The organism is Cellulophaga omnivescoria (assembly GCF_001999725.1).
GTDB lineage: Bacteria > Bacteroidota > Bacteroidia > Flavobacteriales > Flavobacteriaceae > Cellulophaga > Cellulophaga omnivescoria.
This window is the reverse complement of record NZ_MDDP01000001.1, coordinates 173,015-230,685: the sequence shown is the minus strand read 5'-3', so window position 1 is coordinate 230,685 and position 57,671 is coordinate 173,015. Positions and strand designations below refer to the sequence as shown.

50 protein-coding genes (2 of these 50 running past the window's edge) are annotated in these 57,671 nt (G+C 32.1%); 13 read left to right on the top strand and 37 right to left on the bottom strand.

Annotated elements, in window-relative coordinates:
- The 8 genes from BFJ87_RS01045 to BFJ87_RS01010 form a co-directional block, all read right to left on the bottom strand.
- A protein-coding gene (locus BFJ87_RS01045) for an SDR family NAD(P)-dependent oxidoreductase (protein ID WP_077398767.1) crosses the window boundary here: on the bottom strand, window positions 1-719 show its 5' portion. 46 nt of this gene lie to the left of the window's left edge; the window shows 719 of its 765 coding nt (coding positions 1-719); its start codon is at window positions 717-719; its stop codon lies beyond the left edge, outside the window.
- 42 nt (window positions 720-761) lie between these two features.
- Window positions 762-2,387 (bottom strand): MFS transporter, encoded by a 1,626-nt coding sequence (locus BFJ87_RS01040; RefSeq protein ID WP_077398764.1) that lies wholly within the window; start codon window positions 2,385-2,387, stop codon window positions 762-764.
- A 157-nt stretch (window positions 2,388-2,544) separates the two neighbouring features.
- The gene (locus BFJ87_RS01035) at window positions 2,545-3,249 is read right to left on the bottom strand and encodes a FadR/GntR family transcriptional regulator (RefSeq protein ID WP_077398762.1); all 705 of its coding nucleotides are present in this window, start codon (window positions 3,247-3,249) and stop codon (window positions 2,545-2,547) included.
- A 268-nt stretch (window positions 3,250-3,517) separates the two neighbouring features.
- Window positions 3,518-4,855 (bottom strand): RagB/SusD family nutrient uptake outer membrane protein, encoded by a 1,338-nt coding sequence (locus tag BFJ87_RS01030; protein ID WP_077398760.1) that lies wholly within the window; start codon window positions 4,853-4,855, stop codon window positions 3,518-3,520.
- A 10-nt stretch (window positions 4,856-4,865) separates the two neighbouring features.
- Window positions 4,866-8,048: a SusC/RagA family TonB-linked outer membrane protein gene (locus tag BFJ87_RS01025; protein ID WP_077398758.1), complete on the bottom strand. Its 3,183-nt coding sequence runs from the start codon at window positions 8,046-8,048 to the stop codon at window positions 4,866-4,868.
- A 349-nt stretch (window positions 8,049-8,397) separates the two neighbouring features.
- Entirely contained in the window at window positions 8,398-10,659 is a 2,262-nt protein-coding gene (locus tag BFJ87_RS01020; RefSeq protein ID WP_077398756.1) for an alginate lyase family protein, read from the bottom strand.
- 3 nt (window positions 10,660-10,662) lie between these two features.
- On the bottom strand, window positions 10,663-12,993 hold the full coding sequence (locus tag BFJ87_RS01015) for a chondroitinase-B domain-containing protein (protein WP_077398754.1): 2,331 nt from the start codon (window positions 12,991-12,993) through the stop codon (window positions 10,663-10,665).
- Window positions 12,994-13,444: 451 nt separating this feature from the next.
- Complete coding sequence (locus BFJ87_RS01010; RefSeq protein WP_077398752.1) at window positions 13,445-14,209, bottom strand: exodeoxyribonuclease III; 765 nt, start codon at window positions 14,207-14,209, stop codon at window positions 13,445-13,447.
- 156 nt (window positions 14,210-14,365) lie between these two features.
- Between BFJ87_RS01010 and BFJ87_RS01005 the strand changes: the two genes are divergently transcribed.
- Window positions 14,366-15,316, top strand: coding sequence for a bile acid:sodium symporter family protein (locus tag BFJ87_RS01005; RefSeq protein ID WP_077398750.1), 951 nt, complete (start codon window positions 14,366-14,368; stop codon window positions 15,314-15,316).
- Between the two features lie 33 nt (window positions 15,317-15,349).
- Here BFJ87_RS01005 and BFJ87_RS01000 read toward each other — a convergent pair whose 3' ends face one another.
- Genes BFJ87_RS01000 through gcvT form a run of 4 tightly spaced genes read right to left on the bottom strand, consistent with a single transcriptional unit; the run spans window position 15,350 to window position 18,553 of the window.
- Window positions 15,350-15,637 carry a 4a-hydroxytetrahydrobiopterin dehydratase gene (locus BFJ87_RS01000; protein ID WP_077398747.1) on the bottom strand — a complete coding sequence of 96 codons (288 nt, stop codon included), beginning with the start codon at window positions 15,635-15,637 and terminating at the stop codon, window positions 15,350-15,352.
- Window positions 15,638-15,696: 59 nt separating this feature from the next.
- Window positions 15,697-16,530, bottom strand: a complete 834-nt coding sequence (locus BFJ87_RS00995) for a sugar nucleotide-binding protein (RefSeq protein WP_077398745.1) — start codon at window positions 16,528-16,530, stop codon at window positions 15,697-15,699.
- Between the two features lie 15 nt (window positions 16,531-16,545).
- Window positions 16,546-17,460, bottom strand: coding sequence for a glutaminase (locus tag BFJ87_RS00990; RefSeq protein ID WP_077398743.1), 915 nt, complete (start codon window positions 17,458-17,460; stop codon window positions 16,546-16,548).
- 7 nt (window positions 17,461-17,467) lie between these two features.
- Complete coding sequence (gene gcvT, locus BFJ87_RS00985) at window positions 17,468-18,553, bottom strand: glycine cleavage system aminomethyltransferase GcvT (RefSeq protein WP_077398741.1); 1,086 nt, start codon at window positions 18,551-18,553, stop codon at window positions 17,468-17,470.
- Between the two features lie 236 nt (window positions 18,554-18,789).
- Between gcvT and BFJ87_RS00980 the strand changes: the two genes are divergently transcribed.
- Window positions 18,790-19,440 (top strand): SDR family oxidoreductase, encoded by a 651-nt coding sequence (locus tag BFJ87_RS00980; RefSeq protein WP_077398739.1) that lies wholly within the window; start codon window positions 18,790-18,792, stop codon window positions 19,438-19,440.
- Here BFJ87_RS00980 and thrC read toward each other — a convergent pair.
- The 12 genes from thrC to BFJ87_RS00920 all read right to left on the bottom strand — a co-directional run bounded on the left by thrC (window position 19,437) and on the right by BFJ87_RS00920 (window position 34,206).
- Window positions 19,437-20,732 (bottom strand): threonine synthase, encoded by a 1,296-nt coding sequence (thrC, locus tag BFJ87_RS00975; RefSeq protein ID WP_077398737.1) that lies wholly within the window; start codon window positions 20,730-20,732, stop codon window positions 19,437-19,439. The two genes, BFJ87_RS00980 and thrC, sit on opposite strands and share 4 nt — an antisense overlap.
- A 29-nt stretch (window positions 20,733-20,761) precedes the next feature.
- On the bottom strand, window positions 20,762-21,514 hold the full coding sequence (locus BFJ87_RS00970; protein ID WP_077398735.1) for a shikimate dehydrogenase family protein: 753 nt from the start codon (window positions 21,512-21,514) through the stop codon (window positions 20,762-20,764).
- Window positions 21,486-22,505, bottom strand: a complete 1,020-nt coding sequence (locus BFJ87_RS00965; RefSeq protein WP_077398733.1) for a DUF368 domain-containing protein — start codon at window positions 22,503-22,505, stop codon at window positions 21,486-21,488. Before BFJ87_RS00965 ends, BFJ87_RS00970 begins: the two co-directional genes overlap by 29 nt.
- A 5-nt stretch (window positions 22,506-22,510) precedes the next feature.
- Window positions 22,511-23,524, bottom strand: coding sequence for a DUF368 domain-containing protein (locus BFJ87_RS00960; RefSeq protein WP_077398731.1), 1,014 nt, complete (start codon window positions 23,522-23,524; stop codon window positions 22,511-22,513).
- A 36-nt stretch (window positions 23,525-23,560) separates the two neighbouring features.
- The gene (locus BFJ87_RS00955; protein WP_077398729.1) at window positions 23,561-24,955 is read right to left on the bottom strand and encodes a tetratricopeptide repeat protein; all 1,395 of its coding nucleotides are present in this window, start codon (window positions 24,953-24,955) and stop codon (window positions 23,561-23,563) included.
- 101 nt (window positions 24,956-25,056) lie between these two features.
- Window positions 25,057-26,238 (bottom strand): aspartate aminotransferase family protein, encoded by a 1,182-nt coding sequence (locus BFJ87_RS00950; protein WP_077398727.1) that lies wholly within the window; start codon window positions 26,236-26,238, stop codon window positions 25,057-25,059.
- Window positions 26,239-26,245: 7 nt separating this feature from the next.
- Window positions 26,246-27,967, bottom strand: coding sequence for an OstA-like protein (locus tag BFJ87_RS00945; RefSeq protein WP_077398725.1), 1,722 nt, complete (start codon window positions 27,965-27,967; stop codon window positions 26,246-26,248).
- A gap of 136 nt (window positions 27,968-28,103) precedes the next feature.
- On the bottom strand, window positions 28,104-29,375 hold the full coding sequence (locus tag BFJ87_RS00940) for an adenylosuccinate synthase (RefSeq protein WP_077398723.1): 1,272 nt from the start codon (window positions 29,373-29,375) through the stop codon (window positions 28,104-28,106).
- A gap of 13 nt (window positions 29,376-29,388) precedes the next feature.
- Window positions 29,389-29,838 (bottom strand): Fur family transcriptional regulator, encoded by a 450-nt coding sequence (locus BFJ87_RS00935; RefSeq protein WP_013619861.1) that lies wholly within the window; start codon window positions 29,836-29,838, stop codon window positions 29,389-29,391.
- A 43-nt stretch (window positions 29,839-29,881) separates the two neighbouring features.
- Window positions 29,882-32,086 carry a RelA/SpoT family protein gene (locus tag BFJ87_RS00930; protein WP_077398721.1) on the bottom strand — a complete coding sequence of 735 codons (2,205 nt, stop codon included), beginning with the start codon at window positions 32,084-32,086 and terminating at the stop codon, window positions 29,882-29,884.
- A 43-nt stretch (window positions 32,087-32,129) separates the two neighbouring features.
- Complete coding sequence (locus BFJ87_RS00925) at window positions 32,130-33,356, bottom strand: M48 family metallopeptidase (RefSeq protein ID WP_077398783.1); 1,227 nt, start codon at window positions 33,354-33,356, stop codon at window positions 32,130-32,132.
- Between the two features lie 46 nt (window positions 33,357-33,402).
- On the bottom strand, window positions 33,403-34,206 hold the full coding sequence (locus BFJ87_RS00920) for a TrmH family RNA methyltransferase (RefSeq protein WP_171974445.1): 804 nt from the start codon (window positions 34,204-34,206) through the stop codon (window positions 33,403-33,405).
- Between the two features lie 87 nt (window positions 34,207-34,293).
- Here BFJ87_RS00920 and BFJ87_RS00915 point away from each other — a divergent pair, with 87 nt between their 5' ends.
- Complete coding sequence (locus BFJ87_RS00915; protein WP_077398718.1) at window positions 34,294-35,103, top strand: DUF6503 family protein; 810 nt, start codon at window positions 34,294-34,296, stop codon at window positions 35,101-35,103.
- A gap of 76 nt (window positions 35,104-35,179) precedes the next feature.
- Here BFJ87_RS00915 and BFJ87_RS00910 read toward each other — a convergent pair whose 3' ends face one another.
- From BFJ87_RS00910 to BFJ87_RS00900, 3 genes are all read right to left on the bottom strand, one after another.
- Window positions 35,180-36,475 carry an amidohydrolase family protein gene (locus BFJ87_RS00910; RefSeq protein ID WP_077398717.1) on the bottom strand — a complete coding sequence of 432 codons (1,296 nt, stop codon included), beginning with the start codon at window positions 36,473-36,475 and terminating at the stop codon, window positions 35,180-35,182.
- Window positions 36,476-36,505: 30 nt separating this feature from the next.
- Window positions 36,506-39,463 carry an amidohydrolase family protein gene (locus BFJ87_RS00905; RefSeq protein ID WP_077398715.1) on the bottom strand — a complete coding sequence of 986 codons (2,958 nt, stop codon included), beginning with the start codon at window positions 39,461-39,463 and terminating at the stop codon, window positions 36,506-36,508.
- Window positions 39,464-39,600: 137 nt separating this feature from the next.
- Window positions 39,601-40,668, bottom strand: a complete 1,068-nt coding sequence (locus BFJ87_RS00900; protein ID WP_077398713.1) for a DUF3810 domain-containing protein — start codon at window positions 40,666-40,668, stop codon at window positions 39,601-39,603.
- Between the two features lie 76 nt (window positions 40,669-40,744).
- Here BFJ87_RS00900 and BFJ87_RS00895 point away from each other — a divergent pair, with 76 nt between their 5' ends.
- Complete coding sequence (locus BFJ87_RS00895; protein WP_077398711.1) at window positions 40,745-42,196, top strand: aminoacyl-histidine dipeptidase; 1,452 nt, start codon at window positions 40,745-40,747, stop codon at window positions 42,194-42,196.
- Between the two features lie 75 nt (window positions 42,197-42,271).
- Here the strand turns inward: BFJ87_RS00895 and BFJ87_RS00890 are convergent, their stop codons facing one another.
- The 4 genes from BFJ87_RS00890 to BFJ87_RS00875 all read right to left on the bottom strand — a co-directional run bounded on the left by BFJ87_RS00890 (window position 42,272) and on the right by BFJ87_RS00875 (window position 46,230).
- The gene (locus BFJ87_RS00890) at window positions 42,272-43,351 is read right to left on the bottom strand and encodes a glycoside hydrolase family 5 protein (protein WP_077398709.1); all 1,080 of its coding nucleotides are present in this window, start codon (window positions 43,349-43,351) and stop codon (window positions 42,272-42,274) included.
- Window positions 43,352-43,474: 123 nt separating this feature from the next.
- Window positions 43,475-44,650, bottom strand: coding sequence for a peptidylprolyl isomerase (locus tag BFJ87_RS00885; protein WP_077398707.1), 1,176 nt, complete (start codon window positions 44,648-44,650; stop codon window positions 43,475-43,477).
- A gap of 21 nt (window positions 44,651-44,671) precedes the next feature.
- On the bottom strand, window positions 44,672-45,217 hold the full coding sequence (gldI, locus tag BFJ87_RS00880; protein WP_077398705.1) for a gliding motility-associated peptidyl-prolyl isomerase GldI: 546 nt from the start codon (window positions 45,215-45,217) through the stop codon (window positions 44,672-44,674).
- Window positions 45,214-46,230, bottom strand: a complete 1,017-nt coding sequence (locus BFJ87_RS00875; RefSeq protein ID WP_077398703.1) for a DHH family phosphoesterase — start codon at window positions 46,228-46,230, stop codon at window positions 45,214-45,216. The genes gldI and BFJ87_RS00875 overlap by 4 nt, the downstream gene beginning before the upstream one ends.
- Before the next feature lie 150 nt (window positions 46,231-46,380).
- Here BFJ87_RS00875 and BFJ87_RS00870 point away from each other — a divergent pair, with 150 nt between their 5' ends.
- Both BFJ87_RS00870 and BFJ87_RS00865 read left to right on the top strand, forming a co-directional pair.
- Window positions 46,381-47,415 (top strand): alkaline phosphatase D family protein, encoded by a 1,035-nt coding sequence (locus BFJ87_RS00870; protein ID WP_077398701.1) that lies wholly within the window; start codon window positions 46,381-46,383, stop codon window positions 47,413-47,415.
- Between the two features lie 113 nt (window positions 47,416-47,528).
- Entirely contained in the window at window positions 47,529-47,948 is a 420-nt protein-coding gene (locus BFJ87_RS00865; protein WP_013619847.1) for a nucleoside-diphosphate kinase, read from the top strand.
- A gap of 75 nt (window positions 47,949-48,023) precedes the next feature.
- On the opposite strand, the gene BFJ87_RS00860 is transcribed toward BFJ87_RS00865, so the two are convergent.
- The 3 genes from BFJ87_RS00860 to recF form a co-directional block, all read right to left on the bottom strand.
- The gene (locus tag BFJ87_RS00860) at window positions 48,024-48,320 is read right to left on the bottom strand and encodes a DciA family protein (RefSeq protein WP_077398699.1); all 297 of its coding nucleotides are present in this window, start codon (window positions 48,318-48,320) and stop codon (window positions 48,024-48,026) included.
- The gene (locus BFJ87_RS00855; RefSeq protein WP_077398697.1) at window positions 48,320-48,745 is read right to left on the bottom strand and encodes a hypothetical protein; all 426 of its coding nucleotides are present in this window, start codon (window positions 48,743-48,745) and stop codon (window positions 48,320-48,322) included. The genes BFJ87_RS00860 and BFJ87_RS00855 overlap by 1 nt, the downstream gene beginning before the upstream one ends.
- Before the next feature lie 122 nt (window positions 48,746-48,867).
- The gene (recF, locus tag BFJ87_RS00850) at window positions 48,868-49,947 is read right to left on the bottom strand and encodes a DNA replication/repair protein RecF (RefSeq protein ID WP_077398695.1); all 1,080 of its coding nucleotides are present in this window, start codon (window positions 49,945-49,947) and stop codon (window positions 48,868-48,870) included.
- A 124-nt stretch (window positions 49,948-50,071) separates the two neighbouring features.
- On the opposite strand from recF, the gene BFJ87_RS00845 reads away from it, so the two are divergent.
- The 7 genes from BFJ87_RS00845 (at window position 50,072) to BFJ87_RS00815 (ending at window position 56,331) form a co-directional block, all read left to right on the top strand.
- Window positions 50,072-50,839, top strand: coding sequence for a tetratricopeptide repeat protein (locus BFJ87_RS00845; RefSeq protein ID WP_077398693.1), 768 nt, complete (start codon window positions 50,072-50,074; stop codon window positions 50,837-50,839).
- Between the two features lie 7 nt (window positions 50,840-50,846).
- Window positions 50,847-51,329: a 6,7-dimethyl-8-ribityllumazine synthase gene (gene ribH, locus BFJ87_RS00840; RefSeq protein ID WP_077398691.1), complete on the top strand. Its 483-nt coding sequence runs from the start codon at window positions 50,847-50,849 to the stop codon at window positions 51,327-51,329.
- Window positions 51,330-51,502: 173 nt separating this feature from the next.
- The gene (locus tag BFJ87_RS00835; protein ID WP_077398689.1) at window positions 51,503-51,793 is read left to right on the top strand and encodes a riboflavin synthase subunit beta; all 291 of its coding nucleotides are present in this window, start codon (window positions 51,503-51,505) and stop codon (window positions 51,791-51,793) included.
- A complete protein-coding gene (gene mutL, locus BFJ87_RS00830; RefSeq protein WP_077398687.1) occupies window positions 51,793-53,670 on the top strand; it encodes a DNA mismatch repair endonuclease MutL in 1,878 nt (625 codons plus the stop codon). The genes BFJ87_RS00835 and mutL overlap by 1 nt, the downstream gene beginning before the upstream one ends.
- Complete coding sequence (locus tag BFJ87_RS00825; protein ID WP_077398685.1) at window positions 53,670-54,410, top strand: rhomboid family intramembrane serine protease; 741 nt, start codon at window positions 53,670-53,672, stop codon at window positions 54,408-54,410. The genes mutL and BFJ87_RS00825 overlap by 1 nt, the downstream gene beginning before the upstream one ends.
- A gap of 2 nt (window positions 54,411-54,412) precedes the next feature.
- Entirely contained in the window at window positions 54,413-55,294 is an 882-nt protein-coding gene (locus tag BFJ87_RS00820) for a rhomboid family intramembrane serine protease (protein ID WP_077398683.1), read from the top strand.
- A 194-nt stretch (window positions 55,295-55,488) separates the two neighbouring features.
- Window positions 55,489-56,331 (top strand): endonuclease/exonuclease/phosphatase family protein, encoded by an 843-nt coding sequence (locus tag BFJ87_RS00815; RefSeq protein WP_245799568.1) that lies wholly within the window; start codon window positions 55,489-55,491, stop codon window positions 56,329-56,331.
- Here BFJ87_RS00815 and BFJ87_RS00810 read toward each other — a convergent pair.
- From BFJ87_RS00810 to lepB, 3 genes are all read right to left on the bottom strand, one after another.
- Complete coding sequence (locus tag BFJ87_RS00810; protein ID WP_077398679.1) at window positions 56,314-56,628, bottom strand: DUF6122 family protein; 315 nt, start codon at window positions 56,626-56,628, stop codon at window positions 56,314-56,316. The two genes, BFJ87_RS00815 and BFJ87_RS00810, sit on opposite strands and share 18 nt — an antisense overlap.
- Window positions 56,621-57,253 (bottom strand): WbqC family protein, encoded by a 633-nt coding sequence (locus BFJ87_RS00805; RefSeq protein ID WP_077398677.1) that lies wholly within the window; start codon window positions 57,251-57,253, stop codon window positions 56,621-56,623. The genes BFJ87_RS00810 and BFJ87_RS00805 overlap by 8 nt, the downstream gene beginning before the upstream one ends.
- A gap of 132 nt (window positions 57,254-57,385) precedes the next feature.
- Window positions 57,386-57,671, bottom strand: the 3' portion of a protein-coding gene (gene lepB, locus BFJ87_RS00800) for a signal peptidase I (protein ID WP_077398675.1). 1,409 nt of this gene lie beyond the right edge of the window; the window shows 286 of its 1,695 coding nt (coding positions 1,410-1,695); its start codon lies beyond the right edge, outside the window; it ends in the stop codon at window positions 57,386-57,388.

Sequence of the window (57,671 nt, the reverse complement as noted above, 5' to 3'; positions counted from 1 at the left end):
GTTATAAATGAAGCATCTTTACTAGCTAAGAAAGATATTACACCAGCAACGTCTTCAGGCTGGCCTAATCTCCCTAACATAATATTGTTTGCCCATGAAGCAAAAACCTCTGGTTTGGTTGATTTAATTTGAGCGTGAAAAGGAGTGTCTATAGTACCAGGAGATACCGCATTAACTCTTATTCCATATTCAGCTAAATCTTTTGCTAAAGCTCTTGTTATTGCGTGTACACCTGCTTTAGAAGTTCCGTAAATTCCTGCTCCTGGTCCACCAGCTGTCCAACCAGCGTTAGATGTATAATTAATTATAGATGGGTGTTCTCCTTTTTTTAAATATGGAATGGCCGCTCTAGAAGCAAAGAATACAGAATCTAAATTTAATGCCATAACAAATCTGTAAAATTCTGTTGTCATCTCCTCAAATCTAGATCTACCTCCAAGGCCACCTGCGTTATTTACAAGCACGTCTATTCTTCCGTACTTTTCACCAATTTTTACAATATTTTCAGTTACTAATTCTTCTTTAGTAACATCAAAACCAATGTATTCAGCGGTAATGCCATCATCAGTAAGTTCTTTTACTCTTTTAGCCCCAGCTTCGTCGTCTATACCGTTTAAAATAACAGTGTAACCATCTGTTCCTAATCTTTTAGCTACTTCAAAACCAATACCTCCTGTGGCACCTGTTACTATTGCTATTTTTCCTTTGTTCTTGCTCATTTCTATGTGTTTAATTTTTATTTAATTTGTTTTTAATTGATATTAATTTTTAGGTTTTAATGGTTGTATTTTAGGGCATAATATCCAAATAGCTAATAATGCTATTATTGCTAATGCCCCACCTATTAAAAATGCAGGTGTATAATTACCACCTTTAGTTATAAAAGTAACTAATAATGTAAGCCCAGCGGCACCCAGTTTTGCGGCCATACCAGAAAAGCCAGAAAGAGTACCAACTATTTTACCGCTAAATAGGTCACTTGGTAATGTTTGTATATTTCCAATTGCAATTTGAAATCCAAATAGTAATATGGCCATAATTACTACTGCAATTAATGCTGCAGTATTTCTAGCAGTATTAATTTCAGATAAAGTGGCTAGTGCTGCAATCCCGGAGTCTGTAGGTGGGCCATATTTTGGTAATAAACGTTCTTCTTTAGTTGTTTCTGCTTTTGGTGTTTTCCAAACAGCAGATTGATATGCTTTATTAAATGTTGGATTAGATTTAATTTCATTAATGCTCTTTCCTGCAATACTTTTGATAAAATCTTTATCCGCTTTTAGATCCTTAAATGCATCATTATCCATTATTTTTTTTACTTGAGGATCTGCCATTGTTAAAGCTGCAGATTTCTCAACTCCAAAAACTCCTAAAATTTGAGGTGCACCTGGGTATTTTAATAGAATAAAACATGGAATCATTATGATACATCCCAATGTAATAACATACTTACGAGTCTTGTCTACAGTCCAAGCCGAATTAAGTTTCTTTTTAGCAAGAATACCTCCATACCATGCACCAATCATAGCACCTACATAAGGTACCCAAGCAGAAAATGCAATTTCTTTCACATTCATACCAAATACCTCCGATAGGTAAATAGGAATCCAAACAATAAACAGCCACCAAATAGGATCAAGTGCTGCTGAGGCAATTATTACTCCCCAACTTTCTTTATGTTTCAGTAATTTCCCGGTATCAGGGACATATCCATCATCATAATTACCATCTTCATCTAGATCTTGATTTTTTTGACCAGAAAGGATATATTTTTTTTCATCTTCTGATAACCAACGATGCGTTTTAGGTCCTGACTTTACTATAAATAGCCAAGGTAATAACCATAATAAACCTAGGAAGCCTACAACAATAAATATAGATTTCCAATCTAAGTAAGCAGCTAAGATTCCTATTATTGGGTAAGCAACGATACCGCCAATGGCAGCTCCAGAATTAAAGATTCCTTGTGCAAGAGCCCTTTCTTTTGTAGGAAACCATTCAGCATTTGCCTTTGCTGCGCCAGGCCAGTTACCTGCTTCTGCTATTCCTAATATAGATCTAAAAACACTAAAGCTAAGCATACCTTGTGCTAATGCATGTAATATGGTTGCAAAAGACCAAACTCCAATAGAGAGTGCAAAACCTATTCTTGTTCCTACCCAATCAAAAATTTTACCAAAAAGGGCTTGCCCACTGGCATATGATACGATAAATACTGTAGATATAGTTCCAAATATTACTTTATGACCATCTTGATCCATTTCAGGGAATAAATCCTGAGCAATTTTTGGCCACAATGCTCCAAAAGCTTGTCTGTCTATATAGTTTATAACCGCTGCTAATGCAACAAGTCCTACTACCCACCATCTTAAACCTCTTACTTTCATATTTTTAATGTATAAAAGGAGATAAATAGTTTATTTTAAAAGATAATGCTTGCAGTTTTGCATAATTTACCTATAAAATTTACTTCCCTCCTTAAGTGTTGTATATTATTAAAATGGTACTACGTGCAATATGTACCAGTTTAATAGTGTCAATTTGTTATTTTATATTATAGCAATATTGATATAAAGAATTAAAATGTTCTTTCATTTTTTGTTTACCTAGCATTGAGTCCTGTTTTTTTATTGCTTCATAAATTTCTGTATGTTCTTTAATTCCTTTAACTGTTTGATCTTTATCACAGACGTGATATTTTTCAAAATTGATAATTATTTGTGGAGTTATTGTTAACATAAAAGTATTTATAGTACTATTACCACACGCTTTTGCTATTGCTAAATGAAATAATAGATCTTCTTGTACTGCATCTTCACCGCTTACAGCTTTAGTTTCATAAGCATCTAAAGCAGCCTTAATATTTATTAGATCTTCTTCTGTTCTCCTTAAAGCAGCTAAACGAACTGTTTTTAGTTCTAATAAAATTCTAGTTTCTACTAGGGATTTAAAGTCTTGATTTTCTAATCTTAAAATGTCATCTATCATTCCATTTAAAGCGATAATACCAATATTGGCAACGAAAGTTCCGCTCTGGGGAATTGATTTTAGAAGCCCATAAAATTCTAATTTTTGGATAGCATCTCTAACGTTACTTCTGCTAACCTCAAATTTATCAGACAGCATACGTTCAGAAGGTAATTTATCTCCTGGTTCTAAATTTTTTAGATTAATGAGATCTCTAATATTGCTAATTATAGAGTTTTGTATTTGTTTGCTATCGTTTGTTGCTTGTGCTTCTAATTTCATATTAAAATTATTTACTTCAAAATGGTCATAAACCTACATTAACTATTAAATGTTTTAATGATCAAAAATAGATAAGTTTTATTAGTTACTTTTTATTTTTAAGTTGATGTTAACACCAGTACTATAAAAATACTGGTGATAACAAAAACTAGAACTAACTCTACGTATTACACGTAACTTAACTAATATTATAAATTGACTTTTAAATTTTAATTATTTACTTAATTTGTTCACCACGGTTTAAGGCTAAAACACTTTACTATAAATATTAGTAACCTGCATTTTGCGTAATTACACCATCTGTAGCTAATATTTCTGATACTGGTACAGGAAACAAATAGTAATTACTGTCTATTGTTAATCCCATTTCAGCATCAACCGAGTTTGTTCTAACTAAATCAAACCATCTGTGACCCTCAAAAGCTAATTCAAGTCTTCTTTCATCTGCAATAGCTTTTCTAACGTCAGATTGTGAAGTAACTGTTCCGGTTAAACTATTTAAACCTGCTCTTGACCTAATAGGATCTAGCAATGGAAGTACAGTTGATGCTGGAGTTCCATTTTCGTTTAATGTTTCTGCGTATAATAAAATGATATCTGCTAATCTAATTTCAATCCAATCATGTTCTGCACCTTGTCCACCTTCTTTAGGGAATTTAATAGCAGTTAAACCATCTTCACTAAGTGTTACGGCTCTTCTTAAATCGGTTCCACCTCCGTTTGCATCACTAGCATCAAAGGCAGCTACAAGATCTGGATCTACTGGGAAATCTGATTTAGAGTCATCTCCTACAAACCAGTTCCAAAAGTCGGAAGCAGGTGAGTATTCATCTGTAACAGAACTTACTATTTGAGTAGAAAATATTATCTCAGAATTTTCTACTTCATTTTCTACTCCAAAAATGTCACCAAAGTTTGTTTTTAAACTAATACCCGCAGAAGCAGCTCCGTTAACAACAGCTGCTAAATGAGGCTCTGCGTTAACATAGTCACCCATAGCTGCATAAGCTTTACCTAATAAACTTTGAGCTGCAAATTTAGAAGCTCGTCCATCACTACTGGTATCATCTAATACATTAATAGCGTCAGTTAGATCTGGGATTATAACAGTGTTGTAAACTTCACTAGCTGGTTTTCTAACTAAAACTGAAGTATCAGTTAAACTAGGTTCTGCTAATAAGTTTATTGTAGTACTTCCAAAGACTTGTACTAATTTGTAATATGATAATGCTCTTAAAAACTTAGCCTCTGCAACCTGTGTAGCATCTGCAGAATTTGCAATTACATTATTAGCACTTAATATTGATTTGTAAGCAGCTGTATAAAATGGACCAAAAAATTGATCTTCCATTGCTGTTAAACCATTATCATACTCATCAAATTCTGTATATGGAGCTTCATCCATTACAGCATTATCAGATCTAAATTCGCCCATTATTGCCATTGGTGTTACGGTACCCAATTGGTAGTAATATGCAGCATTTAAAACGCCCTCAAAATCTGTTAGAGAGTTTGAGCTAGCTATGTTAGACGGAGATTGGTCTAAGTCTGATGAACATGCTGTTATGAAAACCAATAACCCTAAAATTATAGATATTTTTTTCATTGTGTATTTTTTAAAAATTAATGTTTAAACCTACTGTAAAACTTCTTACAATTGGACTTGCTCCAAATTGAGCACCATAAGTAGTAGGGCCTAAATAAGCACCACCAGATGTACTAACACCTTCTGGGTTGTATGACGTATAATCGTCTGCCCATAAGTATAATAAGTTAGTAGCAGCAACGTAAGCTCTTACAGAACTTAAGCCAACCTTATCTGTTAGGTCTTGGTTTAAAGTATAACCAATAGTTATATTTTTTAGTGCTATAAATGAAGCATCTTGTATTGTAGCATCGGTTTGGTTCCTGTTAGGAGCATAAAACTCTCCGTTGTGATCTGCTATTCCATCATCATTTGCATCAAAATTATCTACTAATCTACCTCCCCATTGAGAGCCGTAATAAAGTGGGTCTATGTTGTATACTTCAGCACCATGTGAACCTTGAAATTGTAAAGACATATCAAAGTTTTTATATGATAAATTGTGAGACATACCCCAGTAAAAATCTGGAGTGTTTTGTCCTATTTTAACCAAGTCACCTCCATCTTCAACGGTTCTTGTGTTGTCTATAACACCATCATTATTTTGGTCTACTACGTAAGATTCACCAGATCTGTTATTAGGACTTCTTGTACCATCTGCTAAATATTTCATTTCTACTTCTCCAGTAGTTTCAAGTCCCCACATTTCTCCAATTCCACCACCTACGTAGTTTCTAAAAACAGGACCTCTACCGCTTACGCCGTATACAGATTGAGGTAATTCTGACAATCCTCCTAAGTCTGTAATTTCTGTTTCAACAGTAGATAGGTTACCAGCTAGGCTCCAAGAAAAATTATCATTAGAAATGATCCTTCCTGATAATTGAAATTCCCATCCAGAACTTCTTACATCACCAGAGTTAAGTACAATTGAGCTTGTTCCTAATACTTCTGATACACTTTGATTAATTAAAATGTCTTCTATATCAGACGTATAATAATCAACACCAAGAGTAAAGCGATTGTTTAAAAATCCAAAATCTATACCGTAGTTTGTTTCTGTATTTGTCTGCCAAGTTAAATCTAAATTAGCTACATTTTCTGGAATTAAATAACCGGTTCCAAAAACTGTTGCAGATGGATCTAAAAGACTTAGTGCATCATAAGATCCTAAAAATGAAGTTGTACCTAGTGAACCATAACTCATTCTTAATTTTAATTGACTTACTACATCATTGCTAGTTAAGAATTCTTCATTATGTACATTCCAACCTAAAGAAAAAGCAGGGAACGTAGCATATTGTTTATTTGCGCCAAATCTAGAGTCACCATCTCTTCTTACCGAGGCCGAAACTAAATATCTGTTATCATATGCATAATTTATTCTACCAAAAACGCTTTCTCTTACTCTTCTTTCATCTCTTTCTGTTACTGTAATATCTGCTGGATCAAATAAGTTGTAATTTAAAATATCTCCATCTGGTACATTTGCACCATCCAATTTTGTTCCAATTAACTGTGTGTTTTGAAATTCTACACCAGCTACAGCAGATATGTCATGCTTGTCATATTGTTTAGCAAAATTTAGTGTAGTTTCACTTAAAACAGAAGATACTTTTAAGTCTGTCTGATCCATATAAGTTTGAGAAGATCTAGCTCTAGAATCATATCCAATTAATCTGTGCTCATAATACTTAGTATCTCTAAGATCGCCACCTAATACAGTTTTAATATTTAAACCATCTACAATACTATATTGTAAATAACTACTTACGTTTCCAAAAAATGTTTTTTCCCAACGTTCTGTGTTGTCTAGTTTAGCGGCAGGACCAGCATCACCAGATCCGCCAATTCCGTTATTGGCTCTACCGTAGTGCCAATCTTGTGCAGCCATACCTGGTACTAACTCATATATACTGTTAGCTTCATAACCAGACCCTCTATAACCATTATCAAATCCAGCAAGACCAAGATTTTGCGCTTGTGCATCTAATTGTTGAACAAAAGCTATAGATTCAGCTGTATGATAAATAGGTGTTACAGGAGTTGCTCTTAATAAATCTCTCATATCATGACCTAGTATATCTCTGTCTGACGTGAAGCCGTTAAAGCTAATTCCTGTTTTAAATTTCTTTCCTAATTTAGCATCTATATTAACTCTTGCGTTTAATCTTTCAAAACCTTCTGTAATTATAACACCATCAACCTTTTGATAGCCAATAGAACCAAAGTAATTTACATCATCTGTGCCACCACTCATACTAAAATCGTGACTTATAGAATTACCAGTTCTAAATAACCAATCTTCTGGACTAATAGCTCCTGGAGAGTTCTCGTAAGCATTTAACCTGTATTCAAGAAAATCTGGGTCTACTGTATCTACAGTTCCTTCCCAATTTCCGGCAGCAATTTCTGATCTAGATAGTGCTGCCCACTCTTGTCCGGATTTTAATATGTTACCTCTGTATTTGCTAGACGTGCTAGTGTATGTATTGTAGCTAAATTTAGCTGCACCAGTTTTACCTTTTTTTGTTGTAATTAAAATTACACCATTTGCACCTCTAGAACCATAAATAGCTGCAGATGCAGCATCTTTAAGAACCTCTAAACTTTCAATATCGTTAGGATTTACTGTTGCAAGGTTGCCAGATATAGGGAAACCATCTACAACAATTAAAGGGTTAGATTCACCAGATATAGAAGATGCCGCTCTAATTTGAATTTTTGGATCGGCACCTGGAGATCCATCTTGGTTTTGAATTAAAACACCTGGTAGTTTACCAGATAATGCTTCATCTACACGAGTTGCTTGTACTGCAGCAACATCTTCTCCGCCAATGCTAGAAATTGCACCGGTAAGATGTGATTTTTTGCGTGTACCATAACCTACGACTACTACTTCATCTAATTTACTAGCATCTTCATCCAAAGTTACATTAATTGTAGTTTGGTCTGCTACGGTAATATTTTTAGTTATAAAGCCGATAAAAGAAAATTGAATTACATCGCCCTTTTTAGCTTTAATCTCATAGTTACCATCAAAATCTGTAGTAGTGCCGGTAGCAGTATTTTGAATAATAATGTTTACACCTAGAATAGGCAAGTTGTCTGCAGAAGAAACAACAGTACCTTTTACTGTAAGGCTTTCTTGTGCTAGGGTAATAGCGCTACAAAATAGCGTTACAACCAAAATTAGCTTTGTTTTTAAGTTCATAATTAATTGTTTAGTTTAATTGAGTTAATAGTGTTCTGCAGTAACTAAAAACCAATTCTCTAGGCTAAAAGCAAATAATCATTACTTTTGTAAAGAATATGTTTTTATACTACATATTTATTACTTCCCTCCAAAGAAGTATTTATAAAAGGATAGGCGTGCACCTATCCTTTTTTTGTGCTCTATTTAAATTTGGTTAACCAAACTGGTTAACCAATTTATACTTTTCGAATATATGCAAAAATTTTGTTAAAAAAAAATTTAATACATATAAATGAGTTTTTTAAGTAAAACTCTCTGTTATAGGTAGTAACGGGCTTTTAATTTTGTCATATGCTAATAAATTAAGTTAGTTAAATATGTATTGACCTACCCAGTTAAATTCTTTATTATTTACACTAATAGTATGTGTAGCGTTCTTATCTGAGTTTGTATTACAAATAATAAAAAGCTTAGACTGTTTATTGTTATTTGTAATACGTATGGCACTATAGTTTTTACTATTTAACACTGTTTCTATTTTAGCTATACTACTGTAGGCATTTATAGAGAACTCGGACACCGGACTATAACTACCGTGTGCTTCTATTGCATTTACGTATAGTGCGTTTTTTGTATTATTTTTTCTGATGATTAAAGTAGGATCTCTTCTTAAATTGTATTCTGGATCGTTAGCACCAATTCTTGCAAAAATAATTTTGTCTGTTGCTTGTGTAGCAGAAGTTAAAGTGTAAAATACATTATTGTGCATCCAATTAAATTTTAAATTATCCTTAGGAGCATCAGCTAAAGCCTCTACAAATAAATGTTGGTAGCCATTTTTGGTTCCAAGTGTTTTTAATGTATTTTGTTGATTATAATTTAAGTTGGTTTGCATTATTTGACCTTGGTAATAAAAAGGCAAATCGTATTTGTTTGGAGATGTACCAGAAACATTGAAAATATCTAAAACAAATGGCTCTTGTATAAAAGTTGTATCTGAAATTAAGGCTAAAGTTCTGTGTAATTCCGTGCCAGAGTAGGCGTTATTTTCTTTAGCGCTAACCACTTTTATTTTTTCAGAAATATTAAATAAGTATTGGTTAGAATGATTTTTGCTACCTACACTGTATTCGCCATTAAAATGAGAAGTTTGGTTTTGCACTATTGTATTGTGAGCTATGGTTTGTTTTGCCCAAGTAGTATTTTCTTTTAAGTAATTACCACCACCTTTTTGTTCTATATTAACAAACCTTGCCAAGCCATAATCTTGTATAACCTCTGAGCCATTATTAAACATAAAAAATGATAATTTGTCGTAATGACCGTGGCTTAATCCTTGGGCAGTGTACTTAAAAATCACTTCTAAATTTTTATTGCGTAAAACAGTAATTCCTCCTTGTTTGCCGTTTGGCCCATCTGTTAACGTAACTGATTTTTTTATAAAAGGTTTTTCTAATTTATTTTTTAAACCTAAGGCTACGGCTAAGCCTGTATCGTCTAAATTAACTTTGTTTTGTTTTTTAGCAATGCTTAATAGTTCTGGTTTATTGCCTCCGTAATGGTAAGCAATATCTACAGCAGTTACCAATTCTCTAGAGAAATAAGACATTCCTTTTTGCGCATCATTAATTGTGTAGAACTCTCCGTCTTTATCAGTTAGGTTAATTAATGCTTCTACAGCTTTTGTTAGTACTGCATTTTTATGCTCAAAAATTTTAAGTTCAGGTTTTTTATTTTCTAGTGCTTGTGCAAAAATTAAAAATGGGTACATAGCATACCTTTGGTAATAAGGACCTTCAGTATAATAGCCGTCAGGAGAAAAAGGTTCATCTAAATTGGCTAAAAAACCTACCTTTTGATTTTTATTTTTTATAAAGCCACCATCATCATCTTTTAAATTAGCAGCAATAGAATCTGTTTTTAATCCGTAAAGTGCTTTTTGCAATAACTCATCATTATCCATTACTAATGCAATCATACCAACAGCAACATTACCCCAGGTACTATGGTTGTGTACTCTATTAAAAAACTGTGGATTTTCTTCTGATATAAAATTAGCAAACGGAATAAATAAATCTTTTTCTAAATGATCTCTTTCTTCTTTAGATAACCAATTATAAATACAATCGTATGCTTGGCTAGCATATACCAACCAATTAGAGTCATTTAAGCACTGCCAAAAAAGTTTTCCTCTTGCATAAGATCTTTCTTGTGGGTGTAAAGGAAGTGTAGGGTACAATTTTGCATACTCTAGAAACATATCTCTTACATATACGGCATATTTTTCATCATCTAAAATTTGATAAAGAACACCAGCTTTTTGTAATATTAAAAAGTTCTTTTTGTGCTGTTCATGTGTATAGCCTCCAGAAAAATCTTTAGGGATAGGAACAGCAATACCTTTACTAATCTCCGCATTTACTTCTTGTTTAACATCTTCTAAAGTTTTATCAAACAAAGGTATTGTGCCAAGTTGAGCTTTAATATTTTTTACACCTTGTGCGGTAAGTATTAAATTTGGATGGTTAGTTACTTTTTGTTCTTTTGCTTTAGTAGCAACTACCTTATCTTTTTTGCAAGCACAAAGACAGCATAAAAGAACAATGTAAATGTATTTTTTTACAATCATTATTTAATTATTACTTATTACACCTAAATTTTTACCGTCGGTACCATTGTTTAAAAGGCCTGTATTATTACTAGACAGTGTATAGCTACCTTTATTAAAATTAGGAGCTATATTCCATAGGTTTTTTACATTGTATTTTTGGTCGCCCGTAACTACTAGACCATCAGACTTATAAAAATTATTGTTTAAAATATCTACTATTGGCTCGCCAACTACTAAATGCATTTTTAGCGATTTTGTGTTGTTAAACAAGTTGTTGGTTATAGCATTAACTTGTACGCCATACAAATTAATGGCAGCGTTGTATTTGTTTCTTTTGCCATACCCAATTTCATTAAAAGTGTTATGATCTAGTTCTAAAAATGGCCCAAAAGTACTTTCATCTTTTCCACCCCTATATAAACTTAATACGGCTCCATTTACATTGCTAAAGCTGTTGTTTTTTATAATCACATATTCTGCATTGTAAATGCCAATATCTTCTGTTTCTTTATCTAAAGCCAATACGTTACCGCTAATGGTATTAAATTTTGAGTTTTTAATACTAATTGTATCTGCAAATGTGTTTTTGTAAACCATTACAGCATCAAAAGAATGATTGACATCTAAGTTTACAAAGTCACAATTATCTATAAATAATTTGTAGTTCTTATTCATAGAATACTTACTAGTTGTAATCACGGAATTTCCTGTTCTGTCTGGAGCGTTTTCACCATCAAAATTAATTCCATTTAGTTTTAAGCTACCACCATTATTAATTTCAAATAGGGTTTTCTTTTCAAACAATATGGTTGGTTTTTTATTTGAGTTTGATATTACACTTATAGGGTGATTAATAGCAATTGTTTTTGATAACGTATATGTTTCACCAGCAGTAAGTTCTAATATATCTCCGGCAGAAGAATTATTTACAGCATTAAACAATGTATTTAAACCAGGTTCTACTGTAATTTTTTTTCCAGATCCAAATGCTATAGCAGTATCTTCTTTAGAGTACCAGTTAACACCAGTATCTTCTTTTTTAAGAATTGCGTTAGGTAACTTAGCGCCTGCTGTTATGTTAGCTTCTGTAGGAACTAACAATCCGTCTGTGTTTTTTTTCCATTTTAGATCTTTACTAACAAAACCTGTTTCTGTAATAGGTTTTATATTTTTACTAATAATGTTATTTTTAAATGCTATACCACTTATGTCATCATAAACCGTAAAAATAGAATCTTTACTTTCATTGTAAAATATGTTGTCTTCCATAATAGAATTAACAGGAGGAGCGCTACGTTCCTCATCACTACCAGCGCATAATTGAATGTGGTTGCTATTAACAAATGTGTTATTTTTTACAACAGCATCTTTAACTTGGTCGTACCTATTAATTGGTGAGTTGTAAATACCGTTCATTATAACAAAGGCACCTCTAAAACGGTATCCTGTTAAACCAATGCCATAATTATTTACTACAGTTTGTTCACCGTTAATAATTCTAATACCACCAGTGCTAGGTTTGTTGTTGCCTATAAATACATTGCCATCTACTAAAGTTCTGTTACCATGGCGCATAGTTAATGTACCTGTACATTCGTAAAAAACGTTATTTTTATATGTGTTTTGGCAAGATTTGTTAGAGATTATTTCATGTTCTCCGTTGCATCTGTCAAAAAAATTATTTTCTACTATAGTGTTAGAGTTTGTTCTTGAGAAATGACTTGTTCCAATACGCAAAGTTTCGCCACCGTTAGAACCCAAATTTTGCCTAGGTCCAAAATAGTTATGATCTATTTTATGATTGTTGTCTTGACTTTCTTTTGAGTTTAACCTAACCGTCATAGTTACACCTCTATTTTTTTTACCAGTTAAATGGTTGTGGTCAATTCGGTTATTTTTACCGTATATGGCAACCCAAGTATCTGGTTCATGACGTTCTGGGTTACTAAAATTATCTATTACACATTCTGTTAATCTGGTATTATTAGCAAGTGTTTTAGCATCTTGTTTAAAAGAGATGACCTCATTGGTAGGTGTATAACCATTTTTAAAAATTAAACCATTTATTACTAAGTGCTCTCCTGAAATACGTAAATTAGATTGGCCTTCTAAAGTAACTTTTCCTTTTTCTTCTACAGTTAATGTAATAGGCTTTTCTGCAGTTCCTTTGGCTGCAAAAAGTAGCTCAGTATTATTCCATACACCATTTGCTAGTGTAATTACATCTCCAGGCTTTGCATTTTTAACAGCAGTGTTAAATTCATTTAAAGTAGTTACAGTGTTCTTTTTTTTAGTACATGAAGTAATGCTTATAAGTACTACAAATGCTAGGTAAAATATATGTTTTTGCATAAAATATAAAATTGGTTAACCAGATTGGTTTACCAAATATAGATATTATAAATTAAAAATGTAATTTATTGGCTGTTAAATTATTAATAGTGTAAAAAAATAAACAAAAAAATACGTAGTTAGTAACGGGTTAATAAGGTGTTATTTTTTTATTAATGCATTGTTAATACTGGCGTGCAAGAGAATTGTACACTAGTAATTTATAGAATACCTGAAATGAAGAATTTTAACTCTGTGACAGAATATTTCTGTAGAGTTATAAAATGTTGTTTTATAACTTTTGTAATTTACGTCATATAGATACAATGTTATAATTTAAGGTAGTGACTAAAATATAAATATGCATTTATAAATATTTAATAACTTGAATAAATTATAAGAATTAATAACACTAAAAAACGCCTATAGAAATTTTTATTCTATAGGCGTTTTATGTATTTAATAGCTTTCGTTAAAAATCAATTTTAAGTCCAATAGGGCAGTGGTCAGATCCCATAATGTCACTAAAAATAGTAACTTCCTTTATTTTATCTTCAATAGATTTACTCACCAAAAAATAATCTATACGCCAACCCGTATTACGTTCTCTAGATTTAAAACGGTAACTCCAAAATGTATAGGCAACTTCATCAGGATGCAGTAGTCTAAAAGAATCTACAAAACCTTCTGCAATAAAATTATCCATACCATCAATTTCGGTTTGTGTGTAGCCAGCAGTTTTATTGTAGTTGCTTTTATCATTTTTTAGGTCTATTGCTTTGTGTGCCACATTAAAATCTCCACAAGCAATAACAGGTTTTTTCTTTTCTAAATTCTTTAAATAGGTTAAAAAATCTTTATCCCATTGTTTTCTATAGTCCAGCCTGTCTAACTTTTGGCCAGAATTAGGTACGTAAACATTTACTAAGTAAAAATTTTCGTATTCAGTACAAAGTACTCTGCCTTCGGTTTCGTGTGTTTCTATACCAATATCTTCTTTAACGCTTATAGGCTCAGTACTACTTAATGTTGCAGTTCCAGAATATCCCTTTTTATCTGCAGAATTAGAGGTTAAGTCAAAGTTTTTTAATGGAGAAAGTGCTTTAGCAACCTCATTGTCTTGTGCTTTAGTTTCTTGAATACAAAGTATATCTGGATTCATATATTTTACAGATTCAAAAAACTCTTTTTTTACAACAGCACGTATGCCATTTACGTTCCAAGATACTATGTGCATTAGTCTTTATTTTATGGTTTAAAATAGAATAGTGTATTTCTAGGATGAAATTAAAAAATTGAATTGGTTTAACCTTAAAAATAAATGTATTTTAAAGTAGAATATTTTAAAAGTAAAGCAACAAGTGCTTAATATTGTATTTTATAAAAATTGATTATGAAGATTGATAAATTTGTATTGTTTATAATAGTTGCCATTGTTTTTGCTTATTTTTTTCCGCAGTGGGGAGCTATGAATTTTATAAATACCATTAGCGGTATTGGTATTTCTTTAATTTTCTTTTTTTATGGATTAAAATTAAGTCCGTCTAAACTAAAAGCTGGTTTAAAAAATTGGAAACTACATATTTTAGTACAAGCAGCTACTTTTGTATTGTTTCCTGTTTTGGTTTTGTTAGTTAAACCACTTTTACAAAACCAAGAACAAGAAACTATTTGGCTTGCATTCTTTTTTTTAGCAGCATTACCATCTACAGTATCTTCATCTGTTGTAATGGTGTCTATAGCCAAAGGAAATATGCCGGCTGCAATTTTTAATGCAAGTATATCGGGTATAATAGGTGTTTTGGTTACCCCACTTTGGATGGGGTTATTTGTAACCAATGACCAAGCCAGTTTTAACTTTATAGACATTTACATAAAACTAATTGTACAAATAATAATGCCAGTTGTACTTGGCTTACTATTACAACGTTACTGGGGTACATTTGCACAAAAACATAGTAATAAAATTACCTTGTTTGACAAGTCTATTATATTATTAATAATTTACAAAAGTTTTTCATCTTCATTTACAGACAATGTTTTTAGTGCTATTTCTGTATTAGACTTGTTATTTCTTTTAGTTGGTGTGCTAGTTCTTTTTACTATTACTTATTTTAGTACAGGTTTTATAGCTGCAAAGCTTAATTTTAATATAGAAGATAAAATTACGGCTCAGTTTTGCGGCACAAAAAAATCATTAGTACATGGTACAGTTTTTTCTAAAATAATATTTGGTAATATGGCAGTAATAGGAATTGTATTGTTGCCCATAATGCTTTTTCACGCAACCCAAATTTTAATAATTAGTGTAATTGCAAGTAAATTGGCAAAAAGAAAGATATAAAAAAACCTAGCGTATAATGGCTAGGTTATATATTTATTCACTGTCTATAATCTCTTCAATAGTTTTAGCCAGTGCAAAATCTTTTTCTGTAACTCCTCCTGCATCGTGAGTATTAAGGCGTATGGTAAGTGTATTATAAACGTTAGTCCAATCTGGGTGGTGATCTTGTAATTCACATTCAAAAGCAATACGCGTCATAACGCAAAAAGTTTCTTTAAAATTTTTAAACTCAAACGTAGTTTCTAAAGCGCCATCAGTATAATTCCAACCATCTAAGTTGTTTAATTTACTTGTTATTTCTTCAGTTGTATATTTTTGCATCGGTATAAAATTTAGTGTATTGCAAAGTTACAAGAAGTAGTTATGTAATAATCTATTTATTAGGAAAAAAGATGATGATCTATAGTATCTTGGTAAGTAATTTGTAAATGTTTAGGTAGTTTATTGTTTTTTGGAAGCACGGCTAAATACCTATCATCGTTAGAAGTAAAAACTCTTTTATACACAGGGTTATATAATCCTATTTTAGATACTATTTCTTTAATAAAGTCTTCATGATGTACCAAATCTGTACTTCCTAAATGAAAAACACCAGTTTTTTTATGGTTAATGATGTAATGTAATTGTTGGGTAAGTTTGTCTATATAGGTAACATTAAAAATTAAATTAGGAAAAACCTCAATAGGTTCTTTAAGTTGAAGCAAATTTTTTATTTCCCTAATTCTTGGTGTGTTATTACCAAACACCATAGGTAAGCGTACAATTATAGCTTTATTTTTAGGTAATCTAAGTAACATATTTTCAATCTTAATTTTTAAACGCCCATAAATACTTAAAGACAATGTTTTGTCTAACTCATAAGAAGGGTATTTGCTGTAAGCATCAAAAACATTGGCCGAAGATAAAAAGATTAATTTGGTATTGTGCTTAGTAACATATTCTACTATATGTTGGTGAGCCAATACTTGTGCGGCAAAATTACCACGAATAGCAGATATAATATAATTAGGCTTTACAATTTCTAACAGTTCATAAATGTCTGTTTCTTCAACATTGTAATAAAAAAACTGTCCATTATCTTCAAATTTTTTGTTGTTAAAGCAATAGGTGCCATAGGTGTCATAATACGCATACAGCTCTTTGTAAAATGCATTACCTATAAAGCCACTTGCTCCTAGAATTAAAATTCTATCTTTAGATTTCTTCTCCTTCATTACGCACTTTAGTTCTTAAAAAATAGAGATTTTAGTCTCAGTCGTAAATTGCTCCAATGCTTGCATTCCTAATAATGAATTTCCTTTAGGGTTTAAGCCTGGAGCCCAAGTAGAAATAATAAAGTTATTTGGTAATAGCGCTACAATTCCGCCACCAACACCACTCTTGCCTGGTAAACCTACTCTAAAGGCAAATTCTCCTGCTTCATCATAAAAACCACAAGTAAGCATAATTGCGTTAATACGTTTTGCCTGGCTAATAGGTATGTGCTGTATATGGTTTATACACTTACCACTATTGGCAAATAAATAAAAAGCATTGGCTAATTGCGCACAGCTCATATCTATAGAACACTGGTGAAAATAAAAATCTAAAACATCCTCTACATTATTATTTAGGTTGTTAAAAGACTTTAAAAGGTTGGCTGCTGCATAATTTGTATAACCAGTTCTTTTTTCAGATGCAGCTACATCCGTATTGTAATTTATTGTTTGGTCATTAGCAATGGTTCTTACATAGTTTAAAAAGTCTTTTTTAGGATTTTTTAAATGTGTAACCAATATATCTGCAATTACTAATGCCCCAGAATTTATTAAAGGGTTTCTTGGTATACCGTTTTCTAATTCTAGCAACGATAAATGGTTAAAAGGGTTTCCAGAGGGCTCAACATCTACACGTTGCCATATATTATTATCCTCAAACGCTATTGCTTTAGATAGTGCTAAAACTTTTGATATACTTTGTATAGAAAAAGGTGTGTATGCATCACCAACAGCATAACTTTCTCCATTAATACAATGCAGGTAAATACCAAAACTATTGGTGGTTTGTTTAAATAATTCTGGAATGTAAGATGCAACAACACCCTTAACCTCTTCTTTACTTAAGTTGTTATGAATGTTGTTGATAATACCTTGAAAATCTATCATATAAAAATTATGCCTTATAAAAAGGTAATTTTACAACAGTTGCAGCAACTGCCTTTTTTCTAATCTGTATAAAAATTTCTGTACCTGCACTAGATAAATCCGTTGGTACATAGCCTAAGCCAATACCTTTGTTAAGGGATGGTGACATAGTACCAGAGGTAACTACACCAATTTTAGCACCATCTGCATCTACTATATCATAATCGTGTCTAGGAATACCTCTTTCTGTAAGTTCAAAAGCAATTAGTTTACGTTCTGGTCCGTTTGCTTTTTGTACAGCTAAAGCATCACTATTAACAAAATCTTTAGTGAATTTGGTAATCCATCCTAAACCAGCTTCAAAAGGAGAAGTTGTATCATTTATATCATTCCCATACAAACAATAACCCATTTCTAAACGTAGTGTATCTCTAGCAGCCAATCCAATAGGTGCAATACCAAAATCTGCACCTGCTTTAAAAACAGCATCCCAAATTTGTTTTACTTCTTCGTTTTTACAATAAATTTCAAATCCTCCAGAACCAGTATAACCCGTAGCAGAAATAATAACATTTTCTATCCCAGCAAAATCTGCAACTTCAAAAGTATAAAATTTAATAGTAGCTAAATCTACAGATGTAACAGACTGCATAGCTTCAATAGCCTTAGGACCTTGTATAGCTAATAAAGAGTATCCTTCAGATATGTTACGCATTTCTGCATTTATAGTTTCATTGTATTTAGTTATGTGGTTCCAATCTTTATCAATATTAGAAGCATTAACAACTAGTAAATACTGCTCATCTTTTAATTTGTAAACAATAAGATCATCTACAATACCACCAGTTTCATTAGGTAAACAGCTGTACTGAGCTTTACCAACTACTAATTTAGATGCGTCATTAGATGTTACTTTTTGTATTAAATCTAATGCATTAGGACCTTCAATTAAAAATTCACCCATATGCGACACATCAAAAACACCAACACCGTTACGTACAGTTTCGTGTTCTATATTTACACCAGCATAAGAAACAGGCATATTGTAACCAGCAAAAGGAACCATTTTAGCGCCAAGTGCCTCGTGAGTAGATGTTAATGCAGTATTTTTCATTAAAACAATTTATATAATTAGACTATTGTTAGTTTTTTGTCAAAGGTATCGAAAATTGTTTGTTTTATAAATTTGCATAGGTATTAAAATAGGTTGTTCTCTAGTTTTTTGACTTCTCATTACGCTAAAAAAATAAGCAAAAATTAGTGTGTATAGACTATGTTAATTTCTATTAAGCTTACGTTAAACAAGTTAAAATTTTAGGAATTGGCCTTGTTAGATGTTATACTAAGAATATGGAAAATATATTAGTAGCCGGTGCCAATGGTACTACAGGAAAACAAATAGTAAACCTTTTAAAAGAATCTCAATATTTTAACCCTATAGCAATGGTTAGAAAAGAAGAGCAAAAAGAATATTTTAAAGCAAAACAAATAGATACTGTTCTTGGAGACTTAGAGGGCGATGTAGATAAAGTATTTAATAAAATAGAAAATGTAGATAAGGTGCTTTTTGCTGCCGGGTCTGGAGGAAAAAAAGTAGTAGAGGTAGACCAAGAAGGAGCAAAAAGATTAATTGATGCATCTAAACAAAACAACATTAAAAAGTTTGTAATGTTAAGTTCTATGGGAGCAGATAAGCCGGAGGAGGCAGAGGAGCTGCAAGAATACTTAAAGGCAAAGCATAACGCAGATGAATACTTAAAAACAAGTGGATTAAATTATAGTATTGTGCGCCCTGGATCATTAACTAATAAGGAGCCCCATAACCAAATAGAGCTCCAAGAAAAGTTACATAAAAGAGGTGAAATTAGTAGAAATGATGTTGCCCAAACATTAGTAAGAACATTAAATGATGATGTAGCAAACAAAGTCACTTTTGAAATTATTAAAGGAGATACTTTAATAGGTGAGGCTTTAGACAAATTTTCTACTGTAAAAGCTTAATTATTTAATAAATAAGATTTTAACTCATTGTAGCTGCCAATTTTGGTAGCTACTTTTGTTTTATACATAACCTCTTGTATTTGCTCTGGTAACGGCTGTTTTTCTTTAATAACTTCTTCAACCACATCTAAAAATTTTGTTGAGTGTGCTGTTTCTAAAAACACACAATGTACATCTTTGTTCTTTTTTAGATATTCTTTGCAGCCTAAGTAACCAACAGCTCCGTGTGGATCTGCAACATAGTTATAAGTTTTGTAAATATGTGCAAGAGCTTCTTTTGTTTCTTCATCAGAAAAGCTAAAAGAAGACAAATTATCTTTTAGGTCTGCAAAGTTATTTTTATATATTTCCTGTATGCGAATAAAGTTGCTAGGGTTACCAACATCCATAGCATTACTTATGGTTTGTATAGATGGTTTTGGAGTATACTCTTCAGTTTTTAAATAATTAGTAACAACATTATTTTTATTGTTTGAAGCTATAAACTTACGAATTGGCAGACCTAACTGCTGCGCCATCATACCAGCACATATATTACCAAAATTACCGCTTGGTACAGAAAATACAATGTTTTTATGAGAATTGTGTAGTTGTTTGTATGCAAACATAAAGTAGAAAAGTTGAGGTAACCAACGAGCTACGTTAATTGAGTTTGCAGAGGTTAGTTGCATTTTACTTGTTAGTTCTTCATCTAAAAATGCACGTTTTACCATATCTTGGCAGTCATCAAAAACGCCATCTACCTCTAAAGCAGTTATGTTTTGCCCTAAAGTTGTTAATTGCTTTTCTTGTATGTCACTTACTTTTCCGCTAGGATATAAAATAACTACATTAACACCTTTTACACCTAAAAATCCATTTGCCACGGCACCACCGGTATCTCCAGATGTTGCTACCAAAACAGTTACCTCATTGGTGTTATCTTTATTAAAATAGCCAAGACAACGAGCCATAAAACGAGCCCCAACATCTTTAAATGCCATTGTTGGTCCGTGAAAAAGTTCTAATGTAGATACGTTTTCATTTAGCTGAATAACAGGAAAATCAAAAGACAGCGTTTCTTCTACAATAGTTTTTAAAACATCCTCTGGAATTTCTGGAGAAACAAATTGCTTAATGGCAGCAAAAGCAATTTCTATATTAGATAAATTATCTATGTTTTTAAAGAAATCCTCGGGTAAGGGGGTAATACTTTCAGGAAAGTATAATCCTTTATCTGGTGCCAAACCCTTAATTACTGCATTTTTAAATGTAGTATTGGGTGCTTTTTTGTTTAACGAGTAGTAATTCATTATTTAAGGTATTCTAAATTTAATTTTTTTTAGCTGTTCCAAATTCTCCAAGACTCTTCTGCTTGGTATTCTAACATATGTTGTCCGTTACTAATGGCAGCCCCTTGTTTTTCTCCTGCGCTTAAAAATGCTGTTTTGTCTGGGTTGTAAATTAAATCAAAAAGCAAATGTTCTTTTGTTAAATATTGGTAGGGAATAGCCGGTTTATCTGTAATGTTAGGGTGTGTTCCTAAAGGAGTACAGTTAACTATTACGGTATGGTTTTTTAAAATGCTACTGCTTAATTCTGCATATGTAAATTGATTTTCTTTAGGTGATCTGGAAACATATGTACATATAATATCTAATTCTTCTAATACATATTTTACTGCCTTAGATGCTCCACCAGTACCTAAAATTAAAGCTCTTTTGTGATGTTTTTTTAAATGAGGTTCTATAGATTTTTTAAATCCGTATGCATCTGTATTGTAACCAATTAATCCGTTTTCTGTAAATTTAATAGTGTTTACAGCTCCTATAGCTTTTGCTTTTGCGTCTAAACTAGTTAAAAACGGTATAATACTTTGTTTATAAGGTATGGTAACATTGCAACCTTTAATGTTGGTATTGTTTTTTAAGGTAGTTTTAAATTCATTAATATTTTGATAATCAAAATTTACATATACACAGTTGCTTAACCCAAGTTTTTTAAACTTTTGGGTAAAGTAGTTTCTGGAGAAAGAATATTCAATATCCTTTCCTATTAAACCATATTTATACTTTTGTTTTTCTGTTTTTTCCATACCAATCTAGGCCTAATAAAATACTTATTCCTATAACTACAAAAAAAACTGCCCACCAAGTTTCAGATATCACAAAATCTGGAAAATAGCGAGAATAATTCTGAATAATTTGGTTTCCGTTGGAGTCTATTAATATATTCCCAAACTCATCTACTTTATACACGGTTTTTTTCCAAGGCCAAACAACACCAAGAGAACCAGTTATAAAGCCCAAAATAACAGCTGTAGTTATATGTTTAAAGTGTTTTAAAACGTAACTTATGATATGAGATAGTGTTACTAAACCAACAGCAGAACCAGTAGTAAAAACACCAAGTATGGTTAAAGTGTTTAATCGCTCTGTATTTTTTGTAAAACTAAAATCGCCTTTAATTATTTCCGCAAAAGTGTCGTATAATGCGTTAACAGAATCCACTAAGAGTAATACGTAGTTTCCTAGTAATATTAAAATAAAAGAACCAGATAAACCTGGAAGTGTCATACCAGAAACACTAATAATACCACAAAAGAAAATAAACAAAAGATTGTCATTTTCTTTAGCAGGATTTAAAAAACTTATAGACACACCTATTAGTAACCCAATTATTGCAGCAAAAATGGTTTTCTTATTCCAATAGTCAAAGTCCTTAGCAATGTAGTAAATAGAGCCTATAATTAGACCAAAAAAGCAGGACCAAACGTTAAGCTCATTGTGTTCTAAAAAATAATCTAAAATTTTTGATACACTAAAATAACTTACCAACATACCAAAAATTAGCAAGCTAATAAAGTTGCCATTTATGTAAGTAAAAAAACTTTTAAGTCTGCCATTTAAAAGCAGTTTTAAAGCTTTAAAATTAAATTTTTGAAGAGAGTATATAAACTCTTCATAAAATCCAGCAACAAACGCCACTATACCGCCAGATACGCCTGGTACTTTATTGGCAGCACCCATACATAGTCCTTTTACAACAAGGAGAAACTTGTCTAAAGATGTTCTAGTATGTGCCATTATAGTTATTTGTTTTTTGTAGCTATTTTTTCTAGTATAAAAATAGTTAAAAAACCTGTTACCATTAATGCAATTGCCACCATAGTTTGTGGGTCTATATAATGGTTTAATTCTGAGTATTTTATTGGTATAATACTTTGCTCGGTAACTGTTTTTAAAGATTCAAAATTATTGATATTTTTTTGGTGTACAGCAAGTGTACCAAGATCCGAAACACTACTAAAAGGAACAATTTCTCCTGTTTCATCAATCATTACGGTTATTGTTTTTTTCCATGGCCACACTTTATTTAATGAACCTAGTATAAAACCTGTTAAAAGTGCCAGGGTTGTATTGTGGTAATTTTTAAATAACCATTTTAAAATTCTACTAAAACTAAGTAGCCCAATTAACGCTCCCGTAGCAAATAGAGCTATTTTTTTAAAATCAAAATCATGAAATGCATCACTTAATGTCTTATAAGCGCCCATTATTACTAAAATAAATGACCCTGAAATACCCGGTAAAATCATTGCGCAAATGGCAACGGCGCCGGCAAAAAGTAAGTAGTAAGGGTTTGTATTTGCCGCTAAAGCAGGTAAGCTAGTTATATAATAAGCTAAGCCCGCACCAATAATTAAAGCAATAACTGTTATGGCGCTCCATTTTGTAATTTGTTTACCAACAAAATAAATGCTCACTACAATTAAACCAAAAAAGAAAGACCATATTAAAATAGGGTGATATTCTATTAAGTATTTTGCCAAACGCATAAAAGAAATAAAGCTAATTATTATTCCTGTTAATAGGGCCAATATAAAATTACCGTTTGCTTGTTTCCAGAAGGCTTTAATACCATCTTTTTTTAAGGTTTTAAATAATGATAAGTTAACATTACTAATAGTGTTTATTAACTCTTCATAAATACCCGAAATAAAAGCAATAGTACCTCCAGAAACTCCTGGTACAGCATCTGCTGCACCCATTGCTAAACCTTTTAGTGTAATAATTAAATACTGTAGTAAGTTACGTTCTTTCATAATTGTAATAAAAAACGTAAAAATATAGATTTATTTTTAAGAGTTACTATATTCTACAATAATGTTGTTGATCCACTCATTATTTTTAAACTGAGGAAAATCTGCCTTAAATACCACTACTTTTTTAGCGTTAACTTGTAATGCTTTTACTAAATACTCTTTTGTTTTAATAGTCTGGTTTAAAACCATATGAGAGCCAGCAATTTTGTATAAAATTTCAGCATTATTTGGGTAAAACTCTAGCGCTTGTTGTAATATTTGAATTGCAGAGTGTAAATCTCCTTTTTTTATTACTAAACTACTCCAGTTTAACCAGGTTTTAAGTTCACAATCTCCTAGGTCTACCATTTTTTGATAGGCTATTTCTGCATCATCAATTATACCTAAGGCTTCATGTATTAATGCACTTTTTTCCCAATAAAATAAGTTTTCTTCCTCTATATTAATGGCTTTAGTAATGTATTCTTTAGCCTTTATATAATTTTCTTGTTTAATGTAAAAGCTTGTAATTGCTAGCCATCCTTTATCTAATAAAGGGTCTTCGTGAACAGTTTTGTAATAAAATAATTTAGCTAGTTCTGTGTTGCCTATTTTTTCGTGACATTTTCCAATACGTAAGTATGCAAAAGCAGAAGGATCTTCTATTTCTATGGTAATTTCATAATTTTCTATAGCTTCATTGTAGCGTTTTAATTTTTCAAGAATTTTTCCTTTCTCAAAATAAGCGCCAACAAAACTGTCATCAGAAATAATAGCAAAGTCAAAAGCAGCAATAGCTTCTTTGTACATTCCTTTTTCTATATACTGTTTACCTAGTTGGTGCCAAGCTACCTCACAGTATGGGTTTTTTTCTAGGTAATCATTTAAAAATACAATTGCACCATCAAAATCTTCTAAAAAGTCAAAACAATAAATAATGTTATATAGAGATGCATAATCATGTTCATCAAACAAAACGCATTGTATAAAATGTTTTTTAGCTTCTTCAAAATTATCCATAAAAAGGTGTTCCATACCTAATAAGGAATGTATGTCTATAGAATCTTCAGATAAAGTTAAGGCCTTTTCTAACAATTGTATAGCTTTGCTATGGTCGTCTTTTTTAGAAAATATATTTGCTCTTTGTATGTATATTTCTTCATTATTGCTATCAATAGTTTGTAAACTATCTAGCATACTTTCTGCAAGTTCAAGGTTATTTTCAAAAACATGTACCTCTACTTCTAAAAGTTTTAACTCTATGGTACTTGGGTGTTGTGTTAAGCCAATTTTAATGGCTTTTTTTGCCAATGACATTTTTCCATTGTTTAAATAATGGTGAATAATGTCTTCAAAATCTTCCGCGTCAAAGAAGTAGACGTCATCTGTCTTTAGCATTGACTCAAATTTTGCTATTGGTCTATCAGGTCTTTCTTCAGCTTCAAATGCCATATAAATTCTTTCTTGCTTGATAAGATTAAAATAAAAGTAAGGTTTTAGGTTACTTTTTTTTGAATACTACAGTGTATATTATTAACAAAATAGTTAACAAATTACTTTTTGTAGGAGTCTAAAGCCTCTAAAATAAGCTTGCATCCTTTACTAATTTCTTCATTAGAAATAGTTAGTGGAGGAGAAATACGTAGTGCTTTGGGCTCAAATAATAACCAAAATAATATTAGTCTGTTTTTAGCGCAATGCATTACAACATGGTTTGTAATATCTGCATTTATTAACATAACAGCTAGCATTAAACCTTTGCCCCGTATTTCTGAAATGTATTTGTGTTTTAGGAGCTTTTTAAACAATTTTTCTTTTTCTAGAGTATCATTAATAAGCGAACTTGTAGTTAACTCCTGCAAAGTAGCTAAACTTGCGGCAGCAATAACAGGATTTCCACCAAAAGTTGTAATATGTCCTAGTTTAGGATTGGTTTGTAGGTTTTTCATTATTTGGTTTGATGCCACAAAAGCACCCACAGGCATACCAGAGGCCATACCTTTACCAATAACTAAAATGTCTGGTATACAGTTGTAGTGCTCAAAAGCAAATAGCTTACCTGTTCTACCAAACCCTGGTTGTATTTCGTCTAAAATTAATAAGGCACCAACAGCTGTACAGCGTGTTCTTACTTTTTGTAAATAGTTGTTTGTTGGTACTATAAAACCAGCACCACCTTGTATTGTTTCTAAAATTACAGCAGCTGTATCTGTAGTAATTTTATGTAGATCTTTATCAGAGTTAAACTCTATAAAAGTTGTGCCAGGCACTAGCGGCCTGTAAGCGCTTTTTTGCGATTCTGCACCCGAAACACTCATACTGCCCATAGTATTACCGTGGTAAGAATTACGAGCTGCAATAATTTTATGTCTTTTTGTGGTTCTTTTGGCTAATTTTAAGGCTCCTTCTATAGCTTCCGTTCCAGAATTAACCAAATAGGTAGTTTCTAAATTAGGGGGTAGTAGGGAAGCTAAAAACTTTGCATAGGTTACAGCTGGTTCTTGTACATATTCTCCATAAACCATAACGTGCATATATTCTGATGCTTGTTTGGTAATTGCATCTACCACTTTTGGGTGACAATGACCTAAAGTGCAAGCAGAAACACCTGCAACAAAATCTAAATGTGCATTGTTGTTTTCATCATAAATATAACTGCCGCTAGCTCTAGAAACTTGTAAAGTTAAAGGATGCGGACTAGTTTGTGCTTGGTAGTGTAAAAAGTCCTTTTTCACCTGTAATTTATTTTTGTTGCCTAAGTTTAGACTGTGGCTTGGATAATGTGGGTTTTGGAGTTCCTTTTTTTCTTGTAGCCTTAGTGTTTGGCGGATTATTTATGGGATCTCCTTGGTTTTTATGTCTTTCTTGTTCCTCAGCATCTATATCTATAGGGTTGCTAATTCCTCTAATTACGGGTAGAACAATGTTGTTATCATCTTCTCCAAAAATATCATCTTTGGTATAAATACGCTGGTCTCCGTACCACACAAAACCTTTTAATTTAACACCTGTTTCTGGTTCTTGGCCCTCAGGAAAAGTGTCGCCACTTGGATTAATATAGTACGTTATTACGTCTATTGCGTTTTCTTTCATCTCCATAGTAACTTTACCACAGAGCGATTTATCTATACCAATAAACTCATTTTGATCATTATAAGAGTAATAAATAACCTCTACATTTTGTACTAGATCTATAAAATTAAGTTCGTTATTAATAAACTTGCCAAATAGGTTTTTGCCTTTAGCTTGGTTGTAACCGGTTTTACTAATTGTATCTAAAGATATTATAAAAGCATTATTAATTACCTTTAAAGAGTCTAATTTATCCGTCTCTAAATCGCTTATTAAATGTATGCTATCTCCTGTCATTTGGTTGTCTATATTCCAAATAATAGGGTTTGTAATAAGTTGCGTTATTCCAGTTTTTTGATCAAAATGTATAGAATCACATTTACCACTTATATCTGTTTTAAAAAACTTTGCATCTCTAAACGCACGTATAATTCTATTGTCTGGTTTGCCAGTTACCATTAAAGTGTCTCCATGCATATATAAAGAGTCTTTCTCCATTACATTAATAGCAACAGCTCTTTTGGTAGCAAAAACAGAATCTTTTTCTTTGTATACTTCTGCGTAATGCGCTCTAATAACACCATCGTTTACGGTGTCGGTAACTACTATGTTATTAGTTGCAGATGCAAATTGTTTTCTTTTGTTAAAGTAAACGCTGTCTCCCTCAATAATTTTATTGCTGTAATCTATGCGTGTATTTTTTATACCATAACCCGTTTCTACTTTAGAATCGTAATATCCGCGTTCGCAATACATTACATAGTCTTTTCCTGTAATTGTAGACGGACCATACATATAAACGTGTTCTGAATCTGTGTAATAATCCATTTGCTCAGACAATAAGTGGTATTTAGGATTTTCTACAGTAACACTATCCAACAACTGGTATTTGTTGGTTTCCATAAAAAACCTACCAATTCTACTTTTTATTGTATTAGCGGTGTCTACTATAGTTCCAAAATGTCTGTAGTAAGATTCTTGTTTTTCTCTATCAAAATATAAAGTATCTGTGGTAAGTGTAGCATCTGGACTTTGTAAAACTACATTTTTAGATGCCTTTGCAAGTTTAATATCTCCAAAATATTCAAGTTTGCCACTATCCATTTGTATAGAGTCTCCTTGCTGCATACGTACATTGTCTATCGCAAGAAGTCTGTTCTCTTTTGGGTAAAACACAGCAACATCACACCAAAGGGTTGCTCCTTGGTGTTCAAACTCTACTTGTCTTTCACTATCTCTACTAAATATAGATGCACCAGGTAGCTTAACTTCATCTTTAGTGAAGTTAGCACCGTGTACTATTTTTATTTGTTTTTTTTCTGTTGATTTATCTTGTGCGTTAACACTAAAAACAAATAAGATTAAGCCAATAACTAATTTGTATTTAAGCAAGTCTTAAAATTTTGGTCAAAAATAGGTTTTTTTTGATTGTTCTGATAACAGATTGGCATAGATTTAAGATTATGCTCTTTTTAGTCTATTGTAGCATAAAAAAAAAGCCACATTTTTAAAATGTGGCTTTTTATGTTTATCTATTAATTGTCTGTTTTCTATCTGGACCAACAGAAATAATTTTAATAGGAATTTCTAATTCTTTTTCTAGAAAATCTATGTACTCATTTAATTCTTTAGGGAATTGAGAAGGATCTGTCATTTTTGTTAAATCCTCTTTCCAACAAGGGAACTCTGTGTAAATAGGTTTTACATTTTCTGGTTCTATGTTATAAGGTAAATGAGAAATTTTTTCTCCTTTGTACTCATAAGCAGTACATACTTGTAGGCTGTCAAAACCAGAAAGTACATCGCCCTTCATCATATTTAATTGTGTTACACCGTTAACTTGGCAAGCATATTTTAGAGCAACAAGGTCTAACCAGCCACAACGGCGAGGCCTACCAGTTACTGCGCCAAATTCATGGCCTACTTTAGCCATATTGGCACCAACTTCATCAAACAATTCTGTAGGGAATGGGCCAGAACCAACACGTGTAGTGTAAGCTTTAAAAATACCGTAAACTTCCTTAACCTTGTTAGGAGCAATACCTAAACCAGTACAAGCACCAGCTGCAGTTGTGTTAGAAGAAGTTACAAAAGGGTATGTTCCAAAATCAATATCTAATAAAGAACCTTGTGCGCCTTCTGCTAGTATTGTTTTACCAGCTTTTATGGCTTGGTTTAAATATTCTTCACTATCTATAAAAGTTAATTCTTTTAAGCGTTCAACAGCATCAAAAAATTCAACTTCCATCTCTTCTAAATCGTACTGTACATCTACATTGTAGAAACTAATCATAGTTTCATGTTTATCTGCTAAATGACGGTATTTCTCTTTCCAAGAATCTAATTCTAAATCTCCAACACGCATACCGTTTCTACCAGTTTTATCCATATAAGTTGGACCAATACCTTTTAATGTAGAACCAATTTTAGCTTTTCCTTTAGATGCTTCAGAAGCTGCATCTAACAAGCGGTGGGTAGGTAAAATTAAATGTGCTTTTCTAGAAATAATTAGTTTAGCCTTGTAATCTATATTAAACTGGTCTAAACCTTCTAATTCTTTTACAAAAACAACTGGGTCTATAACAACACCGTTACCAATAACGTTCATTGCTTTTTTATGAAAAATTCCAGATGGTATTGTTCTAAGTACGTGTTTAATACCGTCAAACTCTAAGGTATGTCCGGCATTTGGCCCACCTTGAAAACGAGCAATAATATCGTAATCTTTAGTTAATACATCAACAATTTTTCCTTTTCCTTCGTCTCCCCATTGGAGTCCTAGTAGTAAATCTACTGCCATTACTTGTAATTGGTTAGTTGTTTTCTTTTTTGTTTTTTGTTCCGTAAAAATATAGTGAGTGGTTTGTTATTTTAATATCAAACACATCTTCTATTGTTTTTTTTATTGACTGAATTCTAGGGTCACAAAACTCCATTACCTCACCTGTATCTGTTAGTATAACATGATCATGTTGCCTATCAAAATAAGATTTCTCATACTGAGCCTGATTTTTGCCAAATTGGTGTTTACGTACCAATTTACAATCTAATAAAAGTTCAATAGTGTTGTATAAGGTTGCTCTACTTACTCTATAGTTTTTATTTTTCATTTTAATATAAAGAGATTCTATATCAAAATGATCTTCACTTTCGTAAATTTCTTGGAGTATAGCGTAGCGTTCGGGTGTTTTTCTGTGTCCGTTTTCCTCTAAAAAAGTCGTGAAGACATTTTTTACAATGTCTTGATTTTTGTTACTACCCATAGTATTTTCTACAGCTTTTCGGTTTGCAAATGTAGTGTAAATTTTAAAGTCTAACTACTTTATCTATACCGTTAATTTTCTTTAAATTGTTAATAAGCTTAATTAAGATAGAATTATTTTTAACTACAACCGTTATTTTTCCTGAGAAAGTGCCGCCATCTGTGCTAAAGTTTACGCTTCTCATATTCACGTGCATTTGTTGAGAAATAATTGAAGTTAAGTCACTAATTAAACCAATATTGTCTATTCCGGTTAATTTTATATTTGCTGTAAATTCTTGCTGAGAAGAATCTATCCACTTAGCTTGTATAATTCTATATGCATAATTAGATTGTAAAGATATGGCATTTGGACAATTTTTAGTATGTACTTTAATACCTTCGTTTACACTAATAAAACCAAAAACATCATCACCAGGTATTGGGTTACAACACTGAGACAGTTTATATTTTAATTTTTCTTCTTCTTTACCAAAAACTAACTGATCATACTTTGCAGTAATCTCTTCTTTATCTATGTTTTCTGGTGTTGTATTTCTTCTAATTCTATTTTTAAAGAAACTGATAAAGGCGTTGCTATATGATGATGCAAAATCTTTAATTTGATTATTATCTATAGAGCCAGTGGCAATTCTGTAAAACAAATCTAAGCTTGTTCTTAGTTTAAAGTGAGACACCATTTTGTTTATAGTATCTTCATTAAAACTAATTTTTTGCGATTTTAATTTACGACGAAGAATTTCCTTACCTTCTTCTGCAATTTCTTTTTTCTCTTCTCTTAATGAAGATTTAATTTTGGATCTTGCGCGTGCTGTAGTAGCATAGTCTAGCCAGCTTTGGTTAGGTTTGCTTTTTTCTGATGTAATTACCTCTACTTGGTCTCCACTATGTAAAATAGTATTTAAAGGTACAAGCTTGCCATTTACTTTAGTTCCTCTGGTCTTTAATCCAATTTCTGAGTGTATATGAAAGGCAAAATCTAAAGAAGTTGCACCTTTTGGTAAGGATTTTAAATCTCCTTGTGGTGTAAAAACAAATATTTCTTTAGAATATAGGTTTAGTTTAAATTCCTCTACAAAATCTACCGCATTTGTATTGGCATTTTCTAAAGCTTCTTGTAGTCTATTTAACCAAACCTCTATGCCTTGTTCTTTTTGGTCTCCGTGTTTGTATTTAAAGTGTGCAGCATATCCTTTTTCTGCAATTTCATGCATACGCTCACTACGTATTTGTACCTCTACCCATTTGGCATCTGGTCCCATAACGGTAATGTGCAAGGCTTCATAACCCGTAGATTTAGGAGAAGATATCCAATCTCGTAAGCGTACGGGGTTAGGAGTAAAATTGTCTGTTACTACAGAGTAAATTTTCCACGCTAAAAATTTTTCATTTGCTTTATCTGATTTGTAAATTATTCGAATAGCAAACTTGTCATAAATTTCATCAAAAGGCACATTTTGTACTTTCATTTTTCTACGAATAGAAAAAATAGACTTCATACGGCCTTTAATGGTGTAATTTAATCCTTCTTTATCTAAAGAGTCTTGTATGGTATGCGAAAAAGAGTCTATGTATTCTTGTTGCTCTTCTTTAGTTTCTTCAATTTTATCTAAAATGTCATTATAAACTTCGGGCTCTGTATACTTTAAACTTAAATCTTCAAGTTCTGTTTTTATGTTGTAAAGTCCTATTCTGTGTGCAAGAGGCGCATAAATATAAAGTGTTTCAGAAGCTATTTTTAGCTGTTTATGCTCTGGCATAGAATCCATAGTGAGCATATTGTGATAACGGTCTGCTATTTTAATAATAATAACCCTAACATCATCATTTAAGGTTAAAAGCATTTTTCTAAAATTTTCTGCCTGTTGGGATACATTCATATCCTTTTTTAGGTGAGCAATTTTAGTTAAACCATCTACAATTTTAGCTACAGTTTCACCAAACAAACGCTCTATATCTGCAAGTGTATATTCTGTGTCTTCTACAACATCATGCAGTAGTGCAGAGGCTATAGATACAGCATCTAACCCTATTTCTGAAGCTACAATTCTTGCAACAGCTATTGGGTGAAAAATATAAGCTTCACCAGATTTTCTGCGTTGGTCTTTGTGTGCATCTACAGCAATTTCAAAAGCAGATCTAATGAGTTTTTTATCTTCATCAGAAAGTGTTAAGTAACTAACGCGTAGTAATTCTTTATACTGGCGTGTAATTTCTTTATTTTCTTTTTCTATTTCAGCTTCTGTCATATAAACTAAAATTACATTAAAGTTTGTTAATAATCAACAAAAATTATTTTTTTAAATTGTTAATTCTGTCAATTAAAGTAGGGTGAGAGTAGTTCATGAAAACATACGCAGGGTGGGGTGTAAGATTACTTAAACTTGTTTTAGAAAGTTTTTTTAATGATGTTATTAATGGCATAGATGCATATGTATTTTTTGCATAATCATCTGCTTGGTATTCAAATTTTCTAGATAAGTAGTTCATTATTAAGCTTGTGATTTCTGATATAGGACTGTATAAAATACCAAAACCAATTAATGCAGCATGAAAACTTGGTACATCTACACCAATGGCTAAAGAAATACTAGGTGTATTTATAAAGATAGATAAAATGTATAATGTTAAGCCCGTAAGTAAAATTGATGCTGTTAAATTAAATAAGATATGTTTGCGTTTGTAATGCCCAACTTCATGCGCTAAAACGGCAATTATCTCCTCTTCATTTAAATCTTTTACAAGCGTATCACACAATGTAACCCTTTTTTGCTTACCAAAACCAGAAAAATATGCATTTGCTTTTGTAGATCTCTTAGAGCCATCTATTATAAAAATATTTTGTAGCTCAAACCCAACTTTTTGGGCATACTCTTCAATTTTGGTTTTTAGACTGCCATTTTCTAAAGGCGTTTGTTTGTTAAATAGCGGCACTATAAGCTTGCTATAAAACATATTCATAAAAATTGAGATGATAGAAATTACTACCCAAGCATATATCCAAAAATTTGTTCCTGCCCAATTATAAAACCAAATTACTAGCGCCAAAAGGGCACCGCCAATAATAGCTGTTAAAAACCAACTTTTAATTAAGTCTATAAAAAATAACGTTTTAGTAGTTTTATTAAAGCCAAATTTTTCTTCTATTACAAAGGTGCTATAGTAAGATAATGGTACGTTTAAAATACTGTTTCCTATCATTATAATACCAAAAAAAATAATTGCAATTAAAATGGGGTTTTCTGTTATACTACGGGCAAAATTATCTACCCATGCAAATCCTCCAAAAAGCAAAAAAGAAATGGTTAATAGTACAGAAAAGCTGCCAGAAAAAACTCCAAATCTATAGTTGGCAGTCTTGTAGCGCTGAGATTTAATGTATTCTTCTTCATTAAAAATACCGTTTAATTCTTGCGGTATGGCTTCTTTAAATTTTTTAGCATTTAAATAATCTACAACTGCATCTATTGTAAACTGCAATACAATAATGCCTAGTATTACATAAAAAAGAATACTCATATATATAGTTATTGGTGGTGGTTTGGTTTTGTAAAAATAGTAAATACTATCTTCTTTGTCGTTTAGCTTCAAAAATAACTACAGCTGCAGCAACAGAAACATTCATAGAGTCTATTTGCCCTTCCATAGGAATTATAATATTTTGGTTAGAGTTGCTTAACCACTCTTTTGATAAACCAGTAGCCTCTGTACCAACTACAATGGCAGATCCGCTGGTATAATCTACAGTTGTATATGTTTTTGAAGCGGTTAATGCAGCGCAATACGTAGCAATATTGTTTTCTTTTAAATATGCTATAATTTCTGAAGTAGAGCCCGTTGCAATTTTAGTAGTAAATACACAACCAACACTAGAACGTATAATGTTTGGGTTGTACAGATCTGTTTTAGGATTAGCAATAATAACAGCATCTAAATTTGCTGCATCTGCAGTACGCAATAAGGCACCAATATTACCTGGCTTTTCTGGAGCCTCTGCAACCAAAATTAACGGTTTATTGTTGTAAAGTTCTAGGTTGGTTAAACTGTGATTTTTACTTTTTACAAGTGCTACTACACCTTCTGTAGTAGATCTGTATGCTATTTTTTGGTACACATCTAAGTTAACCTCTATAACATTTGTGGTGCTATTATTTTTAATTAAGTCTGTAATAGCCTGCTCAGAAATTAAATCTTTACAAAAAAACAAGGTGTTAATACTATAGTTTCCTTTTAAAGCAAGTTGTAACTCTCTAGCACCTTCTAGCACAAAAAGATTACTTTTTTTGCGCTCTCTAGACTTGTCTTTTAGTACTAAAGTTTTTTTAATAAGCGGATTTTGTAAGCTTGTTATTTGTTTAAATGTATTCATTACAACAAAAGTAATGTAATATTGTAAATTATAGATTAGCATTACGACGAATTGTAAATTATAACTAATAAATTAAATTTTTTTAAAATGAAGTATTTAGCATTGGCCTTATTTTCTGTGTTTATAGTCTCTTGTAAACAAGATAAAAAACAAATTCCTACAGTGGCAAAAGAGCCAGAAGAAGTATTAGAGGTAGAAATTAATACGTACCCAACTGAATTACAACAGGTTTTTGAGGCTCATGGAGGGATAAATACCTGGAAAAATATGAAAAGTTTAGTTTTTGATATTCCTAAGCCAAATGCAACCGAAACACATACAGTTAATTTACATACAAGAGAAGATAAAATAGTTACCCCAAACCATACTATTGGTTATAATGGTACAAAAACTTGGTTGTTAGATACTAAAGGTGAATTTAAAGGTGATGCTGTTTTTTACCATAACCTTATGTTTTACTTTTATGCAATGCCTTTTGTTTTAGGTGATGATGGAATTGTTTACGAAGAAACTGAACCTGTAGTTTTTGAGGGTAAAGGTTATCCTGGAATAAAAATTAGTTACAATCCTGGTGTAGGCGCATCATACAAGGATTTGTACTTTATACATTTTGACCCTAAAACTAAAAAAATGGCTTGGTTAGGTTATAGCGTTAGTTATAGAAGTGGAGAGGTTAGTAATAAGTACAGTTGGATACATTATAACGATTGGACCACTGTTAATGGTTTGTTACTGCCAAAATCTATTACTTGGCATAATGTAGAAAACGGCTTAATTAAAGATGCAAGAAAGACTGTTGCTTTTGAAAATATAAAAGTTAGTGAAGAGGCTAAACCATCATCATTTTTTGCAAAGCCTGATGCAGCAGTTTTTGTAGAGGGAAAAATACAGGAATAAGTTATTGTAACACACAAAATAAAAAAGCCTCCAAAACGTATGTTTTGGAGGCTTTTATTTTAAGTATACAAAAGAGTTACTCTCCTTTGTTATATTTACCCATATATCTTTTATATAATTCTGTTTGGTGCGTTTCTAAAGACACATCTCTACCATCTATAAAAGCTTTTTGTAGTTTGTTAGTGCGCATTTCTAAGGCATCTCCTTCAGAAATAAATAAGGTAGCACTTTTACCAACAGCCAACGTACCGTGTGTACCGTCAATTCCTAAAATTTTAGCTGTATTACTAGTAATTAATTGCAAAGCTGCTTCTTTTTCCATACCATAAGCTACAGCTTGGCCAGCATAAAATGGTAAGTTTCTGTTCTGGAAGTTTGCTTCACCATTATTTTGTATCCCAACTAGCAAACCACCATCTGTTAATAACTTAGCCATTTTGTATGGTAGGTCATAATCATCATCGTTGTTGCTAGGCAAATTATGCATTGCTCTTACTAAAACAGGAATATTGTTCTTTTTTAGAAAGTCTGTTATTTTGTAAGCATTATATCCGCCAACTAAAACAACATTTTTAATATCATTTTCTTTTAAAGTTGTTACAGCGTCTATAATTTCTTTTTCACCATCTGCATACACATATAATTTTTGTTTTCCAGAAAAAAGTCCTTCCATTGCGGCAAACTCTTGATGAAAAGGTTTAGCAGTGGTTTCATTATAAGCTTTAGCGTTTACAATAAAATCTACTACTTTAGAGATGTCTTTTGTGTAATTTTTATTTGGTTGTAAACCTCTTGGCTCACCCATCCACCAACGACCTCTTCTGTAAGAGTTTGGCCAGTGCAAATGTATACCGTCATCAGTTTTAACTGCTGCATCTTCCCAGTTCCAAGCATCTAACTGTACAACAGAAGATGTACCTGGTATTACGCCACCTCTAGGAGCAATTTGTGCCATAAGCACACCATTAGGACGCATACTTTCTATTACTTTAGATTCAGAGTTGTAAGCAATTAAACTTCTTACGTGCGGAATCATTCCACCAATTTCTGCTTGGTCATCACTTGCTCTTACGGCATCTACCTCTACTAAACCTAAAACTGTGCAAGCAGCAATAAAACCAGGATAAACGTGTTTGCCTTTGGCATCAATAACCTTTCCTTTGCGGGCAATTCTCATTTTAGCATCTCCTACAAAGGTAATTTTACCACCTTCAAACATAATAAGAGAATTTTCTATAACTGTGCCATCACCTAGGTGAGCAACGGCTCCCTCTATGGTAATGGCTTCTTTTTGTGGGCTAGCAGGTGTTTGTTGTGCAAACCCATTTGCACTAAGGCAAAGTACTAGCAGTATGTATATAATTTTTTTCATTTCTGTAATTTTATATGTTGTCTATTACGCTTACCACTCCGTGTCCATAGTGTCACAATGGAACTTAGGTTTTTGTTTCTTAATAGGCTTTTGTGTTGGTTTGCCACCTTCTTTTTCTTCAAGCATCATAGTAATAAGCTTGTTTCTTTCGTTTTTAATAGCAGCTCTTTGTTGTTTGTCTTTTTCTAAATCAAAATATACAACACCTTCTATTAAAGTTTTTTCTGCTTTAGCGTAAACAGATAGTGGGTGGTTGTTCCAAAGTACTAAATCTGCATCTTTACCTTCTTTAATACTCCCTACACGATTGTCTAAGTGTAATAATTTAGCAGGGTTAATAGTTACCATTTTCCAAGCCTCTAGCTCTGTCATATCTCCGTATTTTACAGTTTTGGCAGCTTCTTGGTTTAATCTTCTAGACATTTCTGCATCATCACTGTTAATGGCAACAGTAACACCCTGGCTCTGCATTATTGCAGCATTGTATGGTATAGCGTCATTAACCTCATACTTGTAAGCCCACCAGTCACTAAATGTAGATGCACCAACCCCGTGTTCTTTCATTTTATCTGCAACCTTGTAACCCTCTAAAATATGTGTAAAAGTGTTAACTTTAAAGTTAAACTTTTCTGCAACTTTCATTAACATATTAATTTCTGACTGTACGTAAGAGTGGCAACTAATAAAACGTTCTCCGTTAATAATTTCGGCAAGTACTTCCATTTCTTCATCATAACGATAAGGTTGGCCACTTTTTTTCTTTTCATCATATTCTTTTCCGCGCTGAAAATAATCTATAAACATTTGCTCTACACCCATTCTTGTTTGTGGAAAACGAGAGCGACTGCCCCAGTTACTTTGCTTTACATTTTCACCTAAAGCAAATTTTATAAACTTAGGAGAATTATCATAAATCATTTTATCTGCACTTTCTCCCCATTTTAACTTTAGTAAGGCAGAACGTCCGCCAATTGGGTTTGCAGAACCATGTAATAACTGAATAGAAGTAACACCACCAGCCAGATTACGGTAAATATCAACATCTTCATTATCTACTACATCTTCCATTTTAACTTCAGCAGAAGAATTTTGTCCGCCTTCATTAATACTTAAGCCTGCAATGTGCGAGTGTTCATCTATAATACCAGCCGTTAGGTGTTTTCCGGTAGCATCTATAACTGTTGCTCCGCCAGCATTTAGGTTGGTGCCTATTTTTACAATTTTACCTTTTTTTACAAGTACATCTGTATTTTTTAGTATGCCAGCCTCTTCACTAGTCCAAACTGTAGCATTTTTAAATAAAATATTTTCTTGTTTAGGTTTAGTAGTATAGCCATAACCAACATTAGGGTAGGTAACAGGCATTAATTCTGGTGTAGATATATCTTTTTTATCTTTATCTTTTTTATCTACGTCTCCAGTTTTTGTGGCAACAAAGGTAGACTCAGATCCATTTGGTAAAACAAGCTTACCGCTAATGTTGGTAGAGTTAGGAGTAACAATACCTGTCATTCTATATCTTTTTTCACCTTCATTAGTTGTAAAAGCAAGGTCTACCCAATTTTCTTTGTATGAGAATTTAGATTTAATGGTGGTAGAGTCTTGTTTTAAAGTTGCAGATGGCTTATCTGTAGCTCCTTTAATTTCTAACTTATAAGTTGTGCCATCAATAGCTAAATTGTAAGAACCACTTATATCTTTTACGTCTTTGTCTGTAATTACATTTTTTTGTCCCTGAACCCAGTTTTCATAAAGGGTAGTGTTTTTATCAAAAATATCTCCAGAGGTAATTAAAAAGTTTGCATAACTACCATTTTTAAGAGAACCTATTTGACCAGACTTTCCAAGTATTTGTGCTGGTACAGTTGTTAAAGCTTCTAACGCTTTAGTTTTAGGTAAACCATATGCAATTGCTTTTAATAACTTGTCTTTAAAAGCAGCAGGAGATTTTAGATCATGTGTAGTAAACGTAAAAGGAATACTGTTATCTGCCAATACTTTTGGGTTAGATGGTGCTTGGTTCCAACGTCTCATATCTGCTAAAGAAACATTATCTGCTTGGTATGGGTTAGATACATCATAGGCATCCGGAAAATTTATAGGTAAAATGTAAGTTGCATTTGTAGCTTTAATATCTGCAATACTTTCGTATTCATTACCGCCAGCTAAAATTACATACTGTATGTTGTTTGCGTCTCCAATTTTATCTGCTCTAAGCGCGTGACCTTTGTCACCAGCTTCAAAAATTTGAACCAAACCTTTGTTTTTATTTAATGCTTCTAGTGACAAGTCTTTTGTTTCACTATTGCCGTTAGCGTACCAAGCGGCATCAGAATACATTTGTCTTAATAAAGCTAAAGAACCCATTAAGGAAGATGGGTAAGATTGATTTTTTACTGCGCTTCTTGTTAAAGAGAAGTATTGTGCAGATCTGTCGTCTATTATACGGTCACTGTTTGTGCCATCATCATTAAGAGTAACAAGTATACCTGTACCGCGGGCAATACCATCTTGTATATGCGAGTTTACTACTCCAAAGCCAGCTTTTTGGTATTCGGCAGCTTTTTTAGCGTCAAATTTAAAAACACTTAAAGCATTGTTTTCTGGCATTATGTGGTCATTCCAATAATAGCCGTGTCTTGTGGCTTCGTACTGTGTAGATCTACCGCCAGAGGCTTTTGGTTTTTTAATACCAAAGTCCGAGTATATATCTATAAATGATGGGTAAATAGATTTTCCTTTTAGGTCTACTGTTACTGTATTTTTAGGTACAGTTACACTTTTGCCAACTTGTACTACTTTTCCGTTTTTAATAAGTAGTGTTCCGTTTTCTACAATTTGTGTTGGAGTAACAAAAATTTTAGCGTTTGTAAAGGCGGTGTAATTATTGTTTTTGGATTTTACACCAGTGTTTGTAGGGAAATAATCCTGTGCAAACACGGTAGCACTTGCCAAAAATAAGGCAAGCGATAGGAGTCGTATTCTCATATCGGTTTCTTTTTGAGTTGATTAGTAAATTAGTCTGTCTAAAGATAGATAAACAGTCATTTGAAAGTTGTAATAAAATGTTAAAATTACGTTGCTTGTTTGCTTATAAATTCAAGTTAATAATACGTAATTGGCTTTTATAATGAGTGTTTCTGATGATAAGCAACTAATAATGTTACTATTCTGCTATAACTTTTCATTCCATCTTTTTGGTTATTCGCTTTTAAAAAAGTACTGTAAACAGATTTTAAAACGGGTTCCATTGGATTTTCATAATTATTCCAAAAGGTACTTAACTCTTGATAGTTTTTTTTAACTCCAATATTTAATTTCGCATAAAGCTGATTAAATAGCTCAGGATCATTATATCTAATATCACTTAAACAGTAACTAAGTGCATAAGAATAAGCAGCATATTTAAAGTATTTGTCTTTATTGTTTACAGTTACTAAATAGCCAATAAAATTAGTTTCATTTTCTGCCGAATAGCCAATTTGGTGTCCGGCTTCATGACCTGCAACAACAGGATATCTGTATAAGGGTATTTTGCCATTAACTTGTGCTTCATTAGTAAACGGATTTAAATAACCGCCATAACCTGCATAGCTTAATCCTGTACTAAATAATGATGTTTTTAAACTAGGAGTTTGGTAATTAAATAGTGGATATTTTTTTTGCAGTTCTGTATATCCTATTGTGGTTAGGTTGTATATTTCTTCTTTACTATATGGCATTACCACAGCTTTGGTACTATCTGCGGTAATAGAAGTGTGTATGGTATTTGTTTTTTTTATTAACCTAGAAACAAAAGATTCTAATTCTGTTATAGAATGGTTTTCATTTATGCTAAACGTTTTATACAACGGCTCTCTGTAATAGTTTAATCCCCAGCAAAAATGAAAAGTAAAATATGCAATTGATAATACAACTACTATATTTCTTAAAAAAACTAATGGTTTTTTCTTAATATACTGTCGTTTAGTAATAAGGTATTTAATAGTAAGAATAATAAGGCTAGCATATAAAATATCACCAACAGAAAAAGGTATCCAACCTAATAAATACCTAAAAAAGATAGAAATGTATTGGTACAAACCATTACTGTAATATTCTTCAATAAAAGCAGGGTAGTTAGCCAACCATTTTACGAATACAATTTGTACCGGTAAAAAAAGAGCAATACCATTTTTTAATTTAGACTTCATTATATCAAAAATAAGCAATACAAGGTATAAAATCGTTTTCTATTATGTAATTTTGAAGTCTAGAAAATAAAAAGAAATGAGTAAAGATATAAGAGAGTTAGAACCTAAAGCAGTTTGGAACAAATTTGCAGATTTAAATGCCGTGCCAAGACCTTCTAAAAAGGAAGAGCGTGTAATACAGTTTATGTTAGATTTTGGCGCTTCTTTACAACTAGAAACTTTAAAAGATGAGGTTGGTAATGTTATTATTAGAAAACCAGCAACACCAGGTTTAGAAAATAAAAAAATGGTTACGTTGCAGTCCCATTTAGATATGGTACACCAAAAAAATAACGATACTATTTTTGATTTTGATACACAAGGTATACAAATGTATATAGATGGTGACTGGGTTAGGGCTAAAGGAACCACATTAGGCGCAGATAACGGTATGGGTGTTGCTACAATTATGGCTTTATTAGAAAGTATAAATATACCACACCCTGCACTAGAGGCCTTGTTTACTATTGATGAGGAAACAGGAATGACAGGAGCAATGGGTTTAAAAGGTGGTGTTTTGCAAGGAGATATACTTTTAAATTTAGACACAGAAGAGGATGATGAAATTGATATAGGCTGTGCAGGAGGTGTAGATGTTACAGCAAGAAGAATTTATGAACTAGAGCCTGTGCAAGCAAACTTTACTGGTTATAAAGTTACGGTTAAAGGTTTAAATGGTGGCCATAGCGGTATGGATATACACCGTGGTTTAGGTAATGCTAATAAAATAATGAATAGGTTGCTGTATAATATAAGTTTATACACAGATTTAGCCATTTCTGAGATTGATGGTGGTAGTTTGCGTAATGCAATACCAAGAGAAAGTAATGCTATTGTTGCTGTAAAAGTTACAGATGAGTTTTTGGCTAATTTTGAAAAATTGGTAAATACAATTAAATCTGAATTAAAAGTTACAGAACCAAATTTAGTGATTTCTTTAACGGAGGTTTCCTTACCCGAAAGTGTTATGGAAAAAGAAGCTCAGCAAAAAATGCTACGTGGTATTTATGCAGCGCATAATGGTGTGTATGCTATGAGTGCAAGTATGGCAGACTTGGTAGAAACATCTAATAACATAGCAAGAGTTATAGTAAAAGACGGAGCAATTAAAATTGGTTGTTTAACTAGGTCATCTGTTAACTCTGGAAAAATGGATTTAGCTTACGCATTAAAATCTGTTTTTGAATTGGCTGATTTTAAGGTAGACTTTAGTGGTGATTATCCTGGGTGGAACCCAAACCCAGATTCAGCTATTTTAAAAGTGTTAAGTGCACAGTATAAAACCGTTTTTGGTACAGACGCTAAAGTTGTTGCTTGCCATGCTGGTTTAGAATGTGGTATTTTAGGACAAAACTATCCAGATATGGATATGATTAGTTTTGGGCCAACTATAAAAGGAGCTCACTCACCAGATGAACGTGTTAGTATATCATCGGTACAAAAGTTTTGGAAATTTACTTTAGAAGTGCTAAAAAATAGTCCGGCTTAAAGCATTATATAACTTTATTAAAAAAATCCCCATTTGAAAATATCAAATGGGGATTTTTTAGTATTAAGGTTTTATTTAGAAAGTAGGATTCTTTTCTATTAATTCTGTACGTACTAATTTTCCAGATTCCGTTACTTGGTCTAGACTCCAATTGCCATTACCACTAGCTCCAGGAGTTAATGCAGCAGATTTTTCGTTTTTATCTGCTATAGACCAGTTACACCATGATATTTTATTTTCGTCTAAAAATGCCCACCAAGCTTTGCTTTCTGCCGCGTCTACATAACCATCACCAGTGTATTCTGTAGTGCCATATTCTGTAACAAAAATAGCCAAGTTGTTATCTATAGCTTGCTTGGCAATATCTCTTAAATATTGTTTATGACTAGCTGCATAGTAATGAAGAGTATACGCTACGTTGGCATCATTAATTTCATTGCCAATTACTTCATCTACACGTTGTGACCATACTCTTGTACCGCATACAACAATATTGTCTGGGTCATACTTTCTAATTTCTTTAATAACTGCCTCATGGTAAGGTTTAAGTGTGTTATTCCAAGATACACCATCTAAAGGTTCGTTATAAATTTCATATATAATGTTAGGCTTGTCTCCGTATTTTTGTGCAACCTCTGCAAAAAAACTTTTCGCTTCATTTAAATGGTTTTCTGCATGGTGACTGTGCCAATCTACAATAACATAAATACCTTGTTCTATAGCAGCATCTATAACGGTAAATACTTTAGCTTTTTCTCTTTCTGGGTTGCTTAAGTAACCACCGTTATCTTCTACAGCCATAGCTGCTCTTACAATGGTAACGTTCCAATCCTCTTTTAGCCATGATACGGTGCCTGTTGTATAGTATTGTGGCATCCATTGGCTCCAAAATAAAGACATACCACGTAATTGTATTGCGTTGTCATTTTTGTCTACAATTTTACTTCCTTTAATGCGTAGTTGTCCGTACGCATCTACAACAGTTTTTGCAGTGTTGTTACTGTTGTTTGTTTCTTCTTCATTAGTATTATCTTCTTCTGTAGTATCTCCATTATTATCATTAATAGCATCTAATAAGTCGTTAGATGAATTGTCACAGGATAAGAAGGACAAGAAAAATACTAGTAATACTGTTTTTAATGCAAATGTTTTCATAGCTTTTTATTAATTAAAGGTTTACTTGGGGAGAATTATTTGTAGTAAATGTATTACAAATAAAAAAGACTGCCAAAAGCAGTCTTTTAATTTATTGAAAAATTTTTGTAAATAAAAGATAGGTTATTGAATACCAGTAATTTCTACATCAAAAATTAAATCGGCGTTTGGAGGAATTGGTCCGCCACCTTGTTCACCATATCCTAAATGTGGAGGAATAAACAAACGAACTTTGTCTCCTACTTTCATACGTAATAAACCTTCTTTAAAACCTGCTGTTAACCTAGATTCCGGACTATAATCCATTGGATAAGGACTAAGGTCATTGCCGTGCATTTTGTAAATAATGTCGTACTTACCAAATTCTTTAGCAACATCTTCCATAGTAGTATCAAACAAGCTGCCATTACTTAACCAGCCGGCATAGTTTACTAAAGCTTTCTGTCCAATTTTTGGTTTTGGTCCAGTACCTTCTTTTAACACTAGCACTTTTAATCCAGATGGTAAAGTTTCTGCTTTTTTAATTTGCTCTGCAGTTTTAGCAGCAAAAGCAGCTTCTGTTTTTTTAGCTTCTTCAGCTAAAGCTAGTTGCCTTTTTTCTTCTTCTTTTTCTTCATCAAAGTAAGATGTCATCACTTTAATTGCATCAAAATTTTTAGCCTCCTTACCTTTTTTTACTATTTCTATGGTAGAGATAACAACATCTTCTATAGGTCTGTTTTTTGCAGCTACTTTTACATTTGCAATAGAGTCTATAACTTCTAAACCTTTAACAACTTCACCAAAAACAGAATGACATCCAACTCTAGGATTATCACAATTTTTTAAATTACCAAACTCATCTAAACCGTCTAAGAAAGGAGTAGGAGCATGGGTTATAAAAAACTGGCTGCCATTTGTTTTTGGTCCAGAATTAGCCATAGATAAAATTCCTTTTTTAGTGTGGCGTAGAGAGTCGCTAAACTCGTCTTTAAATTTGTAGCCAGGGTTACCCATACCAGTGCCTGTTGGGTCTCCTCCTTGTATCATAAAATCTTTCATTACTCTATGAAAAATAATACCATCATAATATTTTTTTCCTTTATACTCTTCACTTACAAACGGGCTTTTACCTTCTGCTAAGGAAACAAAATTAGCAACAGTAACTGGTGCTAAATTGTACTCTAACTTAACCAACATATCTCCTTTATTGGTTTTTATATCTGCATATAAACCGTCTTCTAGGTCTGCATATTGTCCCGATTTACAGCCTACCATTGCAGATACAGCTATTAATAAGATTAAAAAACTTTTTTTCATTTTTCCTTTTTTAGTTTATTTTTAATTTAGAATACTATCTTTTTCTACTTTTAATATAGATACTACTGCTTTTAAAGGTATGTTGGTTCCTATTTTATTATCGTCTCCGTGGTAGCCGTAGCCTAAAGAAGAAGGAAATAAAAAGGTAGCGGTTTCATTTTCCTTTAAGAGTTTTACACTTGTACGCAAACCTAAAAATAATTCCTGTTTGTCTACCTTGTATTTTATTGTTCCAATTTCATTAAAACCATAAATAGTATCATTATTAAGGTCTAGTAAGCTATAACGCATAGTAACCAAATCATCTGGTTTAATAGTTTTTATGTCTTCTTGGTTTTTACTATTGTAATAGTACCAAGCTCCGTTTGTACCACTTATGTAGTTGTGGGCAGTATCCTTTTCTATTATACGTTGTATAATTGCTTCTTCTTCTGCAAGTAGTAATTTATTTCGTTTTATAGATTGTTTTATGTAACTACCTGTTTTTACTTCTATAGGTCTTCTTGGTTCTGGACCATCACAACTTATAAAGCACAATATTAGTGCTAAGTATATAACTTTTTTCATCCTTTTAATTGATCTTTATAACTGTCTAACAAAGCAACAAATTTTGCTGTGGTTTCTTCTAAAGAAACATTGCTTTTACCGCCAGCGGCATTGTCGTGCCCGCCACCTTCAAAATGCGCTCTTGCAAATTCGTTTACAGAAAAATTACCTTGAGATCTAAATGATATTTTTATAATTCCTTCATCTTTATTTTCAATAAAAATAACGGCAAAAATTATATTGTCTAAAGTAAGTCCGTAATTGACTATACCCTCTGTGTCTCCTTTTTTAAAGTCGTTTTCATCTAACTCTTCTTGGCTAAGTGTAATGTATGCAGTATGGTAATCTTCTAGTATCACCATATTTTTTAGGGCACAACCTAAAATATGTAATCTACTAGGAGAATTGGTGTCAAACACCTTATTGTGTATAGCCATATTTTCTGCTCCTTTATCAATTAAATCTGCAACTACGCGGTGTGTTCTGCTTGTTGTAGATGAGTACTTAAAAGAGCCAGTATCTGTCATTATGCCTGTATACAAGCAATTGGCAATATCTGCAGTAATTTTAGAAGTATCTTCTACAGCTTCAATAAAATTGTAAACCATTTCGCAAGTAGAGCTCATATGCACATCAGAATAGGTAACTTTTGCATAATCTGCCGGTGCTTGGTGGTGGTCTATCATTATAAAGGTACCTTCTGCAGCCTCTAAGGTTTCTTGCATAAAACCAACCCTAGATAAATGATTAAAATCTAGCGTAAAAATTAGACTAGCTTCTGCAATGTATTTTTCTGCGAGATCTTTATCATTTTCAAAAATAATGATTTCTTCTTGTCCTGGCATCCATTTTAAAAACTTAGGAAAGTCATTAGGAGCAATTACAACTGCTTGTTGTCCTTTGTTTTTTAGGTAGTGCATTAATCCTAAGGTAGAACCTATGGCATCACCATCTGGATTTTTATGTGGTATTATAACTATTTTTTGTGGTGAGCTAAGTAAGGAGCTCACTACTTTACTATCTTCTATATTCATATGCACCAAAGATAGTGTTTTTAGTAAATGCTCAAAATACCGTTGGCTTTTTATAACACCAATCTTATGTTTTGGTTAATACCTTGTATAATGCTTTAGTATGTGAAAAAATAGTCTTAAAATTGTTACTTAAACTATAATTTTAATATTTTGAAGAAAACTATTTTTATACTTGGTTTATTGGTAGTGTTTGGCGCTTGCAAAACCACTAAAACAGCTAATACTGTTGTTTCTCCAATAACTAAATCTGATTTTACTATTGCTTTTGGCTCCTGTAACAAGCATGATGAGGTAAACCCTTTGTGGGATGATGTTTTAGCAGCCAATCCTAATTTGTGGATTTGGGGAGGAGATAATATTTATGCAGATACAGATAATATGGAGCAGTTAAGAGCAATTTACACAGCTCAAGACAATGTGCCTGGTTACAAAAAGTTAAAAGAAACTGTACCTGTAATTGGTACTTGGGATGATCATGATTATGGTTTAAATGACGGTGGAGTAGAGTTTAAGGCTAAAAAAGAAAGTGAACAAGAGTTTTTAGACTTTATGGATGTTGCTAAAGATAGTCCGCGTAGACAAAGAGAAGGTGTTTATGCAGTGCATAATTATAATTTGCCAAAAGGAAAAATAAAAGTACTGGTTTTAGATACGCGCTATTTTAGAACAGCACTAACGCCAGCTACAGACAACAAAAGGCGTGTGCAACCAAATGTTTACGGAGAAGGAACTATTTTAGGTAAAGAGCAGTGGAAATGGTTAACGGAAGAGCTAAATAATTCTGATGCAGATTTTAATATTTTGGTGAGTAGTGTTCAATATTTATCTAACAAACACGGTTTTGAAGGATGGGGAAATTTTCCGCATGAGGTAGATAAACTTAAAAAACTTTTAGTACAAACTAAGGCTAAAGGCGCAATGATATTGTCTGGAGACCGACATATATCTGAGTTTTCTGTAGACACAGTAAAAGATTTAAATTATCCGCTGGTAGATTTTACAAGTAGTGGATTAACACATACATACACAGGTTTTTCTGGAGAAGAAAACCCATACAGGGTAGGAGATGTAGTATTTGTGAAAAGTTTTGGAGTATTAAATTTTAATTTTGACACTAAAACAGTAAACTTTAAAATGATTGGCGATAATGGTAAGGTGCTAGGAGAATTAAAACAAACCTATTAAGTTACTTACTGTTATAAACCTAACAATCTATTAACACTTGCTTTACAAGCTTTTAAACTAATTTGTTGCGTGTTATATTAAAAGCATTATTTTTGCAAAAAATTTAAAAGACGATGATTACAAACAGAACTTTTACAATGATTAAGCCAGACGGTGTAGAAAATGGTCACATTGGTGGTATTTTAGAGAAAATTACATCTGCAGGTTTTAAAATTGTAGCTATGAAATATACGCAGTTAAGCAAGAGAGATGCAGAAGCATTTTATGCTGTACATAGCGAGCGTCCGTTTTTTGGAGAGTTAGTAGAATTTATGACTAGAGGTCCTATTGTTGCTGCTATCTTAGAAAAAGATAACGCTGTTGAAGATTTTAGAGCTCTTATTGGTGCTACTAACCCAGCTGAAGCTGCAGAGGGTACTATTCGTAAATTATATGCAACTTCTATAGGAGAAAATGCAGTTCACGGATCTGATAGTGATGAGAATGCTGCTATTGAAGGAGCTTTCCATTTTTCAGGAAGAGAAATTTTCTAGATTTACATTACAACATACTAAAAAACCATCAAGTTTTTGCTTGATGGTTTTTTTATGTTTTAAAATGAAAAGTATTTAACGTAGTACTAATTTTTTTACCACTTCTTTTCCTAAATCTTCATTTATCATTTTAATAATTTTTGAATTGCCGTGACTTAATTCTTCTCGCAAAACAGAAGAACTTAGAGATACGTACAAAGTACCATTACGCAATTCTACAGCTGTAGTGTAGTTATTTACACCAGGCCCCATAAGGTTTTTCCATGCAGCACGCGTATCTACACCGTCTATACCTCGGTCTAGCTTATTTTCTTTTATAAAATCTTGTAAAAGATCTCCTAATTGTAGGTTTTCTTTTTTTCGTTTTGCCATTATTGCTCTATTTGTATAGGTTGGTAGCGTTTGTAAACGTATGTAATTTGTTCTGTGTCTTTAACGGTAAACGAGTCCTTTGTAAGGTTTATTAATTCTTCTTCTCTTTCCGTAAGGCTGTTACTGTATAATATGGTAAAGGTACTTTGTTTTTGGGTAATGGTAACCTTATCTATATCATTATTAGCTATAAAAGTGCCTCCAATTTTTGGCTTTACTTTTGTTCTAAATCCTTTTAGGTTGTTAATTTCAAAAAAGTCTATTACTGGGTTTGCTTTATACTCTTTGCTGGTGCCATCAGCAAAAAAAACTTTATTTATTTCCCAATAACCGTTAAGCAGCTTTATGTCTTCTTTTTTTACAGTTGTTGGGCTACCACAGGCAATAACTAGCAATGTTAAACATATTAGAGCTGTTTTTTTCATTTTTAAAAATATTTTAAATACAATTTTAGGGTTTGGGTGTGCAAATTTAAGTATAAAATAACGGCAACTTTTAATGTTATTTTGTTTTATGAATATAAAATATAAACTGTAAGTACAACTAGTTATATTTTAAATATTTTATAACTCTGGTGTATGTTTTTTACCACATTTTCAGTTCGGTCTGCGTGTGTATCGCTAATAAAAATTTGTCCAAAATTATCATCATCTACTAAAGACACTATTTGTGCTACTCGGTTCTCGTCTAGTTTATCAAAAATATCATCTAATAATAAAATAGGAGTTGTTTTGGCCTGCGCTTTAATAAAGTTAAACTGTGCTAACTTTAAAGCAATTAAAAACGATTTTTGTTGGCCCTGACTACCAAATTTCTTTACGGGATATTCATTAATTTCAAAAGATAAATCATCTTTATGCGTGCCAACAGTTGTATGCTGTACGGCTCTGTCTTTTTCTAAACTTTCATTAAATAACTGTAGCAAATCTTTATGTAATAATTTACTGTTATAAGTAATTGTTACATTTTCTTTTCCGCCAGATATTGCAGCATATTGTTCTTTAAAAATAGGAATAAAATCATTTAAAAAAGCAACACGTTCTTGGTGTATAAATGTGCCGTATTCTTGTAATTGCTCATTATATACACTTAGTGTGGTTTTATCAAAAGTGTGGTTTACTGCAAAGTATTTTAAAAGAGAATTACGTTGTAAAAGTATTTTGTTATATTTTAAAAGAGCTGTTAAATATTCTTTATTAGATTGTGAAATAACACCATCTATAAACTTTCGTCTAGTATCACTTCCCTCTAAAATAAGGTCGCGGTCTGCCGGAGAAATAATTACTAAAGGTAAAAAACCAATATGGTCCGAAAATTTATCGTATGCTTTGCCATTTCGTTTAATTACCTTTTTTGCACCTTTTTTTAGGCTACAAATTATTTTTTCTTCTCTTTCATTTTTTAAAAATAAACCATCAATAACAAAAAAATCTTCGCCGTGTTTTATGTTTTGAGAAGCAATAGGGTTAAAGTAACTTTTGCCAAAAGATAAATGGTAAATAGCGTCTAAAATATTTGTTTTTCCTACGCCATTACTACCAACAAAGCAGTTTATTTTGGCGTCAAAATCAAATTCTTTAGAGTCAAAATTTTTATAATTTACAAGCGATAATTTCTTTAAAAGCATTCTGTTTTTGGCAAGTTTTATTTTAAAAATATAAGAGAACTCGCAAATTATTGAAAAATAACGAATAAATAAGGTTTTAGATTTCAATAAAAACTTTATTTTTGCGCGATTAATAAAATTAACTATGGCTACATATAAAAAGCGAGGATACAAACCAAAGACTAAAGAAGAACAAGTAGAAGTAGAAATACAAGAACAAGATAGTACAACTGCAGAGGTTTTTAATACGTTAGATGAAAGTGCGTCCAAATCTGAAGAGTGGGTTGCAAAAAACCAAAAGGCCATTTTAGGCGTTATAGGTGTTATTGCAGTTGGAGTATTAGCTTACTTAGCTTATGTTAATTTTGTTCAAAATCCTAAAATTAATGATGCTAATAACGAAATGTACTACCCACAACAGTACCTAGACCAAGCGTTAAATGATGCATCTGCAAATAAAGATTCCTTATTAACTTTAGCTCTTAATGGGTCTGAAGGTAAATACGGTTTTTTAGATATTATTGAAGATTACAGTGGTACTCCTACAGCTAACTTGGCAAATTATTCTGCAGGTATGGCTTATTTAAATTTAAAAAACTACCAAGAAGCTATTAATCATTTAGAAGATTTTAGTACAGATAATGTTACTTTAGGTGCTTTAGCAAAGGGTGGTATAGGAGATGCTTTTATGCAATTAAACCAAACGGAAGATGCTTTAGATTACTATGAAAAAGCAATTGCACAAGGTGATAATGATTTTACTACACCAAGGTATTTATATAAAGCAGGTGTGGCAGCACTAGAGTTGGGTAAAAAAGATAAAGCTTTAAAGTATTTTGAAAGAGTTAAAAACGAATTTTCTACATCTATAGAGGCAACAACAATTGATGCATTTATAGGAAAAGCTAAATAATATAGATATGGCTACGGCTAATAAAAATTTATCAGTTTACGATAAAACAACAATCCCAAACGCGAAAGATTTTCGGTTTGGGATTGTTGTTTCAGAATGGAACACAGAAGTTACAGAAGGGCTATATAATGGAGCTATAGAAGCTCTTTTAGATTGTGGCGCTGTAAAAGAAAACATTGTAAGATGGGATGTTCCTGGTAGTTTTGAACTTACTTATGGTAGTAAAAAAATGATTGCTACAAAAAAAGTAGATGCAGTTATTGCTATTGGCAGCGTTATACAAGGAGAAACCAAACATTTTGATTTTGTATGCAGTGCAACTGCACAAGGTATTAAGGATCTTAATGTATTAACAGATACACCTGTTATATTTTGCGTGTTAACAGATAATAATTTGCAGCAAGCAATAGACCGTAGTGGAGGTAAACACGGTAATAAAGGAACAGAAGCTGCAATAGCAGCAATAAAAATGGCTGCTCTAGGAAACTAATACTGCCAAATACAATTATTAATACTCTTAAAAAGTCTTTTAAATAAGATTTTTTAAGAGTATTTTTTTATACATCTTTTTTGTTTTTATGTTAATTTGACTTGTTAACAAGTTTTGGCATAGTATCTGTGCTATTTTTTGTGTTTTTAAGTACCTTTGAAAATCTAGTTATTATGGGAAAATTTACACGATTACGGAAAAATAAGTCGTACGACTACAAGCCTCGTTACTTTGATGATAAGGGTGAGGGCAACCCGTATAAAATTCAGCATAAACTAGATAAATACCGTACAACTGTTGGCCCAAAACAAGGATTAAAAAGTAAGTTTGGAAACGCTTTTTCTGATCTGCGTAAAGAGGGAGACAGAAATATGAAAATACGAATGGCAATTATAATTGCTATTTTGGTTTTCGCTTTTTTATACATTATAGACTTTGATCTTTCAATATTCTCCATAAAATAATGGCAGATATCATAAAACTTTTACCAGACCACGTTGCAAACCAAATTGCAGCGGGTGAAGTTGTTCAGCGACCAGCATCTGTAGTTAAAGAGCTACTAGAAAATGCAATTGATGCAGGAGCAACTAGCATAAAATTAATAATTAAAGATGGTGGTAAATCTCTAATACAAGTTGTAGATAACGGTATTGGTATGAGTGCTACAGATGCAAGACTTAGTTTTGAGCGCCACGCAACATCTAAAATACAAAGCGCAGAAGATTTGTTTAATCTAAACACAAAAGGGTTTAGAGGAGAAGCTTTAGCTTCTATTGCAGCAATTGCACGTGTAGATTTACAAACAAAAACTGCCAATGAAGAAATTGGAACTGCAATAGAAATTGAGGGCAGTGAAATTAAATCTCAAGAGGTAGTTGCTACACCACAAGGTACTTCTTTGGCGGTAAAACACTTGTTTTTTAATATTCCTGCACGTAGAAACTTTTTAAAGTCAGACGCTGTAGAATTACGCCATATTACAGATGAGTTTCATAGAGTAGCTTTAGCTCACCCGTCTATAGCGTTTAATTACTATAACAATGGCAGTGAACTTTTTAACTTGCCAGAATCTAATTTTAGACAAAGAATAGTAAATATTTTTGGAAAAAAGTCTAATGAGAAATTGGTTCCTGTTAATGAGGATACACAAGTTGTAAAAGTTTCTGGTTTTATATGCAAGTCTGAGTTTGCTAAAAAAAGTAGAGGTGAACAATACTTTTTTGTAAATAACAGGTTTATAAAAAGTCATTATCTTCATTATGCAGTACTTGCTGCTTTTGAAGGTTTAATTAAGCCAGGTACACACCCTGGTTATTTTTTAAATTTAGAGGTAGATCCTTCATCAATAGATATAAATATACACCCAACTAAAACAGAGGTGAAGTTTGATGATGAGCAAACGTTGTATGCTATTTTAAGGTCTACTATAAAACATAGTTTGGGGCAGTTTAATGTTGCGCCTACTTTAGATTTTGATCATGACAGTAATTTGCAGACTCCTTATGAGTATAAAAATAAAAATGCTGTTTTACCTAAGGTAACCGTAGATTCAACTTTTAATCCGTTTGCAGAAGAAACCAAACAGGCGCGTAGTAGTTCGTCTTCAGCTGCATCTAACTCTTTTGCATCTTACAAAAAGCCTAGTCCCCAAAGTTGGGAGAGTTTATATGTAGAAACGCCCAATGCAGAGGTAAAATCTACTGGTTTTGAAGGAGTAAGTTTTGAGTCAGAGGTGAGTACAAAGTCTATTTTTGATGATACAGAAGATGATTTAGATACTTCTGCAATTACTTTTCAGTTAAAAAGAAAGTATATTGTAACTACCATAAAATCTGGTATGGTTGTAATAGACCAAGGAAGAGCGCACCAACGTGTGCTGTATGAGAAGTTTTTAAGAACAGTTACTTTAAATGAAGGTTTAAGTCAGCAGCTACTTTTTCCTATACAATTGTCATTTTCTTTAGCTGAAATTGATATTTTAAAAGATATAAAAGACAATTTAACTACTATGGGTTTTGTTTTTGGACAAATAAATGAAAATATAGTAGAAATAAATGGTATTCCGCCAATGGTTGCAGAAGCAGAAGTAGATGCTATTTTTGATGAGCTAATGGCAGATTGCCAACAAAATGTAGGGGCAGATGGTTTTTCACAAGCAGATGTTTTAAGTAAAGCATTGTGTAAATCTTTAGCAGTTAAAACAGGAGACGTATTAGATAAACTATCGCAGTCTGCATTGGTAAACGATTTGTTTGCGTGTACAGAATCTATGGTAAGTCCGTTTAACAAGCCAATTTATGTGACTATCACAGAAAACGATATTGATAAAAAATTTATATAATGGGTAGACTTACAGATGTTATAAAACATTTAATAATAATAAATGTTATTTTCTTTTTAGCAACACAAACTTTAGGAGACCAAATGTACCAATGGTTTTCTTTGTGGTTTCCAGAAAATGAAAATTTTCAATTATGGCAGTTAGTGTCACATATGTTTATGCACGGCGGTTTTATGCACATTGCTTTTAATATGTATGCCTTATATGCTTTTGGTACACCTTTAGAACAAATGTGGGGTAAAAATAAATTTTTATTCTTCTACTTTTCTGCTGGTATTGGTGCGGCATTAATACATACAGGTGTTAACTATTTTTACTTTAATCAAGGTCTAGATGCTATTGTAAACTCTGGGGTTTTTAAAGAAGAAGTAATGAATGCTTTGTTGGAAGGTCGAAATGTAAATTGGTATAGCTATGCATCTAAAAGTACAATGGATAATTTTTTAAGCGCATATTATGGGCCGGCAGTGGGTGCTTCTGGTGCTATTTATGGTGTTTTAGTTGCCTTTGGTATGATGTTCCCAAATGCGGAGTTAATGATGATATTTTTACCTATTCCTATAAAAGCAAAGTATTTTATTCCTGTTTTAATAGGTATAGATTTATTTTCAGGCTTAACGGGTTATTCTTTATTTGGTGGCGGTATTGCACATTTTGCACATATAGGTGGTGCTATATTTGGTTTTATAATGATGTGGTACTGGAAAAAAAATCAGTTTAATAACAATCGCTGGAATTAAAAATGAACGGAGATTTAAAATATCAATACGCACGATTAAATATTGCAGAAAAATTAATAGCTATTAATGTTGTTATTTTTTTACTTAATTTAATTTTGGTTAATCTTTTTAGATTACCAAATATTGTAAACTGGTTTAGCTTGCCAGAAAATATTGGTGATTTTATACTTCAACCTTGGTCTATAGTTACTTATTCTTTTTTTCATAGTGGTTTGGGGCATATTTTTTGGAATATGCTAATGCTTTACTTTTTTGGAAGAACATTTTTAAATTTATTTGATGCCAAAAAGTTTTTAAATGTATACTTCTTAGGCGTAATAGTAGGCGGATTTTTGTTTATGATAGGCTATAATACAATACCTGCTTTGTTAAATCAGAATGGCGTATTAATAGGTGCTTCTGCAGGTGTTACTGCAATTTTAATTTATGTATGTACTTACTTGCCTAACCAAACAGTGCGTTTGCTAATAATTGATTTAAAATTATGGCACTTGGGTGTTATTATTGTAGTTTTAGATTTAGTAAGGTTGTCTACAGGACAAAATGTAGGCGGAATGCTTAGTCATTTAGGAGGTGCTGCCCTTGGTTATTTTTATGCTAAACAACTAATGAATGGTAAAGATATAGGTGCAGGTTTTGGTAGATTTATGGATAGTATTGCTAATTTATTTAAGAAAGATAAAAAAGCCCCTATGAAAACCGTTTACAGAAATACTAAGACCAAATCAACAACAAGTACAAATGCAACTGTTAGTTTAGATCGAAAAAAAGCAGATAAACAACGTAAAATTGATGCTATTTTAGATAAAATTAGCAAATCTGGATACGAGAGTTTGTCTAAAGAAGAAAAAGATTTTTTATTTATAGCAGGTAAAGAGGACTAGTGAAAAAGCAATCTTTTTTTTACAGAATTGTATTTGTTCTCAATTATTTGTTTGCATTACTGTTATGTGTCTCGTACTTGGCACCATTTGTATCAGTAAAAATACTACCTTTTTTATCGGTTTTTAGTTTGTCGCTACCGTTATTAGTGTTTGTAAATATTCTTTTTTGTATGTTTTGGTTGTTGGCCAAAAATATGCGCATATTACTTTCTGCAACTGTACTAATTTTAGGTTACTTTTTGGTAGACTCATTTATAAAATTTAATTTTTCTGAAGTAGAAACTTTAAATAAAAATACTTTAAAAGTAATGAGTTATAATACTAGAGGATTTAATAAATATGAGTGGTCTAGTGATAAATCTCTTGGTGATAAGATTATTGATTTTGTTTTAAAAGAAGATCCAGATATTATCTGTTTTCAGGAGTTTAGTAGAATTCGGTACCACCAATTAAAGCATAGGTATAAATATAATTATGTAGCACCAGGGTTCTATGTAAACAAAGTAAACCAAGCAATATATTCTAAATTTCCTATAGTTAATATGGGAGAGTTACCGTTTAAGCATACAAATAACATTGCGAGCTTTGCAGATATACTTTATAAAAATGATACAATAAGAGTTTATAATTTACATTTAGAGTCTTTAAAGGTAGTGCCAGATATGGAGACAATTTCTAATGAGGAGTCTTCTAAATTATACGGGAGAATTACTAATTCTTTTAAAAAGCAGCAAGACCAAGCTACAATAGTAGAAGAGCATGTAAAGGCAACGCCATATAAAACTATTATTTGCGGAGATTTTAATAACAATCAATATTCTAATGTTTACCGCATTATTAAAGGAGATTTGCAAGATACTTTTAATGAAAAAGGAGTTGCTTACGGAAGAACTTATAATTTTAAATATTATCCTGTTCGCATAGATTTTATTTTAGCTAGTAAAAATTTTGAGGTTACAGCACATAAAAATTATAATATTAAATTATCAGACCATTTTCCTGTAATGGCTAGTTTTAACCTAAGCGTTAATAAATAAACAGTCTACAAAATCTGCTAGCATATGTAGTAGTAATGCTATTCCAAAAATTCTTGTTTTTTTTAAAAATAAAAAGGAGGTGTAAATGCCCATTGCCCAATAGGTATGTAAGGGGTGAAAGTTTAAGCTACACCTGTTAGCTTCAAAAATAGGTGTGGCTAGTAAGTGGTCTACATCTATTAAGATGGCTGCTAAAAGTATTATTATAGCTCTTGTGCGCTGTTCTTTATAAAAGAAATAGCCAATAATAATGGGCACAATAAAATGTATGCCATAATGCAAACAGAACCTAAGCATTTTTAAATGCTATACTATGGTTTTGTAAATAAGTAAGGGCATTAGTCCCCTCATTAAATAACAAATCTAAAATGCTACAGTTTTCTATAAAACCATTGCGGTCATCAAATACCTGAAAGTAGTTTTGTTGTTTAAAGTCTATTTTGTTTTTAGATGATATTAAAAAACGACCATCTGTAAAATTGGTAGGTTCTTTTTCAAATACTGTAGTTTTTTCTTGTGGCATATCAATTTGTAAACAATCACAAATTAGAGCGGTAGTTTCTAAATTTAAATCTAGTAAAAAATTGTGTTTTTTTTCAAAAAAAGGAGCAATTTCATCTTCATAAAATTCAAAAAAAGCAGATGTTCTATAGGCTGTTTCGAGCGTTCTCCAATGTTGTCTTTGCCAAGCATAGTCATTTTCTACTTTAACATCTTTGTACTTCTGCTTTCCTTTATCTTTACCAACGTGTTTTATGGGTATGTTTAGCATATGCTTACCAACATCCGCAGATATATATGATCTGTTTCTAAAAGTTTGTTTTTGATAGTTATCACTTACTTCCCAACATACGTTATTGTTTGCTATAGCAATAAAATTTGCAATATTTAAAAAATATCCAGGATGTAGTAAAATAGACATTAAATTTATATTTACAGTTTAAATACGATGCTCTTTTAGCTGGTTTGTTATTACATTAAGCGTTTAAAGAAATATAAACTTTTATGTAATTCAAAACCTTTAGTTGTATTTACCAAAGTTAAACTGGCATTCCTAATTAGTTTTCTTCTTCTTTTTTCTAAAGTAGTCAAAAACAAAATAAGCTACTAACGCAATAAGAAAGTATTTTAAATATGATACTGGTTCTCCAGAGCCACCAACAGTGGTAAAAAATCGGTTCCAACGAGGTTTCCAGTTTGCAAAACCATCATTAATACCATCTATACTCATCCAAATAAATACTGGTTTACCTACAATATGGTTCTCTGGTACAAAGCCCCAGTATCTACTATCTTCAGATTGGTGTCTGTTATCACCCATCATCCAAAAATAATCTTGC

Coding starts and splice junctions, on each gene's coding strand:
- BFJ87_RS01040 (WP_077398764.1), bottom strand. CDS start 2,387: ATGAAAGTAAGAGGTTTAAGATGGTGGGTAGTAGGACTTGTTGCATTA.
- BFJ87_RS01035 (WP_077398762.1), bottom strand. CDS start 3,249: ATGAAATTAGAAGCACAAGCAACAAACGATAGCAAACAAATACAAAAC.
- BFJ87_RS01030 (WP_077398760.1), bottom strand. CDS start 4,855: ATGAAAAAAATATCTATAATTTTAGGGTTATTGGTTTTCATAACAGCA.
- BFJ87_RS01025 (WP_077398758.1), bottom strand. CDS start 8,048: ATGAACTTAAAAACAAAGCTAATTTTGGTTGTAACGCTATTTTGTAGC.
- BFJ87_RS01020 (WP_077398756.1), bottom strand. CDS start 10,659: ATGATTGTAAAAAAATACATTTACATTGTTCTTTTATGCTGTCTTTGT.
- BFJ87_RS01015 (WP_077398754.1), bottom strand. CDS start 12,993: ATGCAAAAACATATATTTTACCTAGCATTTGTAGTACTTATAAGCATT.
- BFJ87_RS01010 (WP_077398752.1), bottom strand. CDS start 14,209: ATGCACATAGTATCTTGGAACGTAAATGGCATACGTGCTGTTGTAAAA.
- BFJ87_RS01005 (WP_077398750.1), top strand. CDS start 14,366: ATGAAGATTGATAAATTTGTATTGTTTATAATAGTTGCCATTGTTTTT.
- BFJ87_RS01000 (WP_077398747.1), bottom strand. CDS start 15,637: ATGCAAAAATATACAACTGAAGAAATAACAAGTAAATTAAACAACTTA.
- BFJ87_RS00995 (WP_077398745.1), bottom strand. CDS start 16,530: ATGAAGGAGAAGAAATCTAAAGATAGAATTTTAATTCTAGGAGCAAGT.
- BFJ87_RS00990 (WP_077398743.1), bottom strand. CDS start 17,460: ATGATAGATTTTCAAGGTATTATCAACAACATTCATAACAACTTAAGT.
- gcvT (WP_077398741.1), bottom strand. CDS start 18,553: ATGAAAAATACTGCATTAACATCTACTCACGAGGCACTTGGCGCTAAA.
- BFJ87_RS00980 (WP_077398739.1), top strand. CDS start 18,790: ATGGAAAATATATTAGTAGCCGGTGCCAATGGTACTACAGGAAAACAA.
- thrC (WP_077398737.1), bottom strand. CDS start 20,732: ATGAATTACTACTCGTTAAACAAAAAAGCACCCAATACTACATTTAAA.
- BFJ87_RS00970 (WP_077398735.1), bottom strand. CDS start 21,514: ATGGAAAAAACAGAAAAACAAAAGTATAAATATGGTTTAATAGGAAAG.
- BFJ87_RS00965 (WP_077398733.1), bottom strand. CDS start 22,505: ATGGCACATACTAGAACATCTTTAGACAAGTTTCTCCTTGTTGTAAAA.
- BFJ87_RS00960 (WP_077398731.1), bottom strand. CDS start 23,524: ATGAAAGAACGTAACTTACTACAGTATTTAATTATTACACTAAAAGGT.
- BFJ87_RS00955 (WP_077398729.1), bottom strand. CDS start 24,955: ATGGCATTTGAAGCTGAAGAAAGACCTGATAGACCAATAGCAAAATTT.
- BFJ87_RS00940 (WP_077398723.1), bottom strand. CDS start 29,375: ATGGCAGTAGATTTACTACTAGGACTCCAATGGGGAGACGAAGGAAAA.
- BFJ87_RS00935 (WP_013619861.1), bottom strand. CDS start 29,838: ATGGGTAGTAACAAAAATCAAGACATTGTAAAAAATGTCTTCACGACT.
- BFJ87_RS00930 (WP_077398721.1), bottom strand. CDS start 32,086: ATGACAGAAGCTGAAATAGAAAAAGAAAATAAAGAAATTACACGCCAG.
- BFJ87_RS00925 (WP_077398783.1), bottom strand. CDS start 33,356: ATGAGTATTCTTTTTTATGTAATACTAGGCATTATTGTATTGCAGTTT.
- BFJ87_RS00920 (WP_171974445.1), bottom strand. CDS start 34,206: ATGAATACATTTAAACAAATAACAAGCTTACAAAATCCGCTTATTAAA.
- BFJ87_RS00915 (WP_077398718.1), top strand. CDS start 34,294: ATGAAGTATTTAGCATTGGCCTTATTTTCTGTGTTTATAGTCTCTTGT.
- BFJ87_RS00910 (WP_077398717.1), bottom strand. CDS start 36,475: ATGAAAAAAATTATATACATACTGCTAGTACTTTGCCTTAGTGCAAAT.
- BFJ87_RS00905 (WP_077398715.1), bottom strand. CDS start 39,463: ATGAGAATACGACTCCTATCGCTTGCCTTATTTTTGGCAAGTGCTACC.
- BFJ87_RS00900 (WP_077398713.1), bottom strand. CDS start 40,668: ATGAAGTCTAAATTAAAAAATGGTATTGCTCTTTTTTTACCGGTACAA.
- BFJ87_RS00895 (WP_077398711.1), top strand. CDS start 40,745: ATGAGTAAAGATATAAGAGAGTTAGAACCTAAAGCAGTTTGGAACAAA.
- BFJ87_RS00890 (WP_077398709.1), bottom strand. CDS start 43,351: ATGAAAACATTTGCATTAAAAACAGTATTACTAGTATTTTTCTTGTCC.
- BFJ87_RS00885 (WP_077398707.1), bottom strand. CDS start 44,650: ATGAAAAAAAGTTTTTTAATCTTATTAATAGCTGTATCTGCAATGGTA.
- gldI (WP_077398705.1), bottom strand. CDS start 45,217: ATGAAAAAAGTTATATACTTAGCACTAATATTGTGCTTTATAAGTTGT.
- BFJ87_RS00875 (WP_077398703.1), bottom strand. CDS start 46,230: ATGAATATAGAAGATAGTAAAGTAGTGAGCTCCTTACTTAGCTCACCA.
- BFJ87_RS00865 (WP_013619847.1), top strand. CDS start 47,529: ATGATTACAAACAGAACTTTTACAATGATTAAGCCAGACGGTGTAGAA.
- BFJ87_RS00860 (WP_077398699.1), bottom strand. CDS start 48,320: ATGGCAAAACGAAAAAAAGAAAACCTACAATTAGGAGATCTTTTACAA.
- BFJ87_RS00855 (WP_077398697.1), bottom strand. CDS start 48,745: ATGAAAAAAACAGCTCTAATATGTTTAACATTGCTAGTTATTGCCTGT.
- recF (WP_077398695.1), bottom strand. CDS start 49,947: ATGCTTTTAAAGAAATTATCGCTTGTAAATTATAAAAATTTTGACTCT.
- BFJ87_RS00845 (WP_077398693.1), top strand. CDS start 50,072: ATGGCTACATATAAAAAGCGAGGATACAAACCAAAGACTAAAGAAGAA.
- ribH (WP_077398691.1), top strand. CDS start 50,847: ATGGCTACGGCTAATAAAAATTTATCAGTTTACGATAAAACAACAATC.
- BFJ87_RS00835 (WP_077398689.1), top strand. CDS start 51,503: ATGGGAAAATTTACACGATTACGGAAAAATAAGTCGTACGACTACAAG.
- mutL (WP_077398687.1), top strand. CDS start 51,793: ATGGCAGATATCATAAAACTTTTACCAGACCACGTTGCAAACCAAATT.
- BFJ87_RS00825 (WP_077398685.1), top strand. CDS start 53,670: ATGGGTAGACTTACAGATGTTATAAAACATTTAATAATAATAAATGTT.
- BFJ87_RS00820 (WP_077398683.1), top strand. CDS start 54,413: ATGAACGGAGATTTAAAATATCAATACGCACGATTAAATATTGCAGAA.
- BFJ87_RS00815 (WP_245799568.1), top strand. CDS start 55,489: ATGCGCATATTACTTTCTGCAACTGTACTAATTTTAGGTTACTTTTTG.
- BFJ87_RS00810 (WP_077398679.1), bottom strand. CDS start 56,628: ATGCTTAGGTTCTGTTTGCATTATGGCATACATTTTATTGTGCCCATT.
- BFJ87_RS00805 (WP_077398677.1), bottom strand. CDS start 57,253: ATGTCTATTTTACTACATCCTGGATATTTTTTAAATATTGCAAATTTT.